Origin of the sequence: Shinella oryzae, from assembly GCF_023038235.1 — a bacterium.
Classification (GTDB): Bacteria; Pseudomonadota; Alphaproteobacteria; order Rhizobiales; family Rhizobiaceae; genus Shinella; species Shinella sumterensis.
In genome coordinates this window covers 2201793-2258003 of the sequence record NZ_CP081987.1, presented here as the reverse complement: position 1 = coordinate 2258003, position 56211 = coordinate 2201793, and the positions used below count along the sequence as shown (strand labels likewise).

Annotated in this window: 56 protein-coding genes and 1 tRNA gene (2 of these 57 running past the window's edge); 31 read left to right on the top strand and 26 right to left on the bottom strand. The window is 61.1% G+C overall.

All coding sequences use genetic code 11. The features are described from left to right. Positions 1–117 carry the start of an ABC transporter ATP-binding protein gene (locus K6301_RS11085; protein WP_247216900.1) on the bottom strand. 678 nt of this gene lie to the left of the window's left edge, so only the first 117 of its 795 coding nucleotides appear in the window; its start codon is at positions 115–117; its stop codon lies off the left edge, out of view. Positions 118–242: 125 nt separating this feature from the next. Between K6301_RS11085 and K6301_RS11080 the strand changes: the two genes are divergently transcribed. After that, complete coding sequence (locus tag K6301_RS11080) at positions 243–662, top strand: cupin domain-containing protein (RefSeq protein ID WP_247216899.1); 420 nt, start codon at positions 243–245, stop codon at positions 660–662. A gap of 11 nt (positions 663–673) precedes the next feature. Here the strand turns inward: K6301_RS11080 and K6301_RS11075 are convergent, their stop codons facing one another. The 3 genes from K6301_RS11075 to K6301_RS11065 form a co-directional block, all read right to left on the bottom strand. After that, positions 674–1354, bottom strand: coding sequence for a hypothetical protein (locus K6301_RS11075; protein ID WP_247216898.1), 681 nt, complete (start codon positions 1352–1354; stop codon positions 674–676). A gap of 8 nt (positions 1355–1362) precedes the next feature. After that, complete coding sequence (gene hydA / locus K6301_RS11070) at positions 1363–2817, bottom strand: dihydropyrimidinase (RefSeq protein WP_247216897.1); 1455 nt, start codon at positions 2815–2817, stop codon at positions 1363–1365. A gap of 75 nt (positions 2818–2892) precedes the next feature. Further along, positions 2893–4143 (bottom strand): Zn-dependent hydrolase, encoded by a 1251-nt coding sequence (locus K6301_RS11065; protein ID WP_247216896.1) that lies wholly within the window; start codon positions 4141–4143, stop codon positions 2893–2895. A gap of 271 nt (positions 4144–4414) precedes the next feature. Here K6301_RS11065 and K6301_RS11060 point away from each other — a divergent pair, with 271 nt between their 5' ends. Then, entirely contained in the window at positions 4415–5065 is a 651-nt protein-coding gene (locus tag K6301_RS11060; RefSeq protein WP_247216895.1) for a TetR family transcriptional regulator C-terminal domain-containing protein, read from the top strand. Here the strand turns inward: K6301_RS11060 and K6301_RS11055 are convergent. After that, positions 5046–6269: an OpgC family protein gene (locus K6301_RS11055; protein WP_247216894.1), complete on the bottom strand. Its 1224-nt coding sequence runs from the start codon at positions 6267–6269 to the stop codon at positions 5046–5048. The genes K6301_RS11060 and K6301_RS11055 overlap by 20 nt on opposite strands. A gap of 273 nt (positions 6270–6542) precedes the next feature. Between K6301_RS11055 and K6301_RS11050 the strand changes: the two genes are divergently transcribed. Further along, on the top strand, positions 6543–7181 hold the full coding sequence (locus K6301_RS11050) for an exopolysaccharide biosynthesis protein (RefSeq protein WP_247216891.1): 639 nt from the start codon (positions 6543–6545) through the stop codon (positions 7179–7181). A 39-nt stretch (positions 7182–7220) separates the two neighbouring features. Here K6301_RS11050 and preA read toward each other — a convergent pair whose 3' ends face one another. Both preA and K6301_RS11040 read right to left on the bottom strand, forming a co-directional pair. Continuing rightward, positions 7221–8534: an NAD-dependent dihydropyrimidine dehydrogenase subunit PreA gene (preA, locus tag K6301_RS11045; RefSeq protein WP_247216890.1), complete on the bottom strand. Its 1314-nt coding sequence runs from the start codon at positions 8532–8534 to the stop codon at positions 7221–7223. A gap of 12 nt (positions 8535–8546) precedes the next feature. Beyond that, entirely contained in the window at positions 8547–9908 is a 1362-nt protein-coding gene (locus K6301_RS11040; protein ID WP_247216888.1) for an NAD(P)-dependent oxidoreductase, read from the bottom strand. Positions 9909–10165: 257 nt separating this feature from the next. Between K6301_RS11040 and K6301_RS11035 the strand changes: the two genes are divergently transcribed. The 8 genes from K6301_RS11035 to K6301_RS11000 all read left to right on the top strand — a co-directional run bounded on the left by K6301_RS11035 (position 10166) and on the right by K6301_RS11000 (position 19453). After that, complete coding sequence (locus tag K6301_RS11035) at positions 10166–11119, top strand: sugar-binding transcriptional regulator (RefSeq protein WP_247216886.1); 954 nt, start codon at positions 10166–10168, stop codon at positions 11117–11119. A gap of 177 nt (positions 11120–11296) precedes the next feature. Continuing rightward, the gene (locus K6301_RS11030; RefSeq protein ID WP_247216885.1) at positions 11297–12607 is read left to right on the top strand and encodes an ABC transporter substrate-binding protein; all 1311 of its coding nucleotides are present in this window, start codon (positions 11297–11299) and stop codon (positions 12605–12607) included. A gap of 203 nt (positions 12608–12810) precedes the next feature. Next, positions 12811–13683 (top strand): carbohydrate ABC transporter permease, encoded by an 873-nt coding sequence (locus tag K6301_RS11025; RefSeq protein WP_247216884.1) that lies wholly within the window; start codon positions 12811–12813, stop codon positions 13681–13683. Between the two features lie 11 nt (positions 13684–13694). Beyond that, positions 13695–14519, top strand: a complete 825-nt coding sequence (locus K6301_RS11020) for a carbohydrate ABC transporter permease (protein WP_134652361.1) — start codon at positions 13695–13697, stop codon at positions 14517–14519. Between the two features lie 13 nt (positions 14520–14532). Beyond that, the gene (locus K6301_RS11015; RefSeq protein ID WP_247216883.1) at positions 14533–15534 is read left to right on the top strand and encodes an ABC transporter ATP-binding protein; all 1002 of its coding nucleotides are present in this window, start codon (positions 14533–14535) and stop codon (positions 15532–15534) included. Positions 15535–15614: 80 nt separating this feature from the next. Next, positions 15615–17099: a mannitol dehydrogenase family protein gene (locus tag K6301_RS11010; protein ID WP_247216882.1), complete on the top strand. Its 1485-nt coding sequence runs from the start codon at positions 15615–15617 to the stop codon at positions 17097–17099. A gap of 78 nt (positions 17100–17177) precedes the next feature. After that, the gene (locus tag K6301_RS11005; protein ID WP_247216881.1) at positions 17178–17870 is read left to right on the top strand and encodes an HAD family hydrolase; all 693 of its coding nucleotides are present in this window, start codon (positions 17178–17180) and stop codon (positions 17868–17870) included. Further along, on the top strand, positions 17870–19453 hold the full coding sequence (locus tag K6301_RS11000; protein WP_247216879.1) for an FGGY-family carbohydrate kinase: 1584 nt from the start codon (positions 17870–17872) through the stop codon (positions 19451–19453). Before K6301_RS11005 ends, K6301_RS11000 begins: the two co-directional genes overlap by 1 nt. 275 nt (positions 19454–19728) lie before the next feature. Here K6301_RS11000 and K6301_RS10995 read toward each other — a convergent pair whose 3' ends face one another. After that, the gene (locus tag K6301_RS10995) at positions 19729–20523 is read right to left on the bottom strand and encodes a response regulator (protein WP_247216877.1); all 795 of its coding nucleotides are present in this window, start codon (positions 20521–20523) and stop codon (positions 19729–19731) included. A 166-nt stretch (positions 20524–20689) separates the two neighbouring features. Between K6301_RS10995 and K6301_RS10990 the strand changes: the two genes are divergently transcribed. The 3 genes from K6301_RS10990 to K6301_RS10980 all read left to right on the top strand — a co-directional run bounded on the left by K6301_RS10990 (position 20690) and on the right by K6301_RS10980 (position 23051). Beyond that, on the top strand, positions 20690–20869 hold the full coding sequence (locus K6301_RS10990; protein WP_202402124.1) for a NepR family anti-sigma factor: 180 nt from the start codon (positions 20690–20692) through the stop codon (positions 20867–20869). A 10-nt stretch (positions 20870–20879) separates the two neighbouring features. Further along, on the top strand, positions 20880–21431 hold the full coding sequence (locus tag K6301_RS10985; RefSeq protein ID WP_160869925.1) for an RNA polymerase sigma factor: 552 nt from the start codon (positions 20880–20882) through the stop codon (positions 21429–21431). A 117-nt stretch (positions 21432–21548) separates the two neighbouring features. Further along, positions 21549–23051 carry a sensor histidine kinase gene (locus K6301_RS10980; RefSeq protein ID WP_247216875.1) on the top strand — a complete coding sequence of 501 codons (1503 nt, stop codon included), beginning with the start codon at positions 21549–21551 and terminating at the stop codon, positions 23049–23051. A gap of 29 nt (positions 23052–23080) precedes the next feature. Here the strand turns inward: K6301_RS10980 and K6301_RS10975 are convergent, their stop codons facing one another. The 6 genes from K6301_RS10975 to K6301_RS10950 form a co-directional block, all read right to left on the bottom strand. Beyond that, the gene (locus K6301_RS10975; RefSeq protein WP_134652379.1) at positions 23081–23512 is read right to left on the bottom strand and encodes a hypothetical protein; all 432 of its coding nucleotides are present in this window, start codon (positions 23510–23512) and stop codon (positions 23081–23083) included. A 68-nt stretch (positions 23513–23580) separates the two neighbouring features. Further along, positions 23581–23979: a glycine zipper domain-containing protein gene (locus K6301_RS10970; RefSeq protein WP_247216873.1), complete on the bottom strand. Its 399-nt coding sequence runs from the start codon at positions 23977–23979 to the stop codon at positions 23581–23583. Between the two features lie 115 nt (positions 23980–24094). Continuing rightward, complete coding sequence (locus tag K6301_RS10965; RefSeq protein WP_247216872.1) at positions 24095–24883, bottom strand: heme ABC transporter ATP-binding protein; 789 nt, start codon at positions 24881–24883, stop codon at positions 24095–24097. Positions 24884–24889: 6 nt separating this feature from the next. Next, complete coding sequence (locus K6301_RS10960) at positions 24890–26008, bottom strand: FecCD family ABC transporter permease (protein ID WP_425475332.1); 1119 nt, start codon at positions 26006–26008, stop codon at positions 24890–24892. Next, positions 25995–26945, bottom strand: a complete 951-nt coding sequence (locus K6301_RS10955) for a heme/hemin ABC transporter substrate-binding protein (RefSeq protein ID WP_247216870.1) — start codon at positions 26943–26945, stop codon at positions 25995–25997. Before K6301_RS10955 ends, K6301_RS10960 begins: the two co-directional genes overlap by 14 nt. Before the next feature lie 39 nt (positions 26946–26984). After that, complete coding sequence (locus tag K6301_RS10950; protein WP_247216868.1) at positions 26985–28031, bottom strand: hemin-degrading factor; 1047 nt, start codon at positions 28029–28031, stop codon at positions 26985–26987. Positions 28032–28265: 234 nt separating this feature from the next. On the opposite strand from K6301_RS10950, the gene K6301_RS10945 reads away from it, so the two are divergent. From K6301_RS10945 to hmuQ, 5 genes are all read left to right on the top strand, one after another. Beyond that, on the top strand, positions 28266–28697 hold the full coding sequence (locus tag K6301_RS10945; RefSeq protein ID WP_247216866.1) for a hypothetical protein: 432 nt from the start codon (positions 28266–28268) through the stop codon (positions 28695–28697). Positions 28698–28752: 55 nt separating this feature from the next. After that, positions 28753–29646: an energy transducer TonB family protein gene (locus K6301_RS10940; protein ID WP_247216864.1), complete on the top strand. Its 894-nt coding sequence runs from the start codon at positions 28753–28755 to the stop codon at positions 29644–29646. Positions 29647–30032: 386 nt separating this feature from the next. Continuing rightward, entirely contained in the window at positions 30033–30428 is a 396-nt protein-coding gene (locus tag K6301_RS10935) for a DUF2325 domain-containing protein (RefSeq protein ID WP_230640014.1), read from the top strand. Beyond that, positions 30425–30616 (top strand): hypothetical protein, encoded by a 192-nt coding sequence (locus K6301_RS10930; protein ID WP_247220658.1) that lies wholly within the window; start codon positions 30425–30427, stop codon positions 30614–30616. The genes K6301_RS10935 and K6301_RS10930 overlap by 4 nt, the downstream gene beginning before the upstream one ends. 85 nt (positions 30617–30701) lie before the next feature. Beyond that, the gene (gene hmuQ / locus K6301_RS10925) at positions 30702–31016 is read left to right on the top strand and encodes a heme-degrading protein HmuQ (RefSeq protein WP_247216862.1); all 315 of its coding nucleotides are present in this window, start codon (positions 30702–30704) and stop codon (positions 31014–31016) included. 78 nt (positions 31017–31094) lie between these two features. On the opposite strand, the gene K6301_RS10920 is transcribed toward hmuQ, so the two are convergent. Then, positions 31095–31460, bottom strand: coding sequence for a DUF423 domain-containing protein (locus K6301_RS10920; RefSeq protein ID WP_247216859.1), 366 nt, complete (start codon positions 31458–31460; stop codon positions 31095–31097). Between the two features lie 16 nt (positions 31461–31476). After that, the gene (locus K6301_RS10915; protein ID WP_247216857.1) at positions 31477–31887 is read right to left on the bottom strand and encodes a group II truncated hemoglobin; all 411 of its coding nucleotides are present in this window, start codon (positions 31885–31887) and stop codon (positions 31477–31479) included. A gap of 137 nt (positions 31888–32024) precedes the next feature. Here K6301_RS10915 and K6301_RS10910 point away from each other — a divergent pair, with 137 nt between their 5' ends. The 4 genes from K6301_RS10910 to K6301_RS10895 all read left to right on the top strand — a co-directional run bounded on the left by K6301_RS10910 (position 32025) and on the right by K6301_RS10895 (position 34906). Beyond that, positions 32025–32585 carry a TetR/AcrR family transcriptional regulator gene (locus K6301_RS10910; protein ID WP_247216855.1) on the top strand — a complete coding sequence of 187 codons (561 nt, stop codon included), beginning with the start codon at positions 32025–32027 and terminating at the stop codon, positions 32583–32585. Positions 32586–32619: 34 nt separating this feature from the next. Next, positions 32620–32961, top strand: a complete 342-nt coding sequence (locus K6301_RS10905; protein ID WP_134652405.1) for a DMT family transporter — start codon at positions 32620–32622, stop codon at positions 32959–32961. A gap of 108 nt (positions 32962–33069) precedes the next feature. Continuing rightward, a complete protein-coding gene (locus K6301_RS10900; RefSeq protein WP_247216852.1) occupies positions 33070–33855 on the top strand; it encodes a ThuA domain-containing protein in 786 nt (261 codons plus the stop codon). A 7-nt stretch (positions 33856–33862) separates the two neighbouring features. Continuing rightward, complete coding sequence (locus K6301_RS10895; protein WP_247216850.1) at positions 33863–34906, top strand: Gfo/Idh/MocA family protein; 1044 nt, start codon at positions 33863–33865, stop codon at positions 34904–34906. A gap of 2 nt (positions 34907–34908) precedes the next feature. Here the strand turns inward: K6301_RS10895 and K6301_RS10890 are convergent, their stop codons facing one another. Continuing rightward, positions 34909–35925, bottom strand: a complete 1017-nt coding sequence (locus K6301_RS10890) for a substrate-binding domain-containing protein (RefSeq protein WP_247216848.1) — start codon at positions 35923–35925, stop codon at positions 34909–34911. A gap of 451 nt (positions 35926–36376) precedes the next feature. On the opposite strand from K6301_RS10890, the gene K6301_RS10885 reads away from it, so the two are divergent. Continuing rightward, positions 36377–37387 (top strand): glycosyltransferase family protein, encoded by a 1011-nt coding sequence (locus K6301_RS10885; protein WP_247216846.1) that lies wholly within the window; start codon positions 36377–36379, stop codon positions 37385–37387. Positions 37388–37646: 259 nt separating this feature from the next. On the opposite strand, the gene K6301_RS10880 is transcribed toward K6301_RS10885, so the two are convergent. Beyond that, the gene (locus tag K6301_RS10880) at positions 37647–38291 is read right to left on the bottom strand and encodes an outer membrane protein (RefSeq protein WP_247216844.1); all 645 of its coding nucleotides are present in this window, start codon (positions 38289–38291) and stop codon (positions 37647–37649) included. A gap of 287 nt (positions 38292–38578) precedes the next feature. Here K6301_RS10880 and K6301_RS10875 point away from each other — a divergent pair, with 287 nt between their 5' ends. Beyond that, positions 38579–39739 carry a hypothetical protein gene (locus K6301_RS10875; RefSeq protein ID WP_247220578.1) on the top strand — a complete coding sequence of 387 codons (1161 nt, stop codon included), beginning with the start codon at positions 38579–38581 and terminating at the stop codon, positions 39737–39739. Between the two features lie 391 nt (positions 39740–40130). Here K6301_RS10875 and K6301_RS10870 read toward each other — a convergent pair whose 3' ends face one another. Continuing rightward, on the bottom strand, positions 40131–43115 hold the full coding sequence (locus K6301_RS10870; RefSeq protein WP_247216842.1) for an NACHT domain-containing protein: 2985 nt from the start codon (positions 43113–43115) through the stop codon (positions 40131–40133). Between the two features lie 337 nt (positions 43116–43452). On the opposite strand from K6301_RS10870, the gene K6301_RS10865 reads away from it, so the two are divergent. The 5 genes from K6301_RS10865 (at position 43453) to istB (ending at position 48684) form a co-directional block, all read left to right on the top strand. Beyond that, on the top strand, positions 43453–44391 hold the full coding sequence (locus K6301_RS10865) for a pPIWI-associating nuclease domain-containing protein (RefSeq protein WP_247216840.1): 939 nt from the start codon (positions 43453–43455) through the stop codon (positions 44389–44391). Between the two features lie 23 nt (positions 44392–44414). Continuing rightward, positions 44415–45356 (top strand): anti-phage phospholipase, encoded by a 942-nt coding sequence (locus K6301_RS10860; RefSeq protein WP_247216838.1) that lies wholly within the window; start codon positions 44415–44417, stop codon positions 45354–45356. A gap of 11 nt (positions 45357–45367) precedes the next feature. After that, a complete protein-coding gene (locus K6301_RS10855) occupies positions 45368–46249 on the top strand; it encodes an anti-phage nucleotidyltransferase (RefSeq protein ID WP_247216836.1) in 882 nt (293 codons plus the stop codon). A 106-nt stretch (positions 46250–46355) separates the two neighbouring features. Then, positions 46356–47882, top strand: a complete 1527-nt coding sequence (gene istA / locus K6301_RS10850; protein WP_220360292.1) for an IS21 family transposase — start codon at positions 46356–46358, stop codon at positions 47880–47882. Next, a complete protein-coding gene (gene istB, locus K6301_RS10845; RefSeq protein ID WP_220360291.1) occupies positions 47872–48684 on the top strand; it encodes an IS21-like element helper ATPase IstB in 813 nt (270 codons plus the stop codon). Before istA ends, istB begins: the two co-directional genes overlap by 11 nt. A gap of 37 nt (positions 48685–48721) precedes the next feature. On the opposite strand, the gene K6301_RS10840 is transcribed toward istB, so the two are convergent. The 5 genes from K6301_RS10840 to xylF form a co-directional block, all read right to left on the bottom strand. Next, on the bottom strand, positions 48722–49543 hold the full coding sequence (locus tag K6301_RS10840) for a hypothetical protein (RefSeq protein ID WP_247216835.1): 822 nt from the start codon (positions 49541–49543) through the stop codon (positions 48722–48724). Between the two features lie 279 nt (positions 49544–49822). Continuing rightward, positions 49823–49899: transfer RNA gene (locus K6301_RS10835), tRNA-Arg, on the bottom strand. A 149-nt stretch (positions 49900–50048) separates the two neighbouring features. After that, positions 50049–50834 carry an ATP-binding cassette domain-containing protein gene (locus K6301_RS10830; protein WP_247216833.1) on the bottom strand — a complete coding sequence of 262 codons (786 nt, stop codon included), beginning with the start codon at positions 50832–50834 and terminating at the stop codon, positions 50049–50051. Positions 50835–50846: 12 nt separating this feature from the next. Further along, complete coding sequence (locus tag K6301_RS10825) at positions 50847–52157, bottom strand: sugar ABC transporter permease (RefSeq protein ID WP_247216831.1); 1311 nt, start codon at positions 52155–52157, stop codon at positions 50847–50849. 164 nt (positions 52158–52321) lie between these two features. After that, positions 52322–53362 (bottom strand): D-xylose ABC transporter substrate-binding protein, encoded by a 1041-nt coding sequence (gene xylF, locus K6301_RS10820; RefSeq protein WP_247216829.1) that lies wholly within the window; start codon positions 53360–53362, stop codon positions 52322–52324. Between the two features lie 243 nt (positions 53363–53605). Here xylF and K6301_RS10815 point away from each other — a divergent pair, with 243 nt between their 5' ends. Then, complete coding sequence (locus K6301_RS10815; RefSeq protein ID WP_247216828.1) at positions 53606–54823, top strand: ROK family transcriptional regulator; 1218 nt, start codon at positions 53606–53608, stop codon at positions 54821–54823. A gap of 61 nt (positions 54824–54884) precedes the next feature. Here the strand turns inward: K6301_RS10815 and iolG are convergent, their stop codons facing one another. Together iolG and K6301_RS10805 are read right to left on the bottom strand one after the other, a co-directional pair. After that, positions 54885–55877, bottom strand: a complete 993-nt coding sequence (iolG, locus tag K6301_RS10810; RefSeq protein WP_247216826.1) for an inositol 2-dehydrogenase — start codon at positions 55875–55877, stop codon at positions 54885–54887. A gap of 92 nt (positions 55878–55969) precedes the next feature. Continuing rightward, positions 55970–56211: the final stretch of an ABC transporter permease gene (locus tag K6301_RS10805; protein WP_134646811.1), read on the bottom strand. 778 nt of this gene lie beyond the right edge of the window; the window shows 242 of its 1020 coding nt (coding positions 779–1020); the start codon falls outside the window, past its right edge — the gene reads right to left on this strand; the stop codon is at positions 55970–55972.

The window sequence follows — 56211 nt, the reverse complement described above, 5'->3', positions numbered from 1 at the left end:
GAAGTCGCCCTTCTCGACATTGAGATTGACCCCCGTCAGCGCCGTTACGGGGCCGTCGGCCGTCTGGAAGGTGAGGCCGAGATCGTTTGCGGAGACGACGGTATTCGCTGGGGCCATGCTCAACATCTTTCGGCGCCTCGCAGGGCGCGGTTTCCGGCAGACTGCATGTCCCTTTCCGGCATTGCAATCGGCATTGTCTGCGGTATCAATCTGCGCACGGAATTCTTTCTTGGGAGAGAGACATGACGCTTGAAGGGAAGGCCGCGTGCCACGTCGTGCGCCCCGGCAGCACCTACGATGGAAAGCAGGGGTTCAGCTATTTCGAGGGCATCGCTCGCGAGAGCGTCGGCGCCACCGGCATCTGCATGCATCTCCTGACGATCCCGCCGGGCGGGCGCGCGAAGGCGCATATGCACGAGAGCCACGAGACGGCGATCTACATGCTCTCCGGCGAGGCGCATACCTGGTACGGCGAGCGGCTGGAGAACCATGTCGTCGTCAGGGCAGGGGAGATGTTCTACATCCCCGCCGGCGTGCCGCATCTGCCCGCCAATCTCTCCGATCAACCGGCCTCGGCCGTCATTGCGCGGACAGATCCCCACGAGCAGGAGAGCGTGGTGCTTCTGCCGCAGTTGGACGCGTTGATCGAGGTTGGAAGTTAGAGAGAGGCTCATCATGTGTCTCCAGCAAAGAACCTCATAAGTCCACCTGTATCTATGTGTCGCCCTTCGTCCAATAAATTCCGACGCCGTTCTCGGAATGCGGCTTGGTTGCGTCGGATTTCGTCAGCTTCTTTTTTTGGATATCCGCCATCCAGGATTTCAAGCCCAGTTCTCAGGAATGCTTTGAGATATGAAATGCCACCTAATAAATGCACAATCGCTGAGCGGCTAATTTTGTATGCCACTTCTTCATACTCGTTGCGAATAACTCTTGTGTATCGAGTCGAATTAAAAGAGAAATCTCCGTCTTTATGTCTTGATAAATATAATCTGCCATGGATTAGGTGGTTTCTAGCTTCCCAAACCTCGTCCATTAAATAGCCTATTGAATTTAGATTAATTTTATCGTCCGCATCTCCACAGGTTCGAAGATTTCTATTTTCTAAATAAGCCTTAATCAAGAATTCTGTTTTTTCTTTCATGTTAACTGGGAATATTCTTGTCCCTCTTGCAAGAGGAGTCTTCAGTTTTCCGTATGTGAAAATGAATTTATCAAGTATATTTTCTAGACCAGCGCATTGCGTAGTGAAATAACCAAGTGCGGCATACATTTTCTCGTCTGTCTCAGACAGATCAAGAGCGTCTTTCGGAAATTTTATTGACACTTGGAGTGCGGGAGTAACGTCAGACATCGCATATCTCACACGCCGCTCGCCGGAATGCCGCTGCGTTCCACCTTGCGCGGCGCGGTGATCTCCTTCCAGGTCGACAGCGCCTTGTTCACGGCGGCGAAGGGTTCGCGCTTCACGAACTGGCCGTGGCCCTCGCGGGTCTTGACGGTCGATTCCTCGATGGCCACGACACCGCGCGTCAGCGTGTAGCGCGGCAGGCCGACGACCTCCTTGCCCTCGAAGACATTGTAATCGATGGAGGACTGCTGGCTCTTCGCCGAAATCGTCTTCGACCGCTTCGGATCCCACACCACGATATCGGCATCCGCGCCCACAAGGATCGCGCCCTTGCGCGGATAGACGTTGAGGATTTTGGCGATGTTGGTAGAGGTGACGGCGACGAATTCGTTCATCGTCAGGCGGCCGGTGTTGACGCCATAGGTCCAGAGCATCGGCATGCGGTCCTCAAGACCGCCGGTGCCGTTCGGGATCTTGCGGAAATCGCCCACCCCGGTGCGCTTCTGGTCGGTGGTAAAGGCGCAATGATCGGTCGCCACCACCTGCAGCGAGCCCGCCGCAAGACCGGCCCACAGCGAATCCTGGTGCTGCTTGTTGCGGAAGGGCGGGCTCATGACGCGGCGCGCCGAGTGATCCCAGTCCTTGTTGAAATATTCGCTCTCGTCGAGCGTCAGGTGCTGGATCAGCGGCTCGCCATAGACGCGCATGCCGTTCTGCCGGGCGCGGCGGATGGCCTCGTGCGCCTGTTCGCAGGAGGTGTGCACGACATAGAGCGGCGCGCCCGCCATATCGGCGATGATGATGGCGCGGTTCGTCGCCTCGCCTTCGACGGACGGCGGGCGCGAATAGGCGTGGCCTTCCGGCCCGTTGTTGCCCTCGTCCATCAGCTTTGCCTGCATGGCGGCGACCACATCGCCGTTTTCCGCATGCACGAGCGGCAACGCGCCGAGTGCTGCGCAGCGCTGGAACGACGCGAACATCTCGTCGTCGTTCACCATCAGCGCGCCCTTGTAGGCCATGAAATGCTTGAAGGTGTTGATGCCCTTGTCCTCGACGATCGTCTTCATCTCGTCGAAGACCTGCTCGCCCCACCAGGTCACGGACATGTGGAAGGAATAGTCGCAATTGGCGCGCGTCGACTTGTTGTCCCAGCGCTTCAGCGCATCGAGCAGCGACTGGCCGGGGTCGGGCAGGCAGAAATCCACCACCATGGTCGTGCCGCCGGCGAGGCCCGCGCGGGTGCCGCTTTCGAAATCGTCGGCCGAATAGGTGCCCATGAAGGGCATTTCGAGATGCACATGCGGATCGATACCACCAGGCATGACATAACAGCCCGCCGCATCCAGCACCGCGTCGCCGGAGAGGTTCGGCCCGATCTCGACGATCTGCCCGCCCTCGATCTTGACGTCCGCCTTGTAAGTGAGGTCGGCGGTGACAACGGTTCCGCCCTTGATGACTGTGCTCATGTTGGTTCGTTCCCTGTCTTTAACTTTTGCCGGCGCCTGGAGCGGAAGACCGCCCGGCGTGCCGGGCGGGAAAGATCACTCCGCAATCCCCGCCGTCTCGATCACAGCATGCAGCAACACGTCCGCACCGGCCGCGGCCCATTCCTTGGAAATCTCCTCCGCCTCGTTGTGCGAGAGGCCGCCGACGCAGGGGCACATGATCATGGTGGCGGGGGCGACCTTGGCGGCCCAGCAGGCGTCGTGGCCCGCGCCGGAGATAATGTTCATGTGGCTGTAGCCGAGGTCTTCGGCGGCCTTGCGGACACTGGCGACCAATGTCGGATCGAAGGTGACGGGATCGAAATGGCCGACGGCCTCGACGGAACAGCCCACGCCAAGCGCGTCGCAAATCTTAGGTGCTTCCGCCTCGATGCGGGCGCGCATGCCGTCGAGTTTCGCCTGGTCGGGCGAGCGGATATCGACGGTGAAGACCACCTTGCCGGGCAGCACGTTGCGCGAGTTCGGCGAGAAAAACACCTGGCCGACGCCACCGACGGCGCCTGGCTGGTTCTCCATGGCGACGGTCTGCACCATTTCGAGGATGCGCGCCATCGCAAGCCCGGCATTGACGCGCAGGTTCATCGGCGTCGAGCCGGTATGCGCCTCGCGGCCCGTCAGCGTGAACTCCAGCCACCAGAGGCCCTGACAGTGGGTGACGACGCCGATCTGCTTGTCTTCGGCCTCGAGGATCGGGCCCTGCTCGATGTGATACTCGAAATAGGCGTGCATCTTGCGCGCGCCGACCTCTTCATCGCCGACCCAGCCGATGCGCTTCAGCTCTTCACCGAACGTCTTTCCCTCGGGATCCTTGCGGGCATAGGCGTAATCCTGGGTGTGAATTCCCGCGAAGACGCCGGAGGCGAGCATGGCCGGCGCGAAACGGGCGCCTTCCTCGTTCGTCCAGTTCGTGACGACGATCGGATGCTTCGTTCTGATGCCGAGATCGTTCAGCGAGCGGACGACCTCCAGCCCGGCCAGCACGCCGAGCACGCCATCGTATTTGCCGCCGGTCGGCTGCGTATCGAGATGCGAGCCGACATAGACGGGCAAGGCATCCGGGTCGGTGCCGGCGCGCGTCATGAACATGTTGCCCATGGTGTCGACGCCCATCGAAAGGCCCGCGTCGTCGCACCAGGTCTGGAAGAGGCGCCGGCCTTCGGCGTCCGCGTCGGTCAGTGTCTGGCGATTGTTGCCGCCGGCAATGCCGGGGCCGATCTTCGCCATGTCCATGAGGGAATCCCACAGGCGGTCCGCGTTGACACGCATGTTCTCGCCGGGTGCGGCCATGTCTTATGCTCCCACGTCTTCGGGCTTTGAAAGCCTCAATTTTGTTCCCACCGGCGGTAGCGCTCTTGTTTGTTTTGCGCCTACCGTTCAGATTCGTCGTCTTTACTTGACAACGCCCTGATAATTTGACCGGTTGGTAAACATTACAGCTTCCGGGGCGGCACTCAAGCCGAAAAACCAAAAACCTTGAAGCTTCGCCCCAGAAAATGGCGGCGCTTAAACTGGTGAATTTTGCGGCACTTTTCCAGCAGGAGCAGGCCGGAGGGGCACGATGGCATTACCGAGGGCGGCAAGGACACAACGGCGCACGCGCATCCAGGAGGCCAAGGAGGAGCAGATCCTCGAAGCCGCTCTGGAGGTCTTTTCATTGCACGGTTTTCGCGGGGCGACGGTGGACCAGATCGCCGACGTGGCCGGCATGTCGAAGCCCAACCTGCTCTATTATTTCCGCACCAAGGAGGCGATGCACCGCGCGCTCATCACCCGCGTGCTCGACACGTGGCTCGATCCGCTGCGCGAGTTCGACGCCGGTGGAAATCCCGTCTCGGAAATCCGCTCCTATATCCGTCGCAAACTGGAAATGGCGCGTGACTTTCCGCGCGAAAGCCGGCTCTTCGCCAACGAAATCCTCCAGGGCGCGCCGAACATCGAGGACGAGCTGAAGGGACCGCTGAAAGCGCTGGTGGACGAGAAGGCAGAGGTCATCCGCGCCTGGGCCAAGGCCGGCAAGATCGCCAAATGCGACCCGTACCACCTGATCTTCTCGATCTGGTCGACCACGCAGCACTATGCGGACTTTGACGTGCAGGTGCGCGCCGTGCTCGGCCAGGACCAGTCCGGCGACGGGCGGTTCGAGGATGCGGCCCGCTTCCTCGAACAACTCTTCCTCACCGGTCTCCACATCAACGAGCAGCCGAGCTAGGCTTGCTGCGCGCCGGCTCCGCCTTCGGCTGGCCGAAGAGGCTTGCACCGATCCGATCGCGCTCGCGCCACAGTGCGGGCAGGGCAAGCAGGCCGATGCAGACGACGGCAATCGTCGTCTTGGTGAGCTGGGACAGCTCCGGGGTGCGCCCGTCGGCGTAATAGACGGCATAGACGATGGCCACGTGCCAGACATAGACCTGCAAGGAATGCCGACCGAGAAGGCGCAGGAAGCGGAAGGTGAAGACGGCCGTGACGATGCCGGCGAGCTTCCGGATCCACAGATTATGGTGTTTCGGCCCGGCGATCAGCAGCCAGGCGAGACCGGTGGCGACGGCGGCGAAGTTCAGGAGGTAGACCGGGCCGAAGTCGGCGCGGATCTCCATCGTCGCGAACTTGTCCAGCACGGCCTGCGGCAGCAGATCCCAAGCTGTCACGATGCGCAGCGGCAGGAAGAACAGGCACACGGCCAGGGCGACCTTGGGCAACATCGTCTTCTCGGGCGAGAAGATCCGCGTCCACGCGATCTTGTTCTGCGCCGTCAGCACGCCGATGACCATGGCGGAGAAGAACACGATCTGCCAGCCGAGCATGTTGAAGCTCGCGCGGATGCCCTGCTCGTCCGGGCCCATGACGAGCGCGTTCAGCGGTTCGGTGAGGAAACGCTGCAGTCCTAGCTGCGCGGCCATCCAGACGATCAGCGAGCCCGCAAGCACATGGGGCCACTTTCCGCGAAGGCAGAGCCAGACGAGCGGCGGGGCAAACAGCATGTAGACGATGTATTGCGGCAGGATATCCATGAAGGTCGGCTGGAACAGGAAGGTGGCGATCGCCGCCAGCCGGAGCGGCTCATCGAAATTCGTGGTGCCGAGCCAGTTGTACCAGAGCCTTTGGGCATCCGGCAGGATCAGCTGCACCACGAGCACCGCCATCACCGTGCCCATGGCGTAGCGGTAGAGTTCGAAGGCGCGGTCGAACAGAAGCTGCCGGCCCTTCTCGTAGCCGTTCTTGATCATCTTGCGGGCATAGACCATGCCAATGAGCAGGCCGGACAGGAAAACGAAGCCCTGTGCGTCCTCGACAAAGGCGAACTGGCGATGGTTGACCTCCATCATCCAGTAGCCGCCGACGAAGACCAGGTGATTGATGAGCATGAAGACGAGGAAATAGCCTCGCATGCCGTCGATGATCTCAAATCGCTTCAAAATACGCGCTCCGCTGAAAACATGGTGCGCCCCAACGGGAGCCTAAACGCATGGAGCGGATGATGGTTCCCGATAAATTTACCGGCGACGGCGCTTTCGGGCGGTTTTTGTGATCATGAACGACCGTGAGGGGCATGTTTCGTCAAGGAAATCGCCCTATCGTTCACCCTTCGTCGATATGGCCGATGGCGAAAATGCGCCGTCATGCCGGTCGCGGCGGCACAGGAAAGCCGCAATAACCGCCTAGGCAGCGGCATCGCAAAAGGAGAAGCAATGACGACAGGAATCGGTTTCAGGGACACGGACCGCAAGACGAGCGAACTGCTTGAGGACATCCTGCATTCCATCAAGGGCGACCACATCACGCTGCGCGATCTTCTGGCGATGATGGGCGAAAGCGGGCTGCTTCTGCTTTGTGCCTTCCTGTCACTGCCCTTTCTGTTTCCCGTCTCCATTCCGGGCGTTTCCACCGTCTTCGGTGCCGGGATCGTGCTGATCAGCGCTGCGATCACGCTCAATCGCCTGCCCTGGTTGCCGCGGAAAGTCGCCGACCGGCGGCTAGAAAGCGGCAAGCTGCGCCCGGTGCTCGAGCGTGGCGTGACGTTCCTGCGGCGGATCGACCGGTTCTTCAAGCCGCGGTTCTCGGGCCTGACGAACGGTGCGGCCATGAACCGGCTCAACGGTCTCGTGCTGATGGGCGCGGGCCTGCTGTTGATGGCGCCGCTCGGCCTCATTCCCTTCTCCAACACGCTTCCGGGTGTCGCGATCCTGCTGATGGCGGCAGGCATTTCGCAGCGTGACGGGCTGGTGGTGCTGGGCGGTTATGTGATGGTCGTGCTGACCATCGTCTACTTCTGCGCCATTGCGCTCCTGGCCTACAGCGCGGGCCGCAGCTTCAATCTTTTCGGCTGAGGGGCCAGCCGGGGCCTGTGGCGGCCCCGGCTCGCGCCTTTACTCGGCGGCCTGACGGGCCATCGGGTTGTTCGGGTGTGTCGTCCAGTTGGCGTAGTTCGGATCGACGATCTTGCCGGTGCGCTGGTCCAGCGTGCCGGGCTCAAGGCCGACCATGGTGATGCAGTTCTCGACCGGGCAGACGTTGACGCAGAGATTGCAGCCGACGCACTCGTCCTCCATGACCTCGAAATGTCTTACGCCATCGACGAACTGCGTGATCGCCTGATGCGAGGTGTCCTCGCAGGCAATGTGGCAGCGGCCACACTTGATGCAGGCATCCTGGTCGATATGGGCCTTGGCGATGTAGTTGAGGTTGAGATACTGCCAGTCCGTAACATTCGGAACGGCGCGGCCGCAGATGTCGTCGAGCGAGCGGTGGCCCTTGGCGTCCATCCAGTCGGACAGGCCCGATATCATCTCCTGCACGATCTTGAAGCCGTAGGTCATGGCCGCGGTGCAGACCTGCACGTTGCCGGCCCCCAGCACCAGGAATTCCGCGGCGTCACGCCACGTTGTCACGCCGCCGATGCCTGAAATCGGCAGGCCATAGGTTTCCGGATCGCGCGCGATTTCCGCCACCATGTTGAGCGCGATGGGCTTGACCGCCGGGCCGCAATAGCCGCCATGCGTGCCCTTGCCGCCGACGGTGGGGTTCGGGGCGAAGCTGTCGAGATCGACCGACACGATGGAGTTGATCGTGTTGATCAGCGACACGGCGTCGGTGCCGCCGGCCTTCGCCGCGCGGGCGGGCTTGCGGATGTCGGTGATGTTCGGCGTCAGCTTGGTGATGACGGGCATGCGTGTGTACTGCTTGCACCAGCGCACGACCATTTCGATATATTCCGGCACCTGTCCGACGGCCGCACCCATGCCGCGCTCGGACATGCCGTGCGGACAGCCGAAGTTCAGCTCGATGCCGTCGGCGCCGGTCTCTTCCACCAGCGGCAGGATCGCCTTCCAACTCTCCTCCTCGCAGGGCACCATGATCGAGGCGATCAGCGCCCGGTCCGGCCAGTTCATCTTGACCTGCTTCATCTCGCGCAGGTTGGTGTAGAGGTCGCGGTCGGTGATGAGTTCGATATTGTTGAGGCCGAGGAGGCGGCGGTCGGCGCCCCAGATCGCGCCGTAGCGCGGGCCGTTGACGTTGACCACAGGCGGGCCTTCCTCGCCCAGCGTCTTCCAGACCACGCCGCCCCAGCCCGCCTTGAAGGCGCGCTCGACATTGTAGGCCTTGTCGGTCGGTGGCGCGGAGGCGAGCCAGAACGGGTTTGGCGACTTGATGCCGACGAAATTGTTGCGAAGATCAGCCATGTCTCATCTCCCTCAAGCGACGGCAACGGCGGGCTGCGCACCGGCAGCCAGCATGCGGTTGATCGAATCGGCGGCATCGCGGCCCTGCGCGACGGAGGTGACGGTCAGGTCTTCGCCGGCCTTCACGCAGTCCCCGCCCGCCCAGACATTGGCGATGGAGGTGCGGCCTTCCGCATCAATGGCGATGCGCCCGCCCGCCATGGCGAGCGAGCCGAGGCCGGCCGGCTCGAAGGTCTGGCCGATGGCCTTGAAGATCTGGTCGGCGGCGAGCACGCCGGTTTCGCCGGTGCCCGTCAGCTTTCCGTCGCGTATCTCGGTATATTCGACCTCGATGCCGGCGACGTGGCCGTCACGCGCGATGACGCGCCTGGGCTGGAGCCAGTGGCGGATCATCACGCCTTTGGACGCCGCGAGATCCTGTTCGAATTCCGAGGCGTTCATGTGCTCCTTGCCGCGGCGATAGCAGATCGTCACCTCTTCGGCGCCGAGCAGCTTGGCCTGGACGGCGGCGTCGATGGCGGTCATGCCGCCGCCGATCACCACGACACGCCGACCGACCGGGACGGTCGCCTTGTCGGCGGCCTGGCGCAGTTCGGCGATGAAATCGACGGCGTCGACGACACCGGGCAGGTTCTCGCCTTCCGCCCCGAGCGCGTTGACACCGGACAATCCCATGCCAAGGAAGACGGCGTCGAAATTGGCGGTGAGGTCGGAGAGCGTGAAGTCCCGGCCGAGCTTCAGGCCGTTTTTCACCTCGATGCCGCCGATGGCCAGCACGTAATCGACTTCGGCCTGCGCGAAATCATCGACCGCCTTGTAGGTGGCGATGCCGTATTCGTTGAGGCCGCCAGCCTTCTCGCGCGCTTCGAAGATCACCACGTCGTGGCCCGCCATGGCAAGGCGATGGGCGCAGGCGAGGCCGGCGGGGCCGGCGCCGACGACGGCGATGGCCTTTCCGGTGCGCGCGGCGCGCTCATAGAATTGCGTGTTGCTGGCGATTGCAACGTCGGTGGCGTAGCGCTGCAGGCGGCCGATCTCCACGGGACGATGCTCGGCGGTGTTGCGCACGCAAACCTGTTCGCAGAGCGTTTCGGTGGGACAGACGCGGGCGCACATGCCGCCTAGAATGTTCTGGTCGAAGATCGTCTTGGCCGAACCGATCGGATTGCCGGTCGAGATCTGGCGGATGAACAGCGGAATGTCGATGGAGGTCGGACAGGCCGTCATGCACGGCGCGTCGTAACAGAAGTAGCAGCGGTCGGCTGCGACCAGCGCCTCGTGATCGTCAAGGCGCGGGTGAAGGTCGGAAAAGTTCGTTTCGTATTCGGCAGGCGCAAGACGCCCCCGATGTATCCCAGACTGCGTCGTTCCCATTGTTATCTCCCATTCGCGTGGGCTTTTTGAATAGGAGAACGGTAACTCAGCTTTATTTTTTTATCAAACGGTAAAATTTCAAAAGAAATGCTGGTTTTTCAAGGATTGCCGCAAAAATAAACATGAGTTTTCCGGTATTCTTTAGGCGTCTCCAGTAATGATGGCCGCGCTTGCCGGCCGCGCCTGTGCCAGTACATGAGATTTGACAGAATGGCCGAAAAGATGCAGCAAATCGCGTGAAACGATCGGGGTGAGCGATGGCAAAGCGGACGGAAACAGCCGGACGGCTGGACGATGCGGCGAGAGCCGGATGGCTCTACTACGTCGCCGGCCGCACGCAGGATGAAATCGCCTCCGCCATGGGCATTTCCCGCCAGTCGGCGCAGCGCCTCGTGTCGCTGGCCGTCGCCGAACGCCTGATCAAGGTGCGCCTCGACCATCCCATCGCCGAATGCCTGGAACTGGGCGAGGCGATGCGCGGCAAGTTCGGCCTGACGCATGTCGATATCGTGCCGAGCGATCCGGGCTCGTCCTCCACCACGATCGGCATCGCCGAGGCCGGGGCCGCGGAAATCGAGCGCTGGCTGAAGAAACCCGATCCGATCGTGCTTGCGGTCGGGACCGGTCGTACGCTCAAGGCTGCGATCGACCAGCTCCCGGCCATGGAGTGCCCGCAGCACCGTATCATGTCGCTGACCGGCAATATCGGGCCGGACGGCTCGGCCGCCTATTACAACGTCATCTTCTCGATGGCCGATGCGGTGAAGGCGCGGCATTATCCCATGCCGTTGCCGGTGCTTGTCTCCTCCAGCGAGGAGCGCGACCTCCTGCACCGGCAAAGCCTTGTCCAGTCAACGCTCAAGCTTGGCCGTGAGGCGGATGTCGCCTTCGTCGGCATCGGTGAACTCGGCGTGGATGCCCCCCTCTGCCTCGACGGCTTTCTCGATCCGGACGAGATGATGCGGCTGATGGAGGAGGGAGCAACCGGCGAGATTTGCGGCTGGATGTACGACGGCGACGGCCGGCTCCTGGAAGGCAGCATCAACGAGCGCGTCGCGTCCGTTCCGCTGCCGTCGCGCGAAACCACCACTGTCATTGGCCTCGCCAAGGGCAAGCGCAAATATGCCGCCCTGCTTGCGGCGCTTCGCGGCCATATGATCAACGGTGTCATCACGGACGAAGCGACGGCCCGCTATCTGCTTGCGGCCTGACCGGGCTTTTCCGGGCCTCGCGCTTCATAGCTCTCCCAGAAAAATTCCATGAAATTCAACGGGTGTCTGCCTGCATTGTGCGGCGCAGCAACGAATGCCCGTTGACTTTTTGCGCCAGTTTGTGAGTAATTGCCCATGAGCGAAGCAAATGCTCATAAGCTTTCTGGGAGGAAGATGATGAATTTGAGAACCCTTCTGCTGGGCGTCAGCTCGGCTGCTCTCCTGTGCGGTTTTGCCAATGCCGAAACCCTGACCATTGCCACCGTCAACAACGGCGACATGATCCGCATGCAGGGCCTGACGGACGATTTTGCCGCGAAGAACCCGGACATCCAGCTCGAGTGGGTCACGCTCGAGGAAAACGTGCTGCGTGAGCGCGTGACGACCGATATCGCGACGAAGGGCGGCCAGTACGATATCGTCACGATCGGCAACTACGAAGTGCCGATCTGGGCCAAGCAGGGCTGGCTCGTCGCGCTGGACGACCTCGGCGCCGACTATGACATCGACGACCTGCTGCCGGCCATCCGCGGCGGCCTTTCGGTCGACGGCAAGCTCTATGCCGCGCCGTTCTACGGCGAATCCGCCATGATCATGTACCGCAAGGACCTGTTCGAGAAGGCGGGCCTCACCATGCCCGATTCCCCGACCTGGGAATTCATCGGTGAAGCCGCCCGCAAGATTACGGACCGCAGCGCCGACATCAGCGGCATGTGCCTTCGCGGCAAGGCCGGCTGGGGCGAGAACATGGCGTTCCTGACCGCGCTCAACAACTCGTTCGGCGGTCGTTGGTTCGACGAGAACTGGCAGCCGCAGTTCGACCAGCCGGAGTGGAAGACGTCCCTCCAGTTCTACGTCGACCTGATGAAGGATGCGGGCCCGCAGGGTGCCTCTTCCAACGGCTTCAACGAAAATCTGACGCTCTTCCAGCAGGGCAAGTGCGGCATGTGGATCGACGCGACCGTGGCTGCGTCCTTCGTGTCCAACCCGAAGGACTCGACGGTTGCCGACAAGGTCGGCTACGCGATCTTCCCGGACACGGGCAATGGCAACCATGGTCACTGGCTGTGGTCCTGGAACCTTGCCGTTCCGGCAAGTTCGACGAAGGCGGAAGCCGCGCAGAAGTTCATCGCCTGGGCAACCAGCAAGGGCTATACCGAGCTCGTCGCCAGCAAGGAAGGCTGGGCAAACGTTCCTCCGGGCACGCGCACCTCGCTCTACAAGAACGCCGACTACGAGAAGGCAGCACCGTTCGCAGCGCCGACGCTTGCCGCCATGGACGCGGCCGACATCACCAAGCCGTCGGTCAAGCCGGTGCCCTATACGGGTGGCCAGTTCGTCGCCATTCCTGAATTCCAGGGTCTCGGCACGACGGTCGGCCAGCTCTTCTCGGCGGTGCTTGCCGGCCAGTCGTCCGTGGACGACGCGCTTGCACAGGCCCAGACGGCGGCCGTGCGTGAAATGACCCGCGCCGGCTACATCAAGTAAGTACGCCTCCTCCCCAAGGACAGGCTGCCCGGAATGCGTTCCGGGCAGCCGCTGGAAGGCAGTCTCTTCCAGCGCGGGCTGCTTGCAGCCGTCCGCGCCGGCTCAACAAAAACAAGTGACAAGAACATTTGGGTTCCACCCAATGCGGGGAAGCGAAACCTGTCCGGCGTTTTGGCGCGCCGGCAAACCGGGAGGTCACGATCATGGCGACGGAGAATACGCGCGGTTTGGCGCGTCTTATGTTGGCACCCTCTGTGGGCTTGCTTCTGATCTGGATGATCGTGCCGCTGGCGATGACATTGTGGTTCTCGTTCCAGAACTACAATCTCCTGAACCCGGCGAATGTCAGCTGGACAGGTCTCTTCAATTACAAGTTCTTCTATACGGATCCGGCCTTCTTCCAGTCGATCTGGAACACGCTGCTGATCGTCGGCGGCGTGCTCTTGATCACCGTCATCGGCGGCATCGGCATCGCGCTGCTGCTCGACCAGCCGATGTGGGGGCAGGGGATCGTGCGCATCATGATCATCTCGCCCTTCTTCGTCATGCCGCCGGTGGCAGCGCTCGTGTGGAAGAACATGATCATGCATCCCGGCTACGGGGTGCTCGCGGATATCAACCGCGCCTTCGGTTTCCAGCCGATCGATTGGTTCGCCCAGTTCCCGTTGTTTTCGATCATCATCATCGTCGCCTGGCAATGGCTGCCCTTCGCCACCCTGATCCTGCTCACGGCGCTGCAATCGCTCGATGGCGAGCAGAAGGAAGCGGCGGAGATGGATGGCGCGGGCTTCGTGAGCCGCTTCGTCTACCTGACGCTGCCGCATCTGTCGCGCGCCATCACGGTCGTCATCCTCATCCAGACCATCTTCCTGCTTGGCGTCTACGCGGAAATCCTCGTCACGACCAATGGCGGGCCGGGCTATGCCTCCACCAACCTTGCCTTCCTGATCTATCGCACCGCGCTTCTGGGCTATGACGTGGGCGGCGCATCGGCAGGCGGCATCATCGCGGTCGTGCTTGCCAATATCATCGCCATCTTCCTGATGCGCGCCGTCGGCAAGAACCTGGACAAGTAGGGAGAAACGTCATGGCACGAGCAGTCTCGACCCGCCGCATGGCCGTGGCCACCGCCGCCGCCTGGATCATCGCCCTCATCATCTTCTTCCCGATCCTCTACACCGTCATCACCTCGCTGAAGACGGAGACGGAAGCGATCAAGGGCTTCAACCTCATCCCGTCCTTCACGCTGGAAAGCTATGTGTCGGTTCAGACGCAGAGCGGTTATCTGAAGCCGTTCATGAATTCGGTGATCATCGCGGTCGGCTCCACGATCCTCGCGCTCTTCGTCGCCATACCGGCTGCATGGTCCATGGCGTTTTCGCCGACGAAGCGCACCAAGGACATCCTGATGTGGATGCTCTCCACCAAGATGATGCCGGCGGTTGCCGTGCTCGTGCCGATCTACCTCATCTTCCGCGATTTCGGCCTGCTCGACACGCGCATCGGCCTGACGGTGATGCTGACGCTGATCAACCTGCCGATCGTCGTGTGGATGCTCTACACCTATTTCCGCGAAATCCCGGGCGAAATCCTGGAAGCGGCCCGCATGGACGGCGCCTCGCTGTTCGACGAGATCGTGCATGTGCTCACACCCATGGCGGTGCCGGGCATCGCCTCGACGCTGCTGCTCAACATCATCCTCGCCTGGAACGAATCGTTCTGGACGATCCGCCTGACGACGACGAACGCCGCGCCGCTGACGGCCTTCATCGCCTCGTTCTCGAGCCCGCAGGGTCTCTTCTGGGCGAAACTATCGGCGGCCTCGACGCTCGCCATCGCCCCCATCCTGATCATGGGATGGTTCTCGCAGAAACAGCTCGTCCGCGGCCTGACCTTCGGCGCCGTGAAGTAAGGGGAGGGAACACATGGGCAAGATCATCCTGAAAAAGGTCAACAAGTCCTTTGGCGCCACGCAGGTCATTCCGGGCATCGACCTCACCATCGAGGACGGCGAGTTCGTCGTCTTCGTCGGCCCGTCCGGCTGCGGCAAGTCCACGCTGCTGCGCCTCATCGCGGGCCTGGAGGACACCACGTCCGGCACCATCGAGATCGACGGCAAGGACGTGACGTCGGCGGCACCCGCCAAGCGCGGCCTGGCCATGGTGTTCCAGTCCTATGCGCTCTATCCGCATATGACGGTGCGCAAGAACATCGCCTTCCCGCTCAAGATGGCGAAGGCGAGCCCGGAGGTGATCGAGAAGAAGGTGACGGAAGCCGCCCGCGTGCTGAACCTCACCAACTATCTCGAACGCCGCCCGGGCCAGCTTTCCGGCGGTCAGCGCCAGCGTGTGGCCATCGGCCGCGCGATCGTGCGCGAACCGTCGGCTTTTCTGTTCGACGAGCCGCTGTCCAACCTCGATGCGGCGCTGCGCGGCACGATGCGGCTGGAGATCAGCGAGCTGCATCACCAGCTGAAGACCACGATGATCTATGTCACCCACGACCAGGTCGAGGCCATGACCATGGCCGACAAGATCGTGGTGCTGAATGCCGGCAATATCGAGCAGGTCGGCTCGCCGCTCGATCTCTACAACAAGCCCGACAACCTCTTCGTCGCCGGCTTCATCGGCTCGCCGCGCATGAACTTCGTCAAGGGCGAGTCCGCAAAGCCGTGGAACGCGCCGACCGTCGGCATCCGTCCCGAGCATATCAAGCTCTCCAAGGATGCCGGCACCTGGAAGGGCGTCGTCGGCGTGGCCGAGCACCTCGGCTCCGACACGTTCCTGCATGTCAATGTCGAGGGCGTGGGCATGCTCACCGTCCGCGCCGACGGGGATTTCCCCGTCACCCACGGCGACATCGTCCATCTCACACCCGACGTCAGCCGCATCCACCGCTTCGACGAAAGCGACAAAGCGGCCCGATAGGGGCGCCTGCCGGATGGGCGAAAACCGCTTCGCGGCGGACCTGCACAAGCGTTGACCGGAGCAAACCGGAAGGAATGACCATGACCACGAAACTGTCGCTTGCCACCCTCAAGGATGTCTCAGGCACCGCCAGCGTGCCTTCCTATGACCGCGGCAGCCTCAAGGCCGGCATCGTGCATTTCGGCGTCGGCAATTTCCACCGCGCGCACCAGGCGATCTATCTCGACGATCTCTTCAACCTCGGCCGCGATCATGACTGGGCGATCGTCGGCGCCGGCGTCCTTCCGTCCGATGCGGCCATGCGTGACAAGCTGGCCGGGCAGGATTTCCTGACGACGGTGGTCGAGCAGGACAACAACAGGTCCGGCGCACGCGTAACCGGCGCAATGATCGATTATCTCGCACCCGGCAATGCCGCCGCTACCATCGCGGCGCTCGCCGATCCGGCCATCCGGATCGTGTCGCTGACGATCACCGAGGGTGGCTACTTCATCAACCCGGCGTCCGGTGTCTTCGATCCGACCCACCCGGCCATCGCCGCGGACGCGGCCGAGCCTGCCGCGCCGAAGACCGTGTTCGGCCTCATTCTGGCCGGCCTGAAGGCCCGGCGAGACAAGGGCATCGCGCCCTATACGGTGATGTCCTGCGACAACATTCCCGGCAATGGCGAGGTCACGCATGCGGCGGTCTCCGGGCTCGCGCGCCTTTCCGATCCTGCTCTTGCCGACTGGATCGATGCCAGCGTCGCCTTTCCGAACGGCATGGTCGACCGTATCACGCCGGCCACCGGCCCGCGCGAGATCGGCATCGTTGCAGACGAATACGGTATTGCAGATGCCTGGCCGGTCTTCTGCGAAGAATTCAAGCAATGGGTGCTGGAGGACAATTTCCCCGAGGGACGCCCGGCGCTGGAAGAAGTCGGCGTGCAGTTTGTGGCTGACGTTGCGCCTTACGAGCACATGAAGATCCGCATCCTCAATGGCGGCCATGCGGCAATCGCCTATCCCGCCGCGTTGCTCGACATCCATTTCGTGCACGAGGCGATGGAGGATGCCGATATCCGCGCCTTCCTGGCCAAGCTGGAGCGCGAAGAGATCATTCCGGTCATTCCGCCGGTGCCGGACACCGACCTCAACGATTATTTCGCGCTCATCGAGCATCGCTTCTCCAACCCCAAGATCGGCGACACCATTCCGCGGCTTGCGCAGGACGGCTCCAACCGCCAGCCCAAATTCATCCTGCCATCCACCGCCGACCGGCTTTCACGCGGCGAGGATGTCGTCGGCCTCGCGCTGGTTTCGGCGCTGTGGTGCCATTATCTGGCCGGCACGACGGACAGCGGCAAGGCGATCAGCTTCAACGATCCGAATATCGACCGCATCCATGCAGCAGCCCTGGCCGCCAGGGACAACCCGGCTGCGTTCCTCGAATTGAAGGAGATTTTCGGTTCGGTGGCGGATTCCGATCTCTTCCGCCGGCGTTTTGCAGACGCGCTGCAAACCCTCCAACGCGATGGAACGCGGGCCACCCTGAAGCGCTATCTGGAAGGCAATCTCGCAAATTGAAGGATCCCGGTCGATCCGGGCCTTTTCATCGCATTTGGCAGGAAGTAGGAGGGGGCTCTGAACACGGAACGGAACCTCATGGCCGCCAAACCGACGGAACTGGTCATCTTCGATTGCGACGGCGTGCTTGTGGACAGCGAGCCGATCTCGCTTGCGGTTCTCGTCGAGGCGCTGGCGTCGGCCGGCGTGGTGATGAGCGAGGCGGAGGCGCATGCCCGCTTCCTCGGCCGCAGCCTCAAGAGCATGTCGGAAATCCTGCATGACGAATATGGTCTTGCGGTGGATGCGGCCTTTCTGGAAGCCATGCGCACGGCGCTTTATGCGCGCTTCCGTGCCGAACTCCAGCCGATCGAGGGTATTGCCGAGACGGTCGACAGGCTCGGCATCGCCCATTGCGTGGCCTCGTCCAGCCAGCCCGAGCGCATCCGCCTTTCGCTTGCCGTGACGGGCCTTATCGACCGGTTCGAACCGAACATCTTCAGTGCCACCATGGTCTCGCGCGGCAAGCCGGCGCCTGATCTTTTCCTCCACGCGAGTGCTGCGATGGGCGTCGAGCCTGCGCGCTGCGTCGTGGTGGAAGACAGTCCGGCCGGCATTACGGCGGCCAAGTCGGCCGGCATGCGGGTGGTGGCCTTTACCGGCGGGTCGCATGCGCGCTCCCCGGAGCACCGCGACGCGCTTTATCGCCTTGAACCCGATGCGCTGTTTGACGACATGCGGGAATTGTTACAGTTTGTCCGCAACGAAAAGGGCGACGGGAAAGAGCATTGATGCGCGATCTGATCGTTGCGGTGGACATCGGCACCGGCAGCGCCCGTGCGGGCGTGTTCGACCGGAGCGGTGCATTGCTCGGCCGATCCGACCATGCCATCGCGATGCGCCGGCCGGCTGCGGATTTTGCCGAACACGATTCCGAAGACATCTGGAAGGCGACCTGCGCCGCCGTGAGGGGCGCGGTGGCGGCAAGCGGCGTGGTTGCGTCGCGGGTCGCAGCGCTCGGCGTGGACGCCACCTGCTCCCTTGTCATGCGCGACACGCAGGGACGGCCTCTCGCCGTCTCCGACGCGGACGACAATTGGGACACGATCGTCTGGCTCGATCATCGTGCCCTCAAGGAAGCGGATATCTGCACGGAAACGGCGCATCCGGTGCTGGCGCATTCGGGCTTCGTGATGTCGCCGGAAATGCAGATGCCCAAGCTGATGTGGTTGAAGCGCCACCAGCCGGCGCAATGGGCGCGGGCCGGATACTTCTTCGACCTTGCCGACTTCATCACCTGGCGCGCGACGGGATCGAATGCGCGCTCGCGCTGCACCATGACGGCGAAGTGGTGCTATCTCTCCCATGAGGCGAAACCTTGGAACGACAGTTTTCTCCAGGCGATCGGCCTGGAGGACATGGATCCGAGGGGCCTGCTGCCGCACGATATCCTGCCCGCAGGCGAAGCCATCGGACAGCTGACGCCGCAGGCGGCGGCGGATCTCGGCCTCGATATCGGCTGCGTCGTGGCGACCGGCCTCATCGATGCCTATGCCGGCACGCTGGGCCTTCTCGGTCCCTTCGCTGGTCAACCCGAAACGATGGAAACGCAGCTTGCGCTGATCGGAGGCACCTCGAGCTGCATCGCAGCCTTTGCGCGGGACAAGAAGTTCGGCCACGGCACATGGGGCCCTTATTATGAAGTGCTGCTGCCCGGGTGGTGGCTTGTCGAGGCAGGACAGTCGGCTACCGGGGCACTGCTCGACCATATCGTGCGTTCGCACAGCGCCGGTGGAGAGCCGTCCACTTACAACCATGCCCGCATTGTCGCTCGCATTCGCAAGATGCTTGAGAACGAGGGCGGCGCGCTCGCCGGGCGCCTGCATGTCCTGCCGGATTTTCACGGCAACCGCGCGCCGCTGGCTGATCCGCATGCGCTGGGCGTCATCAGCGGCCTGACGCTCGACGCATCCTTCGACGGTCTTTGCCGGCTGTACTGGCGGACCTGTGTCGGGATTGCGCTCGGCATCCGGCATATCCTGGAAACCTTCAGCGAGCGGGGCTATCGGTTCAATACGCTGCATGTCGCAGGCGGCCATGTGCGCAACCCGCTGCTGATGGAACTCTATCGCGACGTCACGGGCTGCCGTGTCGTCGTGCCGGAAACCGAGGATGCCGTGCTTCTCGGCACCGCCATGGTCGCGGCCGTTGCAGGCGGCCTCTACGCCGATCTTCCAGCAGCCGGCGCCGGCATGTATCCGGGCGGGCCGGCCTTTCTGCCGGATCCCGCTCGCAAGGCCGGATATGACAGCGATTACAAGCGGTTCCTGGCGCTCCACCGGCACCGGGCGGAGCTCGAAAGCCTCGACGCATAATTTCTCAATAAATCTGCGACACGGCGGAACCAAATCCCGGGCTACGGGTTTTTATCCTCGTAACCGGTCTGCGCATATCCCCCAAATGCGAGGCCCTCGACCGGTTCACGACCACGAGACCGTCCCCCCTCCGGTTCGTGGACAGTCAAACAGCCAGTGCCGCAACGGCACTGGCTGTTTTTTTTGACAAAAATTCCCGAACAAAAAGCGGCGGTGGGCGTGCCATCCCACCGCCGCCCAGCCGCGCCGCCGCTACAGCTTGTCCGGGAGCAGGATCAAGCTGCTACGCGGGGCTGCGGCGTGAAGAGCAGAGCCTGATTGATGAGCACCTTTACCTGTTCGGGATCGAACGGCTTGGAAACGAGGAAGGCGGGTTCCGGCCGCTCGCCCGTGAGAAGGCGTTCCGGATAGGCGGTGATGAAGATGACGGGAATGTCGACCCTCGACAGGATGGTGTTCACGGCATCGATGCCCGAGGAGCCATCGGCGAGCCGCACGTCGGCGAGAACGAGGCCCGGCTGGCTGTCACGCCACAGCGCCTCGGCTTCGTTCTGCGTCCGGGCGATGCCGGCGACGCGGTGGCCCATGCCGCTGACCATATGCGCGAGATCGAGCGCGATGAGGGGCTCATCCTCGATGATCATGATGCCGGTCTCGGCCTGTGCCGCGATATCGGCGAAGGTTGCGTCGAGCAGGCGCCTGACGGTTTCGATTTCCTGATCGAGGATTTCGGCGGTGACTTCGACGGGGAAGCCCTCGACGGTCGCAAGAAGCAAGGCCTGGCGCGCGAGCGGCGGGACGGTGGAGAGGTCGAAGGGGTTTGCGACGCCCGGCAGCGGCGCATCCATACCACGGCTGATCGATACCGGCAGCGAAGAAATAATGCGGCTGAGAAGGCAGAAGAGGCGTTTTTTATCGTCGCCCGTCTCCGTCATCGCAGAAGGGTCGATGAGTATAGTCTCCAGCATTGCCGCCACATAGGCATCGCCGGAAGACTGGGTTCCCGTGAGCGCGCGCGCATAACGGCGCAGCGCCGGCAGGTGTGGCCCGATGCGGTCGGAAATCGGCATGATTTATCCCCTGTTCTTGGAATTGCGACAATCGCAGTTGACGGCATTAACGCGCTCGCCGAAATTAGGTTCCGAACCGTGGAACTTTTTTCAGTGTCGGGCATTTCCAAGCCAAATCCGCCTGACGGGCGCCAGGAACAACGAAAGTGGGCCGTGAGTGAATAGCTTGGAAAAGAAAAAAGAAACGAGACAGCCTCCCGCGAAGGTCAATGGCGCCAATGCGCAGATCGCGGTGAAATTGCGTGCATTCTATCATTCGGTGCAGGAGGAGACGCTTCCCCAGAAGTTTCTGGACCTCCTTGAGAAGCTGGACGCTGTTGAAAACAGCGCCCAGCGGGTCGAGTGAGGGCGCGCATATGGAGCAACCGACCACGTTCAAGCGGGAACTGCTGGCAGTTCTTCCCAGCCTGCGCGCCTTCGCGATTTCCCTGATCGGCCGGCACGACCAGGCCGATGACCTCGTCCAAGACACGATCATGAAAGCCTGGGCGAAACAGGAACAGTTCGAGATGGGCACGAACATGAAGGCCTGGCTCTTCACGATCCTGCGCAACGAACTTTACAGCAAGATGCGCAAGCGCGGCCGCGAGGTGCAGGATTCCGACGGAATCTTCACGGAGAACATGGCCCAGCATCCCTCGCAGTACGGCTCCCTGGACATGCAGGACTTCAAGAAAGCGCTGGAAAAGCTGCCGGATGAGCAGCGCGAGGCGATTATCCTTGTCGGCGCGTCCGGGTTCTCCTACGAAGAGGCGGCCGAGATTTGCGGTTGCGCGCTCGGTACCATCAAGAGCCGCGTCAATCGTGCCCGGCAGCGCCTGCAGGAGCTCCTCCAGGTGAGCGGGGAGAGCGACTACGGTCCCGATGCCGTGTCGGCGCCGATCACGTCGCGCGCCTTTGCATCGTGAGATGGTAAGGGGGATGCCGTCACGATGGCGGGAAAGGTAGAGGGGTAGGCGAAACGCGGCTGTGCCGGGCCTTCGGGTGCGCTCGGCGCGAGGCGCGATTGCCTGATGAGAAGGTGTATGAAGGACACGGTTCAAGCATTGCCGGTGGCTGACGCCGCGGTTCTGGACGTTCCAGACCGCTTGCCGGCGCTCGGCAATGCGACGCCGGAATTCTTCGGCCCCGACGCCGATTTCGACGGCATTGCTACACTTGCAGCGGGTTTTGTTTCCGCGCCGGTTTCAATCGTCAGCCTGTTTGCTGATCAGGACCAGTGTTTTCTGGCCCGGCTCGGCACGTCGGAGATACGGGTGCCTTTGAAGCGGAGCTTCAACGCCTCTCTCATGGCCCACGGCGGTGACGCGCTGCTGGTGCCGGATGCCGGAGCGGACCCACGCTTTTCCGATATCGAGACCCTTGGCGGTGCCCCCGATCTCTTGTCCTACGCGGGTGCGCCGATCATGATCGACGGCCGGCCGGTTGGCTCCGTCGTCGTCGGTGATGTGGCTGCCCGCCCTGATTGGCCGGAAGACCTGTTACAGCGGCTGGAGCAACTTGCTTCGCTCGCGGCATCGCTGATCAAGCTTAAGGAAGAGACCCGCCGCCGCACACTCGCTGCGGAGGCCATCTCGCGCGATGAGAAGCGCCATGCGCTGGCGCTGGATGCAGCCAATGTCGCAAGCTGGCTCTGGGACATTTCGACCGGGCTCATTTCGGGCAACGACACGTTCTATCGCATGTTCGGCGTGCAGCCTGCGCGCCCGCTCAGTGCGCGCAAGTTCTTCATGACCGTCCACGGTGCCGACCGCAAGCTTGCCATCGGGCGGCTGCGCCGCGCGCTGGCCTCTGGCAAGGAATATGACGGTCTCTTCCGCACCGCCAAGTCCGGTCGTTGGCTGCTGGGGCGCGGGCGGGTGCATGAGCGCGATGCGAACGGCAAACCGACGGTTTTCCTTGGCATCAACGTGGATGTGACCGATGCGCAGATTGCAACGGATCGCACGCGCCTTCTGCTGCGTGAATTGAATCACCGCGTGAAGAATACGCTGGCCATGCTGCAATCGCTCGCGCGGCAAACGCTGCGCCAGACGAGCGATCCGGCAGCCTTCATGGATGCGTTTGCCGGGCGCCTGCAATCGCTCTCAGAGGCGCACGGGCTGCTCAGCGATCATGAATGGGGTGTCATCCGGCTGAAAATGCTGCTCGAAAAGCAGATCGCGCCCTATGCCATCGATTTCGACCAGCAGGTGGAAATCCACAAGGACGAAGTGCAGCTCGGGCCTGACCAGGCCGTTGGACTCGGTCTTGTGCTGCATGAACTGGCGACCAATGCGCGTAAATACGGCGCCTTCTCGGTTCCGTCGGGCAAGGTGGTCATCACCGCGCGCGTCGTTGCCGAGGAAGGGCAGGGCGTGCTCAACATGACCTGGCATGAGATGGGCGGCCCGCCGGTCGCTCCCGCGTCTCGTCGCGGCTTCGGCTCCGTGCTCATCGAGCGCAGCCTCGACAAGATCCTCGGCAGCAGCGTGCATGTGGAATATCTGCCGCAAGGCGTAACGGCAGTCATACGACTGCCGCTTTAAACCTCACGCCTTTTTGGAAAATGCCATGCTCAGTCGTCGTCGCGGCGGGATTTCGGAGCGAGCATGAAACCGAGCGCGAGTGCGATGGCCGTCGCAGCAAAGGGTTTGCGTGTCGCCATGGTGGCGGCAGCCGCCATGAGGTCACGGCGTGCGGCGAGCTGCTGGCGCCGCAGGCGGCGCAATTCCCGCTCGCGCTTGTTGCGGGCGGCGACGATGCCGAGAATGATCAGCGCCAGGACGAGAAAGCCGCCCGCCAGTCCGAACAGGGCAGGGCCGGCGCCGTAATGCCGCGCAAGCAGGATGGCAGCGCCAACGATCGTCAGGACATAGGCGGTCAGCAGAAGCAGCCCGATCACAAGGCCGGCGATTGCACTTCGCTTGGCGATGTCCACGGTCTCGTCGACCCGGTCGGTGACGCGGCTGACGAGATTTTGGACGAGAACGGCCCCCAGTGACAGCATGCTTTTGCGCTCCGCAAAATAACAGGCGGGGAAGCCGCGCGGCCTCCCCGTTTAAAAGACGTGTTCGATCAGCGGCGCAGCAGGCCGGCCAGCAGGAAGCCGGCGGCAGCAGCGATGCCGAGGGTCGCCAGCGGATGCTCCCGCACGGCTTCGCGCGCCTTGCGGCCAGAATCCTGGTAGCGGGACTGGAATTCCGAAAGAATATCCTCGCCGGCGGCAATCATGTCGCGAATATCGGTGTCTGCGCGGTTCTTCAGGCCACGAACGGTATCGCGCGCATCCGCCTTGGCGGCGCGCGCCTTTTTGCGAATGCTACTTGCGCCGCTTGCGGCATCGTCGGCCATGCTGCGGGCCAGCGCGGCGAGCTCTTCGCGCAGTTCGGCAATCTGGTCCTCGACGGCGCTTGCCTTGTCGTTCAGATCTTCGCGGATGCTCTTCTTTCGCGATGAAAACATTCCGTTGGCCATACCGTTTCTCCTTTTTCGGTCGCCTGCGTCAGGCGCGTGCGATACGCGCTCCACCCCCTTGGCGGAACGGTTTTCCGGCAACTCAACGTGGCAGGCAGAAAAAGGTTCCGAGAAATCAGTACGACGCGGTGTGCGGAAGGACGAAAGGCACGCCTGGACCCGGCACGCCGTTGATGCGCATGCGGCAGCCGAAAACCGCTTCCATGGCATCGTCCGTCATCACGTCGGCGGGGCGACCGGCATGGGCGACGCTGCCGTTCTTCATCATCACCATATGATCGGCGAACATCGCCGTCAGGTTGAGGTCGTGCATGACCGCGATCACGCCGCCACCGCCCTCGCAGTAGCGCCTGGCCAGCTGCATGATGGTGAGCTGGTGGCGGATATCGAGCGCGGAAACGGGCTCGTCGAGCATGAGGAAGCAGGGCTCGCCGTCGAGCACCGGCTCCCAGATCTGCGAAAGCACGCGGGCCAGCTGCACGCGCTGCTGTTCACCACCGGAAAGCTCCTGGTAGAAGCGGCCGGCAAAACCGCCGAGATCGACCGCCGCGAGCGCTTCGGACGTGATGGCGTCAATGCGCTCGGCATGGCGGTTGGGACCGACGGTGAGGCCGAGACGCACGATCTCCCGCACCGTGAAGGGGAAGGCGATGGCCGCGGCCTGCGGCAGCACGGCGCGCTTGACGGCAAGCTGCAACGGCTCGAGCGCGCGGATATCGTGGCCGTTCAAGGTGATCTCGCCCTTGCTGGGCAGTTCACCCGCAATGGCCTTCATGGTGGTCGTCTTGCCGGAGCCGTTGGGGCCGATGATCGCGGTGATCTCGCCGGCTTTCGCGGTCAGCGAAACGCTGTGCACGATGGTCTTGCCGGAGAGGCTGACCGTCAGGTTTCTGGCGTCGATCATCTTGTCCTACCAGCCGTTGCGTCCGCGGTGGCGCAGCAGCACCCAAAGGAAGAAGGGCGCGCCGGCGAGCGCGGTAATGATGCCGATCGGCACTTCGGCCGGCGCGACGATGGTGCGCGCCAGCATATCGGCGCCGAGCAGCAGGACACCGCCCAGCAGGGCTGACGCCGGCAGGAGATAGCGGTGGTCGGGGCCGATGACGAGGCGCAGCAGATGCGGCACCACGATGCCGACGAAGCCGATGCCGCCGCTGACGGCGACCGATGCGCCGACCGCGCCGGCGACGGCGACGATGGCGGTGTATTTGAGCCGCTGCACCTTCACGCCCATGTGGAAGGCGGCGGCCTCGCCGAGCGTGATGGCGTTGAGCCCGCGCGACAGGAAGGGCACGACGACGAGGGCGAGAAGGATGATCGGCGCCGCGGCGGCAACCTTCGTCCAGGTCATGCCGGAAAGCGAGCCCAGGCCCCAGAAGGTGATGTCGCGCAGCTGCTTGTCATCGGCCATGTAGATGAGGATACCAGTGACGGCGCCGGCCAGCGCGGAAATGGCGATGCCGGCGAGCAGCATCGTGGCGACCGACGTCTGGCCGCCGCGCGTGGCGATGCGGTAGAGCAGCAGCGTGGTCAGGAGACCGCCGACAAAGGCAGCCGCCGGCAATGTGAAGGCACCGAGCGAGGCCATGAGGCCGGCGGGCATGCTGGCGCCGAGCACGATCATCAGGACCGCGCCGAGGGCGGAACCCGAGGATATGCCGACAAGGCCGGGGTCGGCGAGCGGGTTGCGGAAAAGCCCCTGCATGACAGCGCCGGACATGGCGAGCGCAGCGCCGATCAGGAAGCCGAGCAGCGCGCGGGGCATGCGGATATCGAGCACGATGATGCGGTCGCGCATGCTGAGAACGGTATCCTCGGTGCCGCCGAGCAGCGCACCGATGACGCGCAGCGCGGATGCATCGGACGCGCCCGTGGCGATCGAGAGCGCGAGCGCGATCAGGGACAGCCCGACGAGGACAACCAGCGTCAGGCGCGCGACCGCGCTTCTGTCGCCTTCGGCGCGGGGCCGCGCGGTCCGCATCAGGCGGGAACCGTGCGCAGGGTTGCGCAAGGCATCATTGAGAGACATTGCCGGTCTTGCCGTACAGTGCTTTGTTCAGGTCGCGGATGGCGGAAGCGGTGCGCGGACCGAAGCCGAGCAGGTGCAGGCCGTCCATGCGCAGGATCGCCTTGTTCGCAGCGGCCGGCGTCAGCGAGATCGCCGGATGCTTCAGGACCTCCTCGTCGCTCGATCCGTGGCCCGGACGATCCATGAGCATGATGACATCCGGCTTGGCGTTGACGACGGCCTCGTCGGTCAGCGGCTTGTAGCCTTCGAAAGCGCCGTCCGTCGCGTTGATGCCGCCCGACAGACCGATGATGCCGTCCGCTGCCGTGTGGCCGCCGGCCGCCATGACCTTGCCATTCTGGAAGCTCAGGACGAAGAGGACGCGCTTGCGCTCGCTTTCGGGCCGCTTGGCGGCTTCGGCGATGGCGGCATCCAGATCGGCGCCGACCTTTTCTTCCAGCGCCTTCGCCTTTTCCGGCACGCCGAGGAAGGTGCCGACGATATCGATCTTCTTCATAATGGCCGCGCGGTCGAAGCCCTCCGGAACCGTTTCGAAGGGAATACCGCTGCTCTTCAGCACCGCCAGCGCATCGGCGGGGCCGCTGCCTTCGATGGCGAGGATGGCTGTCGGGTTGACGGCCATCACGCCTTCGGGCGAAAGCGCGCGCATGTAGCCGACATCGGGCAGCTTCATGGCTTCCCGGGGATACATGCTGGTGGAATCGCGCGCCACGAGGCGGCCTTCTTCGCCCAGCGCGTAGACGATTTCGGTGAGCGCACCGCCGATCACCACCACCTTGGAGGTGTCGACCTGCTGCATCTCCTGCGCGACCGCCTGGCGGACGAAGCCTTGCGAGCCCGCCGTCGACAAGGGCAGAAGCAGCGGGGCGGACAGCGCGAAGACGGTCAGGGCCACTTCCCAGGGGCGGGCGCGGCGGAAGTCGAAGCTCTTGCTCATGGTCTTATCCTCGGGTGGTGATCCTGCGGCGAAAGGTCCTCAGGCGGCGGCACTGTCGGGGCGCGGCAGGCTTTCGAGAATCTCGCGCCAGTCGGCGCGCTCCGTCATGCCTTCCTTCCGCTTGCCGAAGAACTGCACGATCATTTCGCCGCTGGCATCGTAGGCCTCAAGCGACGTGACATGGCCGTCGCTGGTCGGCTTGCGCACGACCCAGCATTCGGCGACGTGATCGGTGCGCAGATGCATGTGGAAGGTCGGATCCATGACGTTGATCCAAGGGCCCATCGGCTGGATGTTGTGGACGGGCCCCGTGTGGATCTGGATCGTGCCATGGTTGCCGACGAAGCACATGATATCCGCGCCGCGCTCGGCGGAGGCATGCAACAGGGCGCTGACGGCATCGGCGCGCACTTCATGGGCAAAGTCTTCACCGACGCTGCGGACAGCATCCTGACGGGCGATCTTGAGCTTGCGCAGCATGCCGAAGAACTGGTGCGTATCCGTCATCGCGCTCCAGTTTTCGCGCAGCGCCTCCACGTCGACCGGGCCGGTCTCGACGGTCTTTTCCGAGATGACCTCGACGAATTCCTGCGACTGGTCGTCCAGGCGGAAGTCGGCGACGATCGCCTCATAGGCATCGAGGTTGGAAGCCGGACGCAGATGCACCTTGTGGACCGCGTTGCCCGCCTTGTCGAAGAACTGGAGGCTGCGGCGAACCTGGTCGCCGTCGGTCTTCGTCACGGCGAAGCCATGCGCCCAGGTACCGGGGAAGATGCGCAGGTCGATGTTCTCGCCGAGCACGATGGAGGCATGCTTGCCGGTGTTGATCTTCTCGAAGACGCCGATCTTTTCGTGCACCACGCTCTCGTTGCGGGTCAGCGCCATGACCTCGCCCAGCGCTTCGGAGCGCTCCAGGAAGCGGTTGGCGTCGCCGTCGATGCGCACGGCCGTCAGCCCGACCTCCGCCGCCACGAGCGCCGCTTCCGAAATGCCGAGCTGGGCGGCGATGTCGCGCTCGCGCATCTTGGGATTTTCGGCGCGGAAGGCGCGGATTTCAGCAGGGGTCGGTCGGGTCGTGTTGGTCATTGGGCGCGGCCTTCGTCGATATGCGTGTTACAATTTCTTGGGCCTGCTTTTTTCCCGGGATTTTTCTCGGTGGAGCAGGGGTTTGACAGGAATTCTGGCGTTTACTATCTTGACTTGCTTACTCATATTTATCTATTGACGCAATACCAGTCTCAAGAAGTCATGTTAATTGTTCGGACTGGGTGAAATGGCGATGGCCGCGCGAGCCGGCCGACAATGAAGCAGGCGAGACCCATGATCCGACGCACCCTTCTGATTTCCGCGATGCTGTCCGCTGCCGCCGTCACCGGTGCCGCAGCCCAGGAGGCCGCAAAAGCCAAGGGGCTGGATGTCGAGTTGAACGCACTGGCCGCTTCTCAGAAGGGCTGCCTCTTCACCTTCGTCGCCGGCAACGGATTTGCACAGAACGTTTCGAAGGTGTCGTTCGAATTCGTGATCTTCAACGACAAGGGCACGGTGGAGCGCCTTGCGCTGCTCGACTTCCGCGACCTGCCGGCCGGCAAGTCCAAGGTGCGCCAATTCGACGTGCCGGGCATCAAGTGCGAGACTGTGAAGAACCTGCTGATCAACGACGCCCCGGTTTGCGAGGGCGAAGGGCTGGACAAGGGCCGCTGCATGGATGGCATCGTCACGCGCAGCAAGACGCCTGCCGGTCTCGACGGTTGAACTGAAGGCATTGAGGCGAATGCGCGATGCATGAAACGGAAATACGGGTGACGTGATGGCTGGAAGCAAGTGGCTCTGGGGCGGTGCGGGCATTCTTTCCCTGCTTGCTCACGCGGGCGCGGCTGCAATCCTCACCATGGCGCCGCAACCGCCGGAGGAAGAGGCCCTGGTTGCCGGCGGCGTCGTCGCCGAGGTGGCGATGCTCGGCAATGGCGCATTCGAGGCCGTCGAATCGGGCAAGCCCGACGACACGATCACGCCCGAGACCATCCAGCCCGAGGTCACGGAGCCCGAGCCGCAGGAAGTGGCTGAAATCCAGCCGACGGAAGTCACGCCCGAGACAAGCGAGATCGAGCCCGTCGAGCCGATCGTGTCCCAGCCGGTCGAGGAAATGATCGTTCCCTCCGCGGAGGTCGAGATCGCAGCCGTGCCTATCCCGGAGATCAAGCCGGAAATCGAGCCCGAGCGCGAGATCAAGCCGGCTCCCGAGGTGAAGAAGGAAAAGCCGGTCAAGAAGGTCGAGCGCAAGAAGCCCAAGCAGAAGGTCGTGCGCAAGGCCGGCGAGGAAGGCAAGGCCCGGGAAAATGCGACGCGCGGCGAGGTGGATGGTTCCGCCGATGTGAAGGTCGGTGCCGTCGGTGGCCAGAAGAAGGGCAATTCGACGATGGCCGGCAATGCCGCCGTCAGCAACTATCCGGGCAAGGTGCGCAGCAAGATCAACCGCGCCAAGCGACGCGTGTCGGGTGGTGATCGCGGCAGCGTCGTGGTGAGCTTCACCGTGGGCGCCAGCGGCCAGGCGAGCGGTGTGAGGGTTGCGCGCAGTTCCGGCAGTGGCGCGCTGGATAATGCAGCCGTGGAGGCCGTGATGCGTGCTGCTCCCTTCGCCAAGATTCCCGAGGCGGCAGGGCGTTCGTCCTGGGCGTTCACGGTCCCGATCGTCTTCAACTGACGCTGTTATCCCGCCGTCCTGCGACAGGCGGGATTCTTTTGCCATAAAATATGAGTTTTATGGTCATGTTTATACTTTACTATGAAAATCAAGTTTTGTAGGTTGCGTCCGACTGAGGCTCTGCAGCGGCAGAGTACCAAAGGGGATGTTGCATGAACGGAATGACTGCTGGGCGTATGGAATCGATCCTGAAGGCGAAGATTGCCGAGCGTGACCGGCGTATCGCCGACCTGGAGCGCCAGTTGGCCGCGCTCAGGAAGCAGATGGCGGCAGCAGCGGATGCCGTTGCCCCAGCAGTGGTGGCGGTGCAGGCCGAGGTGAAGACGCCGCACAACGTGGAAGTGACCACGATCAAGCGCAGGACGGGTGAAGCGGAGAGGAAAGCCATGCGTGAGAAGAACAGGCAGAAGCATCAGGCCCGCCGGGATGTCGAGACCGACCAGAAGTCCGACGGCAAGGCCGAACTGAAGGGGCGCAGTTTCCTGTATGTCGGCGGCCGTGATTGCCAGGTCGCGCATCTGAGGCAGATCGCCAGTTCCTACGGCGCCAACCTCATCCACCATGACGGCGGTCTGCGCGAGGCGGTTTCCCGCATCGACAATGTACTGCCCTCGGTCGACTGCGTGTTCTGCCCCATCGACTGTATCAGCCACGATGCCTGCATCCGCGTGAAGACGGGCTGCAAGAAGTGGGAGAAGGCCTTCGTGCCGCTGCGCAACGGCAGCAAATCCTCCTTCGAGCGCGCTTTGCAGAGCATGAGCCAGGGAGACAACGTGCAGTGAGTGACGAGAGACCCGAGCCCTTCATGATGATCGGCCTTCACAAGCTCGCTGCGCAGAATGGCGACGGCCTCGTGCCGGAACTCTACGAATGGATGGCGAACCGGGCGGAGATGCTGGAGAGCGGTAATGTGACGGCGTTTCCCTTCCGGAATGTCCGTCCCGTCCGCGCAGCCGGTTTCGAAGGCTAGCCCGGTCTTGATGCGCGCAACGACAATGTCGTAGCTTTTCCCATGCCGCATCGCCTGCGGCGGGAAAAGCATTGAGAGGTCCCGCATGTTCGTCGCCATGAACCGCTTTCGCATCGCCATCGGCCACGAGGAGGCTTTCGAGACCATCTGGAAGGGGCGCGAATCGAGCCTTGCCGAAATGCCCGGCTTCAAGACCTTCCACCTGTTGCGCGGCGATACCGATGCGGAGGAAGGTTATACGCTGTTTGCCTCTCATACCGTGTGGGCGAGCAAGGACGACTTTGTCGCCTGGACGAAATCGGAGAATTTCCGGCAGGCCCACAAGAATGCCGGTGACAACAGGGCCATGTATCTCGGCCCGCCGAAATTCGAAGGTTTCACCGCCGTCGTCGGCGCCTGAGACGATTTTCGCCGGCGTGAATTCGTGACGGCCCGGTGTTACGACGCCGGGCCTTTCTCGTTCGCGGACGCGTGCTTTTCAGGCGTCGTTGCGCGGCAGAAAGGCACCCAGCGCCACGGCGAGCCATCCCGCCATCATGATGACGCCACCGGTGGGCGCGGACATCGGAAACAGCCCGTGGCCGGCGAAGTGGCGCATGACGAGATCGCTCGCGAAAAGCGCGGTTCCGACGATCATCAAAAGAGCGGCAACCGGCGCGGTGCGCACGGACCCCCAGGCAGCGTAGAGTGCGATCAGCGCGGGCGCATGCGCGAGACACATGGCCGACGCGCCCGCCATCAGGCGCGGATCGCTGCCATGGGATGCGGCCGCCGCCGCCACGATGCCGGTGAGGCCCATGAGGCCGGCGATCAGAAGGCTCGTCGAGCGAAACGAAAACGACATTGGTTCAATCCCGGGTTCAATCCTGGTTCTGCATGTGGTGGGCGAGGCGCGTTACCGGTTCGAGGATGATCTTCCGCAGGCCCTCGCTCGGCACCGTTTCCTCCAGCGCCTGCACGAAACAGAGCAGCCATTCGTCGCGCTCCGCCGGGCCGATCGCCGCATCGAAATGCCGGCGGCGAAGCATCGGATGCCCGCGCTTTTCGGTATAGAGCGGCGGGCCGCCAAGCCAGCCCGTCAGGTATTCGTAGAGCTTTTCCTCGCTGCCGGTGAGGTCCGCCGGGTGGATGGCCCGGCACCGCGCGGCTTCCGGCAGGGTATCCATCAACTGGTAGAAACGACGCGTCAGCGCGCGCACGCCGGCGTCGCCGCCGACGGCCTCGTAAAGGGTGATCGTCTCTCGTCCCTGACCGTCGTGTTCGTCCGTCATGGCGCTCTTCCGTTTGGTCGGTCTTAGCGCCTGCCCGCGGGGCTGACAACGGCGGCGCGACGCCTGCGACGAAGCGCGCGTTAGCGCGGCCGCACGAGCTCGATTGACAGAAAACCGTCCAGACGGTATGTTTTCTCATGAGCAAGGCGCATCATCGAAAGAAACATCCCGAGGCCGTCCGCCGGCAGGTGCTGGCGGTGGCGGCGCGCCTCTCGCTGGAAAAGGGGCCGGCGAGTGTGACGCTTGACGCAGTCTCCCAGGCGGCAGGTGTTAGCAAGGGTGGCCTGCTGCATCATTTCCCCAACAAGCTTTCGCTGCTCGATGGCCTGTTCGACGATGTGACGCAGAACCTCGATCGCGTTCTAGCCGAGCGGATGAAGGTCGATCCGGAGCCGAAGGGACGGTTCACGCGCGCCTATATCGGCGCCTTCTTTCAGCCGGAAGGGCTGGAAGATGGCGAGAGATGGAAGGTGCTGACCGTTGCGCTGATTTCCGAGCCGCATCTGCGCGACCGTTGGCGGGAATGGTTCGACCGGCACCTTGTCGAGAATGTCGGTACGGACTCGTCACTCGATGCCACGCTTGCCCGCTACGCGGTGGACGGCCTTTGGCTCGACGACCTGCTCGGCGTTTCGGTCATAGACACGGCGACGCGGGCGACCCTGTTGAAGCGGTTGCTGGATATGTCCCGCCTCTGATCTTCTGTTGGCGCCTGCGCGCCGGAGCAAAGCCATGAACCCCGCCATCGTCTACGCCGTCCTCGTGGTTGCCATCGTTTTCGAGGTGCTCGGAACCTCCGCCATGCAGGCCGCGCAGCATTTCACCCGCCTCGTTCCCACCATGGCGATGGTCGTCTGCTACGCCATCGCCTTCTTCTTCCTGTCCTGGAGCCTGCGCTATGTGCCCGTGGGTATCGCCTACGCAATCTGGAGCGGTCTCGGCATCGTTCTGATCTCGCTCGTCGGCTATTTTTTCTTCGGCCAGAAGCTCGATCCGGCCGCCCTTGTCGGCCTCGGTCTGATCATTGCCGGCGTTCTTGTGCTGAACCTTTTCTCCAAGTCGACATTCCACTGAAGGATACCGGAATCCGCAGGGCATCCCGCTTGCAAAGAATCGGGACTGGTTCTAACGATTCGGAAAAATTGAAAGCGGTTTCAATTTTTGGCTTCAGAGGAACGACACATGGCGATACGCACCATTGTATGGGGTGAAAATATCCACGAGCAGACGAACGAGATCGTACGCTCGATCTATCCCGACGGCATGCACAACACGATCGCCGATGCGCTCAACAGGGATGCCGCTATCGAAGCCACGACGGCCACGCTTCAGCAACCGGAGCACGGCCTCAGCGAACAACGCCTTGCCGAGACGGATGTGCTTTTGTGGTGGGGCCACAAGGACCACGGTGCCGTCGATGATGCGGTCGTAGAGCGGGTGGCCCGACGCGTCTGGGAAGGCATGGGGCTGCTCGTCCTCCACTCCGGCCATTTCTCTAAGATCTTCAAGCGGCTGATGGGCACGCCCTGTGCGCTGAAATGGCGCGAGGCGGGCGAGCGCGAGCGCCTTTGGGTGATCAATCCGCGTCACCCCATCGCCGAGGGTCTGGGCGAAAACTTCGTCCTGGAAAACGAGGAGATGTACGGCGAGCAGTTTTCGGTGCCGGAACCGCTGGAGACGGTCTTCATCTCGTGGTTTGCCGGCGGTGAAGTCTTCCGCTCTGGCATGACCTGGCGACGCGGCGCCGGCAACATCTTCTACTTCCGCCCCGGCCACGAGACCTATCCGACCTATCACGACGCCACCGTGCAGAAGGTGCTGGTCAACGGCGTCAAGTGGGCCTTCAATCCGCAAGGCACCTATGCGGCCATCCACGACGCGCCGAACGTGCCCGTCGAACAGGCGCTGGAGCCGATCGAGGAACGCGGACCCAAACTGCATGAAGCCGGCGAAGCCGGATATCGTTGAGGTTTCCATGCGTCTTCTCATTCTCGGAACCGGCGGCATGGCAAAGGCCCATGCCCAGCATTTCGCCGCGATCCCCGGCGTCACCCTCGTCGGTGCCGTCGATGTGGATCCCTTGCGTGCAAAAGCGTTTGCCGATATGCACGACATTCCCAATGTCTTTACTTCGCTGGACGATGCCATAGCGTGGAACGGTTTCGATGCCGCGACAAACGTAACGCCGGACCGGGCGCACCACCCGACCACCCTGGCGCTGCTGGCCGCCGGCAAGCATGTCATGTGCGAAAAACCGCTGGCCGAGACCTACGCCAAGGCCGACGAGATGGCGCGTGTCGCCGAGGCATCCGGCCTCGTCAACATGGTCAATCTCACCTACCGCAATGTCGCGCCGCTTCAGGTGGCGCGGACGATGGTTCTGGCCGGCGAGATCGGCCATGTCCGCCATGTCGAAGCCTCCTACCTCCAGAGCTGGCTGGTCTCGAAGGCCTGGGGCAACTGGGCCACGGAGAGCCAGTGGCTCTGGCGCCTTTCCACGCGCCACGGTTCCAACGGCGTCCTGGGGGATGTCGGTATCCACATTCTCGACTTCGCGAGCTACGGCGCGGCGAGCGATGTGGAGCATGTGTTTGCCCGGATGAAGGCTTTCGACAAGGCGCCGGACAACCGCATCGGCGAATATGATCTCGATGCCAATGACAGCTTCACCATGACCGTCGACTTCGCGAACGGCGCGCTCGGCGTCATCCATGCCAGCCGCTGGGCGACGGGCCACCTCAACGAGTTGCGCCTGCGCATGCATGGCGACAGGGGCGCGCTCGAGGTGGTGCACTCGACGGAGGGATCAAGGCTGCGCGGCTGCCTGGGCGAGGATGTCGAAAAGGCCATCTGGCGCGATATCGATGCGGGTTCGGTCGTGACCAACTATCAGCGCTTTGCCGCCGCGGTCGAAGCGCGCACCATGATCGAGCCGGGCTTCCGCCACGCCGCCGACCTTCAGAAAGTGCTCGATCTTGCCATGGAGACCGAGCGGGAGCGGCGCGAACTCGCGGTGTGATCTCAGGCCGGGGCAGGGCGCGTGGAGTCGCGCACGATAAGCTCCACCGGCCAGACCTCCTGCAACGTCTCCGGCGGTTCACCCTGCAGCAGCCGCAGCGCCATGTCGCCGATACGCTCGCCGGCCGCACGCATCGGCGATTGCGTGGTCGTGACGGCCGGCACGAGGTTATCGGGGCTGAGATAGGGAAAGACGTCGTCATGGGCGACAATCGCGATATCGCTTCCCGGCGAGAGCCCGGCGATGCGGATGGCCCGCATGGCGCCAAGCGCCGACATCATGGAACCCGCAATGACGGCGGTCGGCGGGGCGGGCAGAGCGAGAAAGCCCTGCGTGAGGCGGAAGCCGGTTTCATCAGTGAATTCGCCACGGCTCATCAGCGCGGTGTCGGGCGTCAGGCCATGCTCCTCCAGCGCCGTGCAATAGCCGTCCTCCCGGTCGCGGGCGTAGGTGCTTGCCGTATCGCCGTTGATGAGGGCGATGCGGCGATGGCCAAGCCCGGCAAGATACCGCGTCGCCTCTACGATAGCCCCGAAATTGTCTATATCGAGAAAGGCGAAGGGTTTTTCCGCCTCGCTCCGCCCGTGCACGACGAAGGGAAGACCGAGCGTCTGGAGCAGTGCGATGCGCTCGTCCTTGCAGGCCGGCGTATGGAGGATCACCGCGTCGACCCGCTTGCTGGCGGCAAGCCGGCGGTAGGCCGCCATCTCGTCCTCTTCCGTCTCCACGGTCGAGACGAGGATATCGATGCCGTCCCGTTGCAGGCGCGTCGACAGCCCGCCCATGAGTTCGCTTGAATGCGGGCCGAAGCGTCCGCCGCCCTGGAACACGATGCCGATGGCGCCCGCGCGACCCGTCGCAAGGCGTTGCGCGCTGATATTCGGCCGGTAGCCCAGCTTCTCGGCGGCCTCCAGCACCCGCGCGCGCGTTTCGGGCCGCACTTCCGGATAGCCGCTCATCGCCCGGCTCACCGTCGTCGCTGACAGTCCGATGCGGCTGGCGAATTCCTTGAGGTTCATGCGGATCCCGGTTGCTTGGGTGAGGGATCTTTATGGACGCTGCGACGGCGCGCGACAAGCATGCAACCGGATATGACGGAATGCCTTTTCAGGTTGTGGAACGCGCTTGATCTTTGTTAAAAACAAGTTAAAGTCTCATTATTAGCGATAAAGTTGCATTCCAAGGTGTCTCACCTTCGGATGAATTGTTTTAGCGGCAGGTCGGGGAACACGGCGTGCCGGGCGGTTTCCGTGTGCGCCGAAAAGCACGCTGCGATGCATCCGGGGGAAAGGCATGCAGGCTGACGCAGGACAGCCGGCGGCGTCGGGTACGCTTGCGCGGTCGGAAAGTATGGGGGCGTGGGGCGCCTGGCTGGGGGGGCGGCAAGGGACCGGCGGGAGGGCTGACTGTCCCGCCGGTCCTGTCGTTTACATACACAGCGAGACGGGGCGACGACCGGCCTATCTGCACGTGCTGGAACGTCTTTTCGGTGCGCGCCGCGGGCGTGTCCGCGATCTTTTCCTGTCACGGGCGGCGGTGATTTTCCTCGCGGTCGAGGAGACATTCCTTCTCTATATCCTGGTCGCCCTTGTGCGCGCCCTGGTCGGCCGGCGAACCGTTGGGCTGTTGTTGCGGCCCATGCCGATTGCCGTTTCCCCGCGCCTGCGCTGTCGCTTCCGGCGCATGGTGCTGCGCGCGATGAAGCGCCGTCGCACGGTGCGTACGCTCACGATCGTGCCGTTCAATGTCTTTCCGGCCTTCGCGACGATCGCAGACGACTGGATATACGACTTCCAGCTCTGGGACGTGACGGAAGAGGAGCGTGACGCGGTGGAGCGGCTGCGCCGGGAACGCCGGCCGGGAAACCGCTTCGTGATGACGGCACTCGGCACACAAAGCCGCGCCAAGGGCTTCGATCTCTTTTCCGACGCCTTCGCGCGCTTTTCTGTCCTTCGGAAGCGCTTTACCTTTCTCGCCTGCGGCAAAGTCGCGCCTGATATCGCCGAATACGCCCTGGTGCTGGAAGAGGCCGGCGGTGTCGCGGTGGATCGTGCGCTGTCGCATGCCGAGCTGCTGGGCGCCTATGCGGCGAGCGATGCGATCTGGTGCTTCTATCCGCGCGCCGGCGATCATGCCAGCGGCATCCTGGGACGGGCCGTGCAGCTCGGCATTCCCGTGGTGGTGCGGCAGGGCTCGCTTGCCCACCGTCTGTGCACGGTTGAAAATCTTCTGCACATCGCCGTCGCGCCGGAACAGATCATCGAACGCCTGACCGGCCCCCTGCCACCGCAAAATATTGCCTGGGGTCGTTACGCGGCCCGGCGGTTCGCCCAGAGAAGCGAGGCGACGCTCAGAGAAGCATTCGGCATGGCGCTGGAGCCGGCGGCGAAAACTGCCGATGCCAGCCAAGCGGCGCCTCTGCCAGGATCTCCATCACGAGATCCGACGACCACCACAGCCGCGTTTCAAGAGCCGCCCTGACAAGCAGGCGCTTGATCACGGTGGGCATGGCCTCGGATGACCCTCGATACATCCTTACAGCTCATCAGCCTCGTGGCGCTGCTGGCGGGCGGGTTATTTATGTAGCCAGTGTGAACGCGATGTGGACGGGCTGCAACGATGATGCATGGCCGCGCGCGATGCCACGAGAGGTGGCCGCCGAAGTCGTGGCTGGCTGGTGGTTGCGTGGAATACGGAAAACCCCGCCGAAGCGGGGTTAACATTGAAGTCCTGCGAGAAATTAGAACTTTACGCCCAAGCCGAATTTGACGACGCTTTGGTCGAAGTCGACGTTGATGATGCCGGGACCGACGTCGATGTCCTTATCGCCGAAGTTGTTGTAGCGATACTCACCACGGACAAAGACGTTGTCGGTAACCGCATATTCAACGCCTGCGCCGATGGTCCAGCCGCTGAAAGTCTTCGAGAACTCCTGACCCGACGGAATGTCCTTGACGAATCCGCGTGTTGCGGTCCAGCCGCCAGCGCCATAAACGAGCGCGCGGTCAATCGCGAAACCGACCCGTCCCCGCACCGACCCGGCCCATTCCGTGCCGGACTCGCCGTTGTTGAATTCCTTGTCATTCCAGTTGTACGATACGTCGCCCTCGACGCCGGTTACGAAGCCGTTCGAGAACTGCCAGTTGTAGCCAACAAAGCCCCCAAGCGTCGCGCCATTGAAATCTTCGCTGATGGACGTTCCGAGAGCGGAGAAATCCCCGTTGAGCCAGCCATGACCGATATCGGCACCAACATAGGCGCCGGACCATTGGAACGGCGTTGCATAGTCAGCTTCGGGGGAGGTCATCGGACTCGCCATGTCCGCCGCATAGGCGCTCATCGTCATCAGAGACATAGCAATTGCCGAAAGTACTGCTTTGCGCATTCGTTGATTCCCCCGTGGCCGGCTTGCGTTTTGATGCTTCTAACCCCGATAACGCCGATTTGCTGTAGCCGGCACGCAACAGTTGTTATTCTCGTTGGATCCGGTTGGCTATCTCCGATGCTGGCGTCTCGGGATACGCCACCGGAAACGAATAAAATCGACAAAGCTGCGCAAGAACAGGTGAAAAGGAAGAAAGGCCTTTCCGCATTTTGAAGAACCAAGGAAAAGTCGCTCCCTGCCGGCAAAATTGCTGACGCTCCCTGAACTGGAGAATATTCTTGAACGATATGTTGAACGGCGACGAAGATTTCGAAGACCTGTACGGCAAATGGGAGCCCAAACTCTACCAGTCCAGCATGGCGGGCACTGACCGTCATTTCGCTGCTCTGGTGGGCGGACCGCGTTGGGACGATCCCTACACGATCATTCTCATGCACGACGCCGTCGAACAGACATTTTCGCGGTCGGATGTTCGCAGGGAGTTGCGCGACATCCGCCCGCTACCGTCGTTGAGAGACGATGCAGCGCCGTCCTATGTCACGATCAGCCTGCAGGGCGATATTTACGTTGTCGGCCCGGATGGTTCTCAGCATTTCATCATCCCCGGCACTCAAGCCGAATCGGATACCGCCGCCGAAATCGATTTCCGCTCGATTTTTCCTTACAACGATCGTTGGCTGGTCGCAGGCAGCGGGAACTTCCTGAAGCTCGGAAAAGGCGAGAGCTGGGAGGACGTATCGCCGTCTCTTCCAACGGAATATCCTTATTCCGAGGCTGAATGGGCCATTCTCGGCCAGAACATCAGGGGTGAAATCTTTATCGTTGCGATTCAGAGACCGAACCAACGATACTTCAACCTTTACCCGGGCCATCCCCTGTATCGAAGTGACATGCCGGAAGACGAACGCTTCGAACTGAAGAAAAGATTGAGAGCTGAGAAGGGTACGCATCCGGTCCTGACCGCGCTTTTCACGGGAACACCCGGCCGCTGGAAACGACAGGTATTGCCTGAACGGATTGCCAGGACGTCACCACCATACGCGTGGTTAGCTGCCGTCACGTCGGACAATCGAGGCAACGATTACTTGGTGGGCTCCGACGGTCTGGTCATGATCGGAACACCCGAGAACGGTTTTTCGGAGATTTCATCGTCGCCGGACCGCGAGAAACATTATTCTGGCGCTGCTTATCTCGATGGCGAATTGGTCCTCATCGCGGACTCGGAATTGTTTCGTTTCGATGGACATTCAGCAAAAACCTTTACACCAAAGGTGACGCTCCAACTCGGCAGCAAACGGGTTCAGCCATCGGCAGTTTTTGCCCGGGAAGACAGACTGTACCTGTTCGATTACGGAAACCGCATCTTTTCTTTAGTCGAGGGAGAATGGAGAGAGCATTCGATTCCAAACGAGTTGCTCGAGCGTCCATTCAAAGCCAAAAAGCCGTAGCCTGTCGGAGGCACGCACGGTGCTGATCGAATCTGGGTCGACGAAAAGCACAAACTGATGGAATAATGATTTCAAACAGTTATATGGCGCACCCGACAGGATTCGAACCTGTGACCTTTGGAATCGGAAATGGTTGTCCATGGTTCTAAGCTATTGTTTTCTATGAGGCGCGCTCAAAACTGGACTAGAACTGCGCTACCTTGCGCTCCTCGGCGACCGAGGGGGAATTAGCTCAGTGCAGAAAATTTTAGCACGGCAAATCCGCGTCATCGGAATTGGAAGATTGCAGTTCTAAGTACTTGTCCTCGAAGTTTGAGAAAACGATGTTGTGCTGGAACAAGATGAGGTTTTGCCGCACGAATATGCCTACTTTCTAATGCAGATTGTCGTATTAGGTGGCGTCGGTATCGAGCGCTGTAATGTTTCTGAGTATGTTGCCTGCGGCGATTGAAAACTCATCCTCATTTAGTCTCGAAACCATGTCAGCCAGCCTGTTGAGTGCGGAGGCATGTGGTCGTGTATCCGCAGCTTCCGTAAGCATGTGTCCGCGACTTTGCTCCACAAACATAAGCATAAAAATGTAAACGCAACGAGACGCGAAATCTGTATCGCGGATACGTTTTTGCCGTACTAAGAAATCAAGATAGTGCATTAGTTCGCCGGCAAAAATACGACGCATTTCATCCGTGCCGCTAAAAATTGCCGCTTGCGCTTTGTCCGCCTTATCAAGCTTCAACAAGTCGTCAGAGATCGCGTTTATTATAGTTGAAGCCTGCTGGCGCGTCAGCTCAAGTTCCGAAAAACGCGGACCGTGTCGTCCACTACTGCTTATGCGCAAGCCTTCGCCGAGAATGAAGAAAGGAAGCCTATATATTTCGATGGGAAGTAACGCCGAATATGGTGTAAAAATAAGGCTCAGCCCATATAATTTATAAAGCTCTTCGATTTTCTCTTCATAAATGTAGACGTAAAAGCGTGCCTCGCTAACATTTTCGCATGCTCGGCGCCACTGATCGTCTTTAACGGAGGCGCGAGCATCGTGCAGCGCCCGCCAAATGTGCTGAAGGGCATATTGAGGGAGACGCCGATTGCGATAGCCTGAATAGCGTATACCGAGGAGATAGGTAAGAAACCGACGCTGCTCGGTAGATGGGCCAAACAGGATCGGAGCAGAAATTTTGGTGAGTAATTCTTGAACGTATTCTTTCCGACGATCACAGGCGTGCAAAACGTCATGGATCACCTCCGCGGCTTCCAAACTGTAAGTCGCGCCCAGATGTAGAACACGGCCAAAAATATATTCAATCGCCTCTCTGAGACGGGCCTCAGCTATAGTCAAATACTCCAATGCACGTGCACAGAATGTCAAAAAGTTGATTTCTTCTTTTGGTTCAAACCTAATCTCGGTCGCGGACCTGAGCAGCGCCTCAAGGGCCTGCAAGGATTTTGGGCCGCTCCGAAATGTCGTTATCTGAAGAGCCAAATGGCTTACCACGTCCCACTGGGCTTGTGATATTTTTGCGACGAGGTGGTTCTGGATCAAGACCGCGACCCCGCCAGCTTCCTCCTCGAGCCTCCGAGCAAAAAAATACTCCAAGAAAGTGCGGTGAGTAAATTTAAAGACACCTGGCCCGATTTCGCACATGACCCATGCGCGCCCGGTTATGAACTCTACGAGGATGCGAGCTGCTGCGACGGATCTCGCACGGTCTTCATACCAATTATTGAAGAACAATCTCAGTCGTTGTATCAGCCACTCCTCAGATACGCCATCTTCGGTGTCAGCATTTCCGAAAATCTGAGATGCTAAGAAACCAAATAGATCCAGCATGTCAAAGTCAGTAGGTAACTCAAAAATAATATCTCGGCGCTGATCCCATTTCTCAAACATCAGAAGCGAGCATTCTTTATATATTTCAGGCCTATTATTTGGAACATCGCCGCGGATATTGAAGATATAAACCATAAGACCTAGCAGAAGCGGGTTTTCTCTAAGGTCTCCAGCCGTATTATCCGTTTGATTAAGAAAAATGTTGGCTTTAATTTTGGCCGTTGCTACTTTTTCTCCAGTCACTGCACGGATCAGCAACTCGGAGAAACGACGAACCTCGTCTTTATTAAAACGAGACAAGGTGAATATCTGAAAATCGTCCGATAATGGTGCGTCCGAATATCCAACAATGCGAGACGTGACGAGGCTAGGGCATGACGCGTATGCGTTTGAGAACTGCTCAATCAACACGGTCATTGTTCTACGAGCCGCGACGTCGAGGATTTCGTCTAGGCCGTCAAAAAGTATGACAATCTGACCTATCGTTAAGGTCTGCTTGAGAAAACGAGTCGCCAACTGCGTGTCATTATCGCAATAAACCCTGATTTCATCGATCAAATAATCGAATATTTGGTACGAAGGATCTTGCTGTTGGCGTTTTTCTAGCGCTCGAAGAATTACTCTTATTGGAAGCCGCAAATCACGAGTGTCGAAACCAGATGCGCCGGGATTCGCAAATTCTAAAACGATTTGATTTGCAAGATCATAACATAAAAGCTGCGTCAGTGTTGATTTTCCGCCACCTGGATCACCCAAAATTACTGCTCTGTCGAAGGAGCGCCGAAATGGAAGGTAGCTGACTGTGTTTTCTTTCTCGCTAACACTTTCACGATGGGGCGCTGGTACCTTGTCTTTTGTTCCAAGCGGGCTTAGTCGCGCTGGGATGACGAGTTTTTTAACGTTAACCTTACGCGCACCCTGAGTTGTCTCGACATTGACTTGTTTGTTAGATTGCTCTGCTCCTCGAGCAATTTTCAGTTTAATTTCGGTAATTGTTTCTGCATTCAATGGGTCTTCAATTGAAACGGCATGGCGTAGAGATGCGGCTAATCCTTCGATCCTCGCCGCTAGATCACCATTCTGTGCCTTAAGGGCCTCGAATAGAACTTTCTCGTCCAAGGCTTGTTCTATCCGAGTTTTAATGGCAACAGCCAACGCATCGAACAAGGCTTTGCTTTCAAAGGGCAAAGGTGCGTGCGTTCTGTATAAGAGATCGAACGCCGGAAACGCAGGCGATGTTTCTTTTCCGCACAAGACAAACTGCTTCAAGGCATCGGGTATTGCGCTACGCTCGACGTCGGTAAGAAAAGCTGCGACGCTATCGTTATATTTACCGTGGTCGTTGCCAATAATACGAACAAGATCGTTTATTGCGGTATTTACATCACCTTGGTTGGGGGTGTCTAACGTCGCGGTTTGTTGAAGTGCGCGGTTTATTTGTCGTCTACGCACAAACATTTCCGAAACGCCCTTATACGGGCGTTTCAGTCCATCGTAGACGATCGAGCTAAGAACTCCGACAACGACCTCAATGCCAACAGCCATTTATAACGCATCCCCGTGGTTGAAGGGGGAATTGATCAATGCGCGGGATCTAGGTCAACCGGGTGCCATCTGTTTGCACCAATATATTGCTCGCATCAGTTGTTTTTTGTCTTTTGGTTCCGATTTAAAGCATGAGTCTATGCGAGCAGAGCAACTGAAAAGCGAAAACTTCATAAAATGCACATTTCCTGAGGTCCGATTCGAAAGCTGCACCCGCCGAAAATATCTCGGGATATCGACAAACCTTAATCAACCATCCCTTGTAACGGAGCATCGCCCTGACTAAATTCTAGGCAGTGGGCATAACTCTTTTTTGGGGGCGCTGATGACCCGGCGAATGACACCGCAGCAGTACAATGCTTGGGTCCGGCGTTACAATGCCGAGGTGGACCGCGTTAATCGAGCTAATCGCCAAGCTGCCGAAAAATACGTTCGCGAAGTGAATCGCGAAATTGATCGTGTCAATCGGCACAATCAGAAGGTCGTGAACGACTACAATCGCGCTGTGCGGCAGCAAAACCAGAAGAACGAAGCAGCCGTCAGGAAATATAACCAGGCGGTTAATTCGCACAACGCAAAGGTTCGTCAGAACCGGCAGGCTCTCGCTCGGCAAATCGCCTCGCTGAAAAGCCAAACATCGACAACTACCCGCTATGTTGAAGTGCGGAACTCCGCCTACGATGTCTACGACAGTTTCGAACGTGTTGAGAGGTCCGCACAAAATTCACCGGGTGTTTCTGATCTTCTGGAACTGACAGAGAAGGAAGCCAGCAACAGCGCCAGTGTCGCAGAAGCATTGACCTCTGAAGCGCCACTTACACCGGAGCAGATGGATGACAGCGGCATCCTCGAATACCTTTCTGGATTTTCTGACGATCTCTGCGATCGTTGGAAAGGCGCGCTTTACGCCCTCAATCCGATGAATACGGACGCCGCTCGTCACTTTTGCACCAGTGTCAGGGAGATTTTCACCGAAATTCTCGAAAAGTGGGCGGATAATGCCGACGTGATTGCGGCGGACAGCAATTGCGACAAGACCCCCAATGGAACACCGAGCCGCCGTGCGAAAATCCGTTATCTCTTGAAACGCAAGGGCGCTGACTCTCCCGAGATGCTGGGTTTTGTGGAAAAGGATATCGATGACATCCTTCAGTTGTTCCACGTGTTCAACGAGGCCACCCACGGCGCGGCCGGGAAGCATGGCTTTGCCAAGCTCCAGAGCATCCGCCAGCGCGTAGAGGGCGGTATCATGTTTCTTGCAGCAATCGCCCTCTAAACGCACAGAGCGAGGGGTAAGCCGTGACTGAGAGGGAAGAGCAGGCTAAGCCATATCGCATTCTCAGCCTTGATGGCGGCGGCGCCAAAGGCTTCTATACCCTTGGCGTCCTCGAAGAGATCGAAGGCATGATCGGTTGCCGCCTCCACGAGCGGTTTGACCTCATCTTCGGTACAAGTACTGGCTCTATAATCGGTTCAATGATCGCTCTTGGTATGTCGATTGGCGAAATACACGACCTCTATAAGAAGTTCGTGCCAGATGTAATGCGGTTGAAGAAACCTTCCCAGAAGTCCGCCAAGTTGGCCGAACTGGCAGCAGAAATCTTCAAGGACACGACGTTCGATGACGTGAAAACCGCGGTTGGCGTCGTCACTACGAAGTGGGTGATTGAGCGGCCCATGATCTTCAAAGGGAGCATCGAGCAAGCTCATGGCCGCAAGGGCACATTCAAGCCTGGGTTCGGCGTAAAAATCGGGGATGCCGTCCAGGCGTCCTGCTCTGCATTTCCGTTCTTCGAGCCGACCACTGTAACCACCGCCGCCGGCGATGAGGTGAAGCTTGTTGATGGAGGCTATTGCGCCAACAACCCCACCCTCTATGCCATTGCGGACGCGTCCCGCGCCCTGAATCGTGCACACAAGGATTTGAGGGTGGTCAGCATCGGCGTTGGCGTTTATCCCAGCCCGAAGAAATCGATGTTTAGCATGATGTACTGGGCAAAGTATCTTCAAAGCGTCCAGCTTCTCCAGAAGACGCTTGAAATCAATACGCAATCCATGGACCAACTTCGCGCGATCCTGTTCAAGGACGTACCTACTGTGCGGATCAGCGATACCTTCGAGCGGCCGGAAATGGCGACTGACCTATTCGAGCACGATTTGAAGAAGCTCAATATTTTGCGACAGCGCGGGCGAGAATCGTTCGCGAAAGTCGAAACGACTCTGAAAGACTTCCTTCTGTAACGGATGCGATAATGGCCGTCGGTGAAGCACAATTGGAAACGTGGTCGGCGCAGGGCAGCGTCCAGCAGTCAGCGGCCACCTACAAGAGTATCAGTGGCGTCCTGAACGATTCCAAGTCCCCCTACTATCCAAAGAATTTCGACACGTTCCTCCAGGGATCGTATGGCAACGATACGAACGTATGGGCTGATAGTGACGTGGACATCGTCATTCGCCTGAGTTCAGTCTACTATTACGATACCAGTGAGCTTTCAGTGAACGATAAGGCGAACTTCGACAAGGGCTGGACAAAGGCGGAGTACTCCCTCACCAAATTCAAGGAGGAAGTGACGGATTGGCTTAAAAAAAATTATGGAAATGGCGTCGATGGAAGCGGCAAGGCCATCTACGTGCCGGGCAATGCAAGCCGCCGGGATGCTGATGTCCTCGCTTGTGCCGAACATCGCCACTACACGAGCTATCCGACCTACGGCCAACCAATTTATCGCGAAGGCATCGTGTTCTGGACCAAGGACGGCACAAAAATCGTCAACTATCCCAAACAGCATTCCGCCAATTGCACGGCGAAGCACCAGCACACAAACAACTACTTCAAGCCGACCGTTCGAATCTTTAAGAACATCCGAAACCGCATGATAATAGACGGCAGACTGAAAGAGGGGGTTGCACCATCATACTTCCTAGAGGGGATGCTTTGGAATGTGCCGCATGCCCTTTTCGGAACCAGCTATCAACAGACGGTCGTCAACTGCTTCAATCACATCTATAACATGCAGGATAAGTCGCAGTTAACCTGCGCAAATGGTATCCATTGGCTGCTCCGGCATGGGCATTCCGTGTGCTGGTCGCCTGACAACCACAACACCTTCATGGAAGCGTTCAAAAAGTGTTGATTTGCACTGAGAGCTGACCCGGGATTGCGGGAAATTATCACTGAGATTTGACCCATGTTTCAATCATCCCTCGCGAGGTTTCAGCGGGGGCTCTGGAGTGATCGACATGGCGTTACTGAGCGTAATACGACGCTGGCATTTTCGAGAGCATCTATCGATCCGGGAGATTTGCCGCAGGAGCGGCCTGTCCCGGAACACCGTCCGCAAATACCTGCGCCTGGACGGCGTGGAGCCGAAGTTCAAGGTCCCGGAGCGACCGAGCAAGCTTGATCCTTTCGCGGATCGGCTGTCGGCCTGGCTGAAGACGGAATCGAAGAAGGGCCGCAAGCAGAAGCGCACCCTGAAGCAACTTCATGCCGACCTGGTGAGCCTCGGTTACGACGGCTCCTATTGCCGCGTTGCAGCCTTTGCCCGGGAATGGAAGTCAGACCGGCAGAGGGAATTCCAGACGACAGGGCGCGGAACGTTCGTGCCTCTGGCCTTCGAACCAGGCGAAGCGTTCCAGTTCGACTGGTCGGAAGACTGGGCCATTATCGGCAACGAGCGCACCAAGCTGCAGGTCGCACATACGAAGCTAAGCTATAGCCGTGCCTTCATTGTTCGGGCCTATCTCCTTCAGACGCATGAGATGCTGTTCGATGCCCACAATCATGCATTCCGCGTGTTTGGCGGCATTCCCGGCCGCGGTATCTACGACAACATGCGCACGGCGATCGACAAGGTCGGCCGTGGCAAGGAGCGCGACGTCAATGTCCGTTTCCTGGCAATGGCCAGTCACTATGTGTTCGAGCCCGAGTTCTGCAATCCCGCGTCCGGCTGGGAGAAAGGACAGGTCGAGAAGAATGTTCAGGATGCGCGTCATCGCTTCTTCCAACCTGTTCCACGGTTTCCATCATTGGATGCCCTGAACGACTGGCTGGAGCGTCGATGCAAGGAGTTCTGGGCAAAGACCCCACACGGACAGATGCGCGGCACCATTGCTGACATCTGGGCTGAGGAAGCTCTGGCGCTGATGCCTGTTACCCGCCTGTTCGACGGCTTCGTCGAGTATACAAAGCGGGTCACGCCAACCTGCCTCGTCCATCTGGAGCGCAATCGCTACAGCGTCCCGGCATCCTTCGCCAATCGACCGGTGAGCCTGCGGGTTTACCCGGATCGTGTCGTCGTCGCAGCGGAGGGGCAGATCGTGTGCGAGCATCGCCGCGTGATCGACCGTTCTCACGATCGGCCAGGACAGACCATTTACGACTGGCGGCACTATCTGGCGGTGGTGCAGCGCAAGCCCGGTGCTCTTCGCAATGGCGCTCCATTCGTTGAGCTACCGGAGGCATTCCGGGCCTTGCAGCAATATCTCCTGAAGAAGCCGGGTGGCGACCGCGAGATGGTCGATATCCTGGCCCTTGTTCTCCAGCATGACGAACAGGCCGTGTTGTCGGCCGTGGACATGGCGCTGAAGTCCGGCGTTCCGACCAAGACGCATGTGCTGAACCTGCTGCATCGCCTCGTCGACGGCAAATCCTTCACACCGCCCACCATCGACGCGCCTCAGGCCTTGACGCTCACCAATGAGCCCAAGGCGAATGTCGAACGTTACGATGCGCTGAGAAAGACGGAGGTTCGCCATGCGTCATAATCCGGCAAGCGGCGCTGTCGTCATCATGCTGCGGCAACTGAAGATGCACGGCATGGCCCAGGCCGTTGGCGAACTCACCGAGCAGGGATCGCCGGCGTTCGAGGCTGCCATCCCGATCCTATCGCAGCTCCTCAAGGCTGAGACCGCGGAACGTGAAGTGCGATCGACGGCCTACCAGCTCAAGACGGCACGCTTTCCAGCCTATCGTGATCTGAACGGCTTCGACTTCACCAGCAGCGAGATCAACGAGGCACTGGTCCGTCAGCTTCATCGCTGCGACTTCCTCGACGACGCCAACAACATCGTCCTGGTCGGCGGTCCCGGCACGGGCAAGACGCATATTGCCACGGCCATCGGCGTCCAGGCCATCGAACATCATCACAAGCGGGTTCGGTTCTTCTCAACCGTGGAACTGGTCAACGCGCTTGAGCAGGAGAAGTCCCAAGGTCGTGCAGGCCAGATCGCCAACCGCCTGGCACACTCCGATCTCGTCATCCTCGACGAGCTGGGCTACCTGCCATTCAGTGCTTCAGGCGGTGCGATGCTCTTCCATCTACTAAGCAAGCTCTACGAGCACACCAGCGTCATCATCACCACCAACCTGAGCTTCAGCGAATGGGCCAGCGTGTTTGGCGATGCCAAGATGACCACCGCGCTGCTCGACCGCCTCACACATCATTGCCACATCCTCGAAACCGGCAACGACAGCTTCCGCTTCAAAAACAGTTCGGCCCATGAGCCCAAAACGACGAAGGAGAAACGCAGGAACTTGACCACCCCAACCACGACGGACGATACCTAAGGCGGGTCACTTCTCGGCGCAAATCCCGGGTCAGCTCTCAGTGCAAATCAACAGTCTGGCGATAGCGGAGAATGTTGCTCCATTTGAGGTTCTTTGCCTCTGTGGGTCGCAGGCCCGAACTAGCCATGAACTCTATAAAGGCGTGCAGACGAACGCGATCCGACCGCACGCGGCTAGTAAGCGTGCTTTGCGTCCAGACCCGACCGTCTTTCGCCTTGATGAGCCTCACCGATTGCTGGGGCTCGCTGATCCGCTCCAGGCTCTTACCGAGCAGACGTTCGTATTCCTCCGGTGCGAACCCCGGACGGCGCGTGTCGGGTTTCTTTTTCGCTCTAACAGCCGGGATTATGATTGGCTTGCAATAGCCCCATTTCGCAGCCTGCTCAAATAGCTCGCGGATGATGACCATCTCGCCCTTGACCGTGCTCAGGGCTGCAACCTTGCGCGGTGCGGGGCGAATGAAAACCCGGCCATCTTCGCGTTCGCATCGTATTTTTTGAATGTGAATGCCGGGGCCGTTCGTCCAATAGGTCTTGCGCCACTCCAGATAGCGCTCGATGTCGGCGGTGGTGATCGTCTCGATGGCTCGATCCCCGAAGTAGCCGACCGGGAAACGGCGAATGATCGGCGGCCAATAGATCGGGTGGTATTTGCTGCGTTCGTCGCGCTCGGCCTCAGCTACCACCTTCTCAATGAACTCTTCCGCCACCTCGACAAAGGAGCGGCTATCCAGCGAAAGGCCCTGCTTGTTGCGAAAGCTTTGCTCGTGCCAGATTTCATAGGCCCGTTGCAGCGCCTCTTCCTCGTTCGCGGTTCCCAGCGTCCTCTTGTATTGCTTGCCGCCGAGCGAATATCGCATCGACCAGTTCCGCGTACCTTCTCGCTGGAAGAGCGAAAACGGGGTCTTCTTCGTTGAGGCCGGGCTTTGCAGCATAACGTGGGGCACCTTTCGAGTTGCTATGGTCGGTGCGCTGCGCTGAAACTGCGCTAGCGACGTGTCCAAGCCTCGGAAAGCTACCTTGGAATCATTGAAGAATTCCCAAGCGCATGCGCTACTGGGCTAGGACTGAGCTAGCTTATTTCCAGCGCATACGAGGACAAGAAAAAGCTGATAAATCAATAAAATCAAGCAGTTCAGTGGCGCACCCGGCAGGATTCGAACCTGCGACCTTTGGAATCGGAATCCAACACTCTATCCAGCTGAGCTACGGGTGCATCCAGGGCGATGAATCGCCTGTCCGATGAAGGGTTCTTAGCCCAGGTGGGGGCGGGCTTCAATCGGGAAATTGGAGAAAAGGTGAACTGATGGCTGGCTGTGATGCCAGGGGGAAGCCGCCGGGGGGCGGCTTCCTTTGTCGGGCGGATCAGGTCGTCTGCATGGCGCCGGGGCCGGGGATGGCCTTTTCGGGCACCTTGCCGAGGATGATCATGCCGAGCACCTCGTCCTTGGTGACGTCCTCGGTGCGGGCGTGCCCCACGACCTGGCCGTTCTTCATCACCGAGACGCGGTCGGCGAGGTCGAAGACGTCGTGGATGTCGTGGCTTATCAGGAAGATGCCGATACCCTCCTTCTTCAGCTGCTTGATCAGTTCGCCGACCTGCGCGGTCTCCTGGGGGCCAAGCGCTGCCGTCGGCTCGTCCATGATGAGGATGCGGGCGTTGAACAGGATGGCGCGGGCGATCGCCACCGACTGGCGCTGGCCACCGGAAAGCGCCTTTACCGGCTCCTTGAAGCGCTGGAAGTTGGGGTTGAGCCTTCCCATCACCTCGCGCGTCTTGGCCTCCATCGCCACGTCGTCGAGCGTGCCCCAGGGGGTGCGCAGTTCGCGGCCGAGATAGAGGTTGGCGGCGGCGTCGACATTGTCGGCGACGGCGAGCGTCTGGTAGATCGTCTCGATGCCGTATTTCTTGGCGTCGCGCGGGTTGTTGATGTCGGCGGGCTCGCCGTTGATCAGGATGTCGCCGCTGTCGCGCTTGTAGGCGCCGGAGAGGATCTTGATGAGCGTCGACTTGCCCGCGCCGTTGTGGCCGAGCAGCGCCACGACCTCGCCGGGATAAAGGTCGACGGAGGCGTTGTCGACGGCGTGGATGCCGCCGAAGGAAATGGAGATGTTCTTCATCTCCACGAGGGGCGTACGAGTGTCCGTCATTGGTGCGGCTCCTTACTTGGCGCGGGCGCGGTAGACCGTGTCGAGCCAGACGGCGACGACGAGGACCATACCGACCACGATGCGCTGGAACGGGGTATCGATGCCAACAAGCACCATGCCCGACTGCAGCGATTGCATGACAAGCGCCCCGAGCATGGCGCCGGCGATTGTGCCCATGCCGCCGGCAAGCGACGTGCCGCCGATCACGGCAGCCGCGATCGTGTAGAGCTCGTCGAGCTCGCCCTGCGCGTTGGTCGCGGCATTGAGGCGGGCGGTGGAGATGGCGGCGGCGATGGCGCAGAGCATGCCCATCAGCGCAAAGATCTTGACCGTCACCCAGCGTGTCTTGATGCCGGCGAGCTCGGCCGCCTCGGGGTTGCCGCCGAGCGCGAAGACATAGCGGCCGAAGCGCAGGCGCGTGGCAATGAAGGTCATGACGATGCCGACGACGATGGCGATCAGCACGGGAATGGCGATGCCGTGCGGAATGAACAGCCCGCCGTCAGGCCAGGCGATGCCGTTGGCATCGGCATATTTGCGGGCGATGGCGACCGGCCAGGGGTAGCTGTTGACGACGGCGATGGCGCCGAGCACCAGCGCGCAGCCCACGGCGGTGAGGAAATACTCCGCCCACATCGGCCGCTGCGGGAAGCCGAAGCGCTGGCGCTGCTTGCGCGAATTGATGATGGTGGCGACGATCGCGATGCAGGCCAGCGCGCCGACGATCCAGCTTGCCGTGGCGCCGATCGAGCCTTCGGTGCCGCCACCCATCAGGCGGAAGGTGGCGTCCATGGGCGCGACCGTGCGGCCGCTGGTGACGAACCAGGTGGCGCCGCGCCAGACGAGAAGGCCGCCGAGCGTGACGATGAAGGAGGGAACGTTGAGGAAGGCGATGATCGCGCCGTGCAGCGCACCGATGGCCGCGCCGAGCAGCAGGCCCGCGAGAAGGGCGAGGATCCAGGTTGCCGGGTGGTTGAAGCCCAGCACCTGCGGCAGGATCTCGGCCTGCAGCACGCCCATGATCATGCCGACGAAGCCGAGGATGGAGCCGACCGAGAGATCGATGTTGCGCGTGACGATGACCAGCACCATGCCCGTTGCCATGACGGCGACGGACGCGGTCTGAACGGAGAGGTTCCACAGGTTGCGCGGTGTCAGGAACAGGCCGCCCGACAGGATGTTGAAGCCGATCCAGATGATCAGCAGGGCACCGACCATGCCGAGCAGGCGCGTGTCGATTTCGGTGGCGCGAAAGAAGCGCTTCACCGGGTTCTCGCTTGCCGATCGCGCGCGATTGGCGGCGGTAGTGGTGATGTCGGCCATGGCTTTGCCGTTCCCCTCATGTCTGTTTAACGTATCCGTCCGGGCGGTTTTTCAAGGATCGATTGCCGTCTCGTCCCGCGCCCGCTGCCGATCTCGCACAGGCGCCGCAACGTGTGGGTCGCGGCGCCTGGTCAATGGTCAGCTTGTTGCCCGGATGCGGGCGGTCAGTTGCAAGCCGCGACGGAACCGGCGGCAACGCCCTGGCAGGCTGCTTCCTTGGAGATCCAGCCCGCGTCGATGACGACGTTCAGGTTGTCCTTGGTGATGGGCAGCGGTGCGAGGAAGACAGACTTCATCTCGACGCCCTTCGGGCCGTCGTTGAAGGTGGTGACGCCTTCGATTTCGTCCATGGTCTTGCCACCGGCGAGCTGGGCTGCGATTTCCGCGGCGCGCTTGCCGAGTTCACGCGAGTCCTTCCAGACGGAGACCGTCTGCGTGCCGAGCGCGACGCGGTTGAGCGCGGCGTGGTCGGCATCCTGGCCGGAGACCGGAACGGAACCGGCGAGGCCCTGGGCTGCGAGTGCGGCAATCGCACCGCCGGCGGTTCCGTCGTTCGAGGCGACGACCGCGTCGACCTTGTTGTCGTTCGCCGTCAGGAACTGCTCCATGTTCTTCTGGGCATTTTCCGGCTTCCAGCCATCGGTGTAGGCTTCGCCGACATTCTTGATCTTGCCGGCATCCATCGCTTCCTTCAGCACTTCCTGCTGACCCGCGAAGAGGAAGTCGGCGTTCGGGTCGGCCGAGTTGCCCTTGATGAAGACGTAGTTGCCTTCCGGTTTCACCTTGAACACTTCTCGGGCCTGCATGCGGCCGACTTCCTTGTTGTCGAAGGTGATGTAGAAGGCCGAGGGGTTCTCGATCAGGCGGTCGTAACCGACGACCGGGATGCCTTCTGCCGCGGCCTTCTCGATGGCCGGGCCGATGGCGTCGCTGTCCTGGGCAAGCACGATGATGGCGTTGGCGCCCTGGGCGATCAGCGACTCGACGTCTGTCAGCTGCTTGGCTGCCGACGACTGGGCGTCAGCGGAAATGTACTTGTCGCCGGTTGCCTCGAGAGCGGCCTTGATGGCGGCTTCGTCGGTTTTCCAGCGCTCTTCCTGGAAGTTGGACCAGGAAACGCCGACCACGAGGTCCTTGGCGTGAACAGCGGAATGCATGGAAACGATGATGGCAGCCCCTGCCATCAGCTTCAAAACGGACTTCATAATATCCTCCCAAGTGAACGCCGGCCGCCGGGCGAACCTCCCGCCCCATCAACGACCGGTCACGATAACACTGCCTCGATGCCCCTCCCGACCATGCCGGGACTTTTTTCTCGACAGTCGAGAAAATAAATGTCAGAAGTTTTCCAGGCTGTCAACCAGGGCGTGAAGGCCTTGAACGACAGCGTGACAGATGCTTTGGGAGGAGCATGTGTTGCCGCCTGAAAGAGCGAATGGAATCGGAAGATGCTGACAAAATCGAGCACGGAGCTTGTGCGTCAGCAAAACAGCGCGCTCGTTCTGGCATCGCTTCGCCGGCATGGCCCGCTCGCCCACACCGACATTTCCCAGCATACCGGCCTGGCATCCGCCACCGTCTCCGCCATCACCGCGGATCTGGAGAGGGCGGAGGTTCTGGAGCGCCGCGAACAGCAGGCGGCGGCCTCGCGCGGACGCCCCCGCGTCATCTTCGGGCAGCGACGCGAGGCCGGTTATCTCATCGCCGTGCGCATCTCGTCCGATATGGTGCAATATTCGCTGGCCGATTATGGCGGCACGCTGCTCGACCGCTTCGAGGAGCCGCGCAATCATGCGGATGTCTCGACCGGGCCCTTCGCGGCCGCCTTTGTGGCGGCGCTTGAAAGGCTGGTGGAGCGGTCGCAGATCCGGCGCGACGATGTGCTCGTCGTCTCCATCAGCAGCAAGGGGCTTGTCGATCCGGCATCGGCGCGGCTGGTCTGGTCGCCGGTCTTCGGGGCGCAGCAGGTCGATTTCGCCGCTCTGCTCCAGCCGGCCTGGCGGGCGAAGATCCTGCTCAGCAACGAGACGCTTCTGGTGGCCCATGCCATGGCCTCGCGCATGGAAAAGGCGCGCGTGAACGATCTGCATGCCGTGGCGGCCCTGTCGCTCGGGCACAGTATCGGGCTTGGCATCGCCCGTTTCGATCACATGGGCGAACTGACCGTCACGGCACCGAATTTCGGCCATATGCTCAATTCGGCGGATGGCAAGCTGTGCCGGTGCGGCGCGCAGGGCTGCATCGAGGCCTCCGCAGGCTTTTACGGCATCCTGCGCACCGCGTTCGAAGTGCCGCCGGACACCATCCCGGCCAAGTTCGTGCCGCTTGCGGAAATGGACAAGATCGCGCTCAGGGCGCGCCAGGGCCATCGCATGTCGGAATACGCTTTCCGCCAGGCGGGTCTTGCGCTGGGGCAGGGGCTCTCGCGCATGGTGAGCCTCTACGAGACCATGCCGATCGCCATCACCGGGCCGGGCACGCGCTATTTCGATCTCATGCAGCGCGGCGTGGAGGAGGGACTTGCGCAATCGCAGCAGGTCCGCCTTTTCGGCGCGCCGCCGATCTCCATCGTGCCCGAGGAGGCAACGCTGGCGCTGGAAGGGCATCTCGCCCGCGCGCTTGCGGAGATGGATCACGACATCATCGCGACGAAGGCCGCGGAATGAAGCCCGACAAAAAAGGCCGGACGACGAAGCGCCCGGCCAGTTGCTTGGGAGGAGACGGCCGTCAGACGACGGCGATCTGCCGTTTCTCTTCCACGGATTTCACGGCGGCGTCGGCGAGTAGCAGGGCCGCAAGGCCATCGGCGCCGGACGGCGTGATCGTGGCACCCTTCTCGATTGAGGCAATGAAGCTCGCGATCTCGTTGGCATAGGCTTCCGTATAGCGGGTCATGAAGAAGTCGTGCAGCGGCGGGCGCGTATAGCCGTCGCCGTTGGCGATTTCGATGGAGACCGGGCGCTGGTTTTCGGCCGAGACGACGCCCTTGGAGCCGTGCACCTCGATGCGCTGGTCGTAGCCGTAGGTGGCGCGGCGCGAGTTGGAAATGATGGCCTGCCTGCCGGACTTCGTCTGAAGGATGACGGAGACGCTGTCATAGTCGCCAGCCTTGCCGATTTCCGGGTCGACCAGCACGGCGGCAGTTGCCGAAACCGTCGCCACCTCTTCGCCGAGCAGGAAGCGCGCCATGTCGAAGTCATGGATCGTCATGTCGCGGAAGATGCCGCCCGAACGCTTGATATAGTCCACCGGCGGGGCGCCGGGGTCGCGCGAGGTGATCGTCACCATCTCGACGTCGCCGATGCGGCCGTCTTCGATGGCCTTGCGCACGGCCATGAAATGCGGATCGAAGCGGCGGTTGAAGCCGACCATCAGCTTGCCCTTGGTCTCCTCGACCACCTTCATGCAGGCCCTGACGCGCTCGACGGAGAGATCGATCGGCTTTTCGCAGAAGATGGCCTTGCCGGCGCGCGAGAAGCGCTCGATCAGATCGGCATGGGTGTCGGTCGGCGTGCAGATCACGACGGCATCGATGTCGCTTGCCGCCTCGATGGCCTCGATCGTGCGCACGTCGCAGCCATATTGCTCGGCGATGGCCTCGGCCGCCGCCGGAAAGGCATCGGCGACCGCGACCAGCCTGGCATCCGGATTGCCGGTCACGGCCTTGGCATGGACCTTGCCGATACGGCCGGCGCCGAGAAGACCAAATCTTACAGTCATGTTGTCCTCATGTGAGTGAGTAGCGAGTAGGGAACAGCGAATAGTTTTTGAAAAGGCATAGCTATTCGCTACTCCCTATTCGCTCTTTTAATTCACGTCTTGCGCTTCTTCTGTCTGTAGACGTCGACGACCACGGCGGCCACGATGATCACGCCCTTGACGATTTCCTGATAGTAGGCGTCGACGCGCAGGAAGGTAAAGCCCGAGGTCATGACGCCGAGGATGACGGTACCGATGACCGTGCCGGTGATGCGGCCGACGCCGCCGGCAAGCGAGGTGCCGCCGATGACAGTGGCCGCGATGGCGTCGAGTTCGTACATCACGCCCATGCCCG

Coding starts and splice junctions, on each gene's coding strand:
- K6301_RS11080 (WP_247216899.1), top strand. CDS start 243: ATGACGCTTGAAGGGAAGGCCGCGTGCCACGTCGTGCGCCCCGGCAGC.
- K6301_RS11075 (WP_247216898.1), bottom strand. CDS start 1,354: ATGTCTGACGTTACTCCCGCACTCCAAGTGTCAATAAAATTTCCGAAA.
- hydA (WP_247216897.1), bottom strand. CDS start 2,817: ATGAGCACAGTCATCAAGGGCGGAACCGTTGTCACCGCCGACCTCACT.
- K6301_RS11065 (WP_247216896.1), bottom strand. CDS start 4,143: ATGGCCGCACCCGGCGAGAACATGCGTGTCAACGCGGACCGCCTGTGG.
- K6301_RS11060 (WP_247216895.1), top strand. CDS start 4,415: ATGGCATTACCGAGGGCGGCAAGGACACAACGGCGCACGCGCATCCAG.
- K6301_RS11050 (WP_247216891.1), top strand. CDS start 6,543: ATGACGACAGGAATCGGTTTCAGGGACACGGACCGCAAGACGAGCGAA.
- preA (WP_247216890.1), bottom strand. CDS start 8,534: ATGGCTGATCTTCGCAACAATTTCGTCGGCATCAAGTCGCCAAACCCG.
- K6301_RS11040 (WP_247216888.1), bottom strand. CDS start 9,908: ATGGGAACGACGCAGTCTGGGATACATCGGGGGCGTCTTGCGCCTGCC.
- K6301_RS11035 (WP_247216886.1), top strand. CDS start 10,166: ATGGCAAAGCGGACGGAAACAGCCGGACGGCTGGACGATGCGGCGAGA.
- K6301_RS11030 (WP_247216885.1), top strand. CDS start 11,297: ATGAATTTGAGAACCCTTCTGCTGGGCGTCAGCTCGGCTGCTCTCCTG.
- K6301_RS11025 (WP_247216884.1), top strand. CDS start 12,811: ATGGCGACGGAGAATACGCGCGGTTTGGCGCGTCTTATGTTGGCACCC.
- K6301_RS11020 (WP_134652361.1), top strand. CDS start 13,695: ATGGCACGAGCAGTCTCGACCCGCCGCATGGCCGTGGCCACCGCCGCC.
- K6301_RS11015 (WP_247216883.1), top strand. CDS start 14,533: ATGGGCAAGATCATCCTGAAAAAGGTCAACAAGTCCTTTGGCGCCACG.
- K6301_RS11010 (WP_247216882.1), top strand. CDS start 15,615: ATGACCACGAAACTGTCGCTTGCCACCCTCAAGGATGTCTCAGGCACC.
- K6301_RS11005 (WP_247216881.1), top strand. CDS start 17,178: ATGGCCGCCAAACCGACGGAACTGGTCATCTTCGATTGCGACGGCGTG.
- K6301_RS11000 (WP_247216879.1), top strand. CDS start 17,870: ATGCGCGATCTGATCGTTGCGGTGGACATCGGCACCGGCAGCGCCCGT.
- K6301_RS10995 (WP_247216877.1), bottom strand. CDS start 20,523: ATGCCGATTTCCGACCGCATCGGGCCACACCTGCCGGCGCTGCGCCGT.
- K6301_RS10985 (WP_160869925.1), top strand. CDS start 20,880: ATGGAGCAACCGACCACGTTCAAGCGGGAACTGCTGGCAGTTCTTCCC.
- K6301_RS10980 (WP_247216875.1), top strand. CDS start 21,549: ATGAAGGACACGGTTCAAGCATTGCCGGTGGCTGACGCCGCGGTTCTG.
- K6301_RS10975 (WP_134652379.1), bottom strand. CDS start 23,512: ATGCTGTCACTGGGGGCCGTTCTCGTCCAAAATCTCGTCAGCCGCGTC.
- K6301_RS10970 (WP_247216873.1), bottom strand. CDS start 23,979: ATGGCCAACGGAATGTTTTCATCGCGAAAGAAGAGCATCCGCGAAGAT.
- K6301_RS10965 (WP_247216872.1), bottom strand. CDS start 24,883: ATGATCGACGCCAGAAACCTGACGGTCAGCCTCTCCGGCAAGACCATC.
- K6301_RS10960 (WP_425475332.1), bottom strand. CDS start 26,008: ATGTCTCTCAATGATGCCTTGCGCAACCCTGCGCACGGTTCCCGCCTG.
- K6301_RS10955 (WP_247216870.1), bottom strand. CDS start 26,945: ATGAGCAAGAGCTTCGACTTCCGCCGCGCCCGCCCCTGGGAAGTGGCC.
- K6301_RS10950 (WP_247216868.1), bottom strand. CDS start 28,031: ATGACCAACACGACCCGACCGACCCCTGCTGAAATCCGCGCCTTCCGC.
- K6301_RS10945 (WP_247216866.1), top strand. CDS start 28,266: ATGATCCGACGCACCCTTCTGATTTCCGCGATGCTGTCCGCTGCCGCC.
- K6301_RS10940 (WP_247216864.1), top strand. CDS start 28,753: ATGGCTGGAAGCAAGTGGCTCTGGGGCGGTGCGGGCATTCTTTCCCTG.
- K6301_RS10935 (WP_230640014.1), top strand. CDS start 30,033: ATGCGTGAGAAGAACAGGCAGAAGCATCAGGCCCGCCGGGATGTCGAG.
- hmuQ (WP_247216862.1), top strand. CDS start 30,702: ATGTTCGTCGCCATGAACCGCTTTCGCATCGCCATCGGCCACGAGGAG.
- K6301_RS10920 (WP_247216859.1), bottom strand. CDS start 31,460: ATGTCGTTTTCGTTTCGCTCGACGAGCCTTCTGATCGCCGGCCTCATG.
- K6301_RS10915 (WP_247216857.1), bottom strand. CDS start 31,887: ATGACGGACGAACACGACGGTCAGGGACGAGAGACGATCACCCTTTAC.
- K6301_RS10910 (WP_247216855.1), top strand. CDS start 32,025: ATGAGCAAGGCGCATCATCGAAAGAAACATCCCGAGGCCGTCCGCCGG.
- K6301_RS10905 (WP_134652405.1), top strand. CDS start 32,620: ATGAACCCCGCCATCGTCTACGCCGTCCTCGTGGTTGCCATCGTTTTC.
- K6301_RS10900 (WP_247216852.1), top strand. CDS start 33,070: ATGGCGATACGCACCATTGTATGGGGTGAAAATATCCACGAGCAGACG.
- K6301_RS10895 (WP_247216850.1), top strand. CDS start 33,863: ATGCGTCTTCTCATTCTCGGAACCGGCGGCATGGCAAAGGCCCATGCC.
- K6301_RS10890 (WP_247216848.1), bottom strand. CDS start 35,925: ATGAACCTCAAGGAATTCGCCAGCCGCATCGGACTGTCAGCGACGACG.
- K6301_RS10880 (WP_247216844.1), bottom strand. CDS start 38,291: ATGCGCAAAGCAGTACTTTCGGCAATTGCTATGTCTCTGATGACGATG.
- K6301_RS10875 (WP_247220578.1), top strand. CDS start 38,579: ATGTTGAACGGCGACGAAGATTTCGAAGACCTGTACGGCAAATGGGAG.
- K6301_RS10870 (WP_247216842.1), bottom strand. CDS start 43,115: ATGGCTGTTGGCATTGAGGTCGTTGTCGGAGTTCTTAGCTCGATCGTC.
- K6301_RS10865 (WP_247216840.1), top strand. CDS start 43,453: ATGACACCGCAGCAGTACAATGCTTGGGTCCGGCGTTACAATGCCGAG.
- K6301_RS10855 (WP_247216836.1), top strand. CDS start 45,368: ATGGCCGTCGGTGAAGCACAATTGGAAACGTGGTCGGCGCAGGGCAGC.
- istA (WP_220360292.1), top strand. CDS start 46,356: ATGGCGTTACTGAGCGTAATACGACGCTGGCATTTTCGAGAGCATCTA.
- istB (WP_220360291.1), top strand. CDS start 47,872: ATGCGTCATAATCCGGCAAGCGGCGCTGTCGTCATCATGCTGCGGCAA.
- K6301_RS10840 (WP_247216835.1), bottom strand. CDS start 49,543: ATGCGATATTCGCTCGGCGGCAAGCAATACAAGAGGACGCTGGGAACC.
- K6301_RS10830 (WP_247216833.1), bottom strand. CDS start 50,834: ATGACGGACACTCGTACGCCCCTCGTGGAGATGAAGAACATCTCCATT.
- K6301_RS10825 (WP_247216831.1), bottom strand. CDS start 52,157: ATGGCCGACATCACCACTACCGCCGCCAATCGCGCGCGATCGGCAAGC.
- xylF (WP_247216829.1), bottom strand. CDS start 53,362: ATGAAGTCCGTTTTGAAGCTGATGGCAGGGGCTGCCATCATCGTTTCC.
- K6301_RS10815 (WP_247216828.1), top strand. CDS start 53,606: ATGCTGACAAAATCGAGCACGGAGCTTGTGCGTCAGCAAAACAGCGCG.
- iolG (WP_247216826.1), bottom strand. CDS start 55,877: ATGACTGTAAGATTTGGTCTTCTCGGCGCCGGCCGTATCGGCAAGGTC.